The 52680-nt window shown below is 64.4% G+C and carries 65 protein-coding genes and 1 riboswitch (1 of these 66 cut by a window edge); of the genes, 24 read left to right on the top strand and 41 right to left on the bottom strand.

Going from position 1 to position 52680, the window contains the following annotated elements:
• Window positions 1-152 precede the first annotated feature (152 nt).
• Entirely contained in the window at window positions 153-455 is a 303-nt protein-coding gene (locus KVT37_RS21225; RefSeq protein WP_217576649.1) for a DUF982 domain-containing protein, read from the top strand.
• A gap of 62 nt (window positions 456-517) precedes the next feature.
• On the opposite strand, the gene KVT37_RS21230 is transcribed toward KVT37_RS21225, so the two are convergent.
• Window positions 518-1333, bottom strand: coding sequence for a sterol desaturase family protein (locus tag KVT37_RS21230; protein WP_217576651.1), 816 nt, complete (start codon window positions 1331-1333; stop codon window positions 518-520).
• A gap of 194 nt (window positions 1334-1527) precedes the next feature.
• Between KVT37_RS21230 and KVT37_RS21235 the strand changes: the two genes are divergently transcribed.
• On the top strand, window positions 1528-1947 hold the full coding sequence (locus KVT37_RS21235) for a hypothetical protein (RefSeq protein WP_217576653.1): 420 nt from the start codon (window positions 1528-1530) through the stop codon (window positions 1945-1947).
• A 44-nt stretch (window positions 1948-1991) separates the two neighbouring features.
• Here the strand turns inward: KVT37_RS21235 and KVT37_RS21240 are convergent, their stop codons facing one another.
• The 3 genes from KVT37_RS21240 to KVT37_RS21250 all read right to left on the bottom strand — a co-directional run bounded on the left by KVT37_RS21240 (window position 1992) and on the right by KVT37_RS21250 (window position 4311).
• A complete protein-coding gene (locus tag KVT37_RS21240) occupies window positions 1992-2777 on the bottom strand; it encodes a GGDEF domain-containing protein (protein WP_217576655.1) in 786 nt (261 codons plus the stop codon).
• Between the two features lie 177 nt (window positions 2778-2954).
• The gene (locus tag KVT37_RS21245; protein ID WP_217576657.1) at window positions 2955-3527 is read right to left on the bottom strand and encodes a hypothetical protein; all 573 of its coding nucleotides are present in this window, start codon (window positions 3525-3527) and stop codon (window positions 2955-2957) included.
• A gap of 271 nt (window positions 3528-3798) precedes the next feature.
• Window positions 3799-4311, bottom strand: a complete 513-nt coding sequence (locus tag KVT37_RS21250) for a DinB family protein (RefSeq protein ID WP_217576659.1) — start codon at window positions 4309-4311, stop codon at window positions 3799-3801.
• 61 nt (window positions 4312-4372) lie between these two features.
• Between KVT37_RS21250 and KVT37_RS21255 the strand changes: the two genes are divergently transcribed.
• Complete coding sequence (locus tag KVT37_RS21255; RefSeq protein WP_217576661.1) at window positions 4373-5065, top strand: glutathione S-transferase family protein; 693 nt, start codon at window positions 4373-4375, stop codon at window positions 5063-5065.
• 15 nt (window positions 5066-5080) lie between these two features.
• Complete coding sequence (locus KVT37_RS21260) at window positions 5081-5377, top strand: DUF1905 domain-containing protein (RefSeq protein ID WP_217576663.1); 297 nt, start codon at window positions 5081-5083, stop codon at window positions 5375-5377.
• Here the strand turns inward: KVT37_RS21260 and KVT37_RS21265 are convergent.
• Window positions 5374-5592, bottom strand: a complete 219-nt coding sequence (locus tag KVT37_RS21265) for a hypothetical protein (protein ID WP_217576665.1) — start codon at window positions 5590-5592, stop codon at window positions 5374-5376. The two genes, KVT37_RS21260 and KVT37_RS21265, sit on opposite strands and share 4 nt — an antisense overlap.
• A gap of 180 nt (window positions 5593-5772) precedes the next feature.
• Here KVT37_RS21265 and ndk point away from each other — a divergent pair, with 180 nt between their 5' ends.
• On the top strand, window positions 5773-6195 hold the full coding sequence (gene ndk, locus KVT37_RS21270; protein ID WP_217576667.1) for a nucleoside-diphosphate kinase: 423 nt from the start codon (window positions 5773-5775) through the stop codon (window positions 6193-6195).
• 181 nt (window positions 6196-6376) lie between these two features.
• On the top strand, window positions 6377-6607 hold the full coding sequence (locus KVT37_RS21275; protein ID WP_217576668.1) for a hypothetical protein: 231 nt from the start codon (window positions 6377-6379) through the stop codon (window positions 6605-6607).
• Here KVT37_RS21275 and KVT37_RS21280 read toward each other — a convergent pair.
• From KVT37_RS21280 to KVT37_RS21295, 4 genes are all read right to left on the bottom strand, one after another.
• Window positions 6582-6926: a DUF190 domain-containing protein gene (locus KVT37_RS21280; protein ID WP_217576669.1), complete on the bottom strand. Its 345-nt coding sequence runs from the start codon at window positions 6924-6926 to the stop codon at window positions 6582-6584. The two genes, KVT37_RS21275 and KVT37_RS21280, sit on opposite strands and share 26 nt — an antisense overlap.
• A gap of 14 nt (window positions 6927-6940) precedes the next feature.
• Window positions 6941-7381: a fluoride efflux transporter CrcB gene (gene crcB / locus KVT37_RS21285; protein ID WP_217576671.1), complete on the bottom strand. Its 441-nt coding sequence runs from the start codon at window positions 7379-7381 to the stop codon at window positions 6941-6943.
• 3 nt (window positions 7382-7384) lie between these two features.
• The gene (gene crcB / locus KVT37_RS21290; RefSeq protein WP_217576673.1) at window positions 7385-7777 is read right to left on the bottom strand and encodes a fluoride efflux transporter CrcB; all 393 of its coding nucleotides are present in this window, start codon (window positions 7775-7777) and stop codon (window positions 7385-7387) included.
• A gap of 100 nt (window positions 7778-7877) precedes the next feature.
• A riboswitch (Fluoride riboswitch) is annotated at window positions 7878-7940 on the bottom strand.
• A 40-nt stretch (window positions 7941-7980) separates the two neighbouring features.
• On the bottom strand, window positions 7981-8436 hold the full coding sequence (locus tag KVT37_RS21295; RefSeq protein ID WP_254634168.1) for a MarR family winged helix-turn-helix transcriptional regulator: 456 nt from the start codon (window positions 8434-8436) through the stop codon (window positions 7981-7983).
• A 64-nt stretch (window positions 8437-8500) separates the two neighbouring features.
• On the opposite strand from KVT37_RS21295, the gene KVT37_RS21300 reads away from it, so the two are divergent.
• The gene (locus KVT37_RS21300) at window positions 8501-8977 is read left to right on the top strand and encodes a cupin domain-containing protein (RefSeq protein WP_217576677.1); all 477 of its coding nucleotides are present in this window, start codon (window positions 8501-8503) and stop codon (window positions 8975-8977) included.
• 81 nt (window positions 8978-9058) lie between these two features.
• Here the strand turns inward: KVT37_RS21300 and KVT37_RS21305 are convergent, their stop codons facing one another.
• The 7 genes from KVT37_RS21305 to KVT37_RS21335 all read right to left on the bottom strand — a co-directional run bounded on the left by KVT37_RS21305 (window position 9059) and on the right by KVT37_RS21335 (window position 14296).
• Window positions 9059-9328: a hypothetical protein gene (locus tag KVT37_RS21305; RefSeq protein WP_217576679.1), complete on the bottom strand. Its 270-nt coding sequence runs from the start codon at window positions 9326-9328 to the stop codon at window positions 9059-9061.
• Between the two features lie 157 nt (window positions 9329-9485).
• Entirely contained in the window at window positions 9486-9899 is a 414-nt protein-coding gene (locus KVT37_RS21310; protein WP_217576681.1) for a YbaY family lipoprotein, read from the bottom strand.
• 77 nt (window positions 9900-9976) lie between these two features.
• A complete protein-coding gene (locus KVT37_RS21315) occupies window positions 9977-10456 on the bottom strand; it encodes a molybdenum cofactor biosynthesis protein MoaE (protein ID WP_217576683.1) in 480 nt (159 codons plus the stop codon).
• A 1-nt stretch (window position 10457) separates the two neighbouring features.
• Window positions 10458-10709: a molybdopterin converting factor subunit 1 gene (gene moaD, locus KVT37_RS21320; RefSeq protein ID WP_126095483.1), complete on the bottom strand. Its 252-nt coding sequence runs from the start codon at window positions 10707-10709 to the stop codon at window positions 10458-10460.
• A 1-nt stretch (window position 10710) separates the two neighbouring features.
• Window positions 10711-11307, bottom strand: coding sequence for a CDP-diacylglycerol--glycerol-3-phosphate 3-phosphatidyltransferase (gene pgsA / locus KVT37_RS21325; protein WP_027165584.1), 597 nt, complete (start codon window positions 11305-11307; stop codon window positions 10711-10713).
• 143 nt (window positions 11308-11450) lie between these two features.
• Window positions 11451-13535: an excinuclease ABC subunit UvrC gene (uvrC, locus tag KVT37_RS21330; RefSeq protein WP_217576685.1), complete on the bottom strand. Its 2085-nt coding sequence runs from the start codon at window positions 13533-13535 to the stop codon at window positions 11451-11453.
• Complete coding sequence (locus KVT37_RS21335; protein ID WP_217576687.1) at window positions 13532-14296, bottom strand: SDR family oxidoreductase; 765 nt, start codon at window positions 14294-14296, stop codon at window positions 13532-13534. Before KVT37_RS21335 ends, uvrC begins: the two co-directional genes overlap by 4 nt.
• 415 nt (window positions 14297-14711) lie before the next feature.
• Between KVT37_RS21335 and KVT37_RS21340 the strand changes: the two genes are divergently transcribed.
• On the top strand, window positions 14712-15365 hold the full coding sequence (locus KVT37_RS21340) for an outer membrane protein (protein ID WP_217576689.1): 654 nt from the start codon (window positions 14712-14714) through the stop codon (window positions 15363-15365).
• 67 nt (window positions 15366-15432) lie between these two features.
• On the opposite strand, the gene KVT37_RS21345 is transcribed toward KVT37_RS21340, so the two are convergent.
• The 4 genes from KVT37_RS21345 to KVT37_RS21360 form a co-directional block, all read right to left on the bottom strand.
• Window positions 15433-15801: a TfoX/Sxy family protein gene (locus tag KVT37_RS21345; RefSeq protein WP_217576692.1), complete on the bottom strand. Its 369-nt coding sequence runs from the start codon at window positions 15799-15801 to the stop codon at window positions 15433-15435.
• Window positions 15802-16066: 265 nt separating this feature from the next.
• Entirely contained in the window at window positions 16067-16663 is a 597-nt protein-coding gene (locus KVT37_RS21350; RefSeq protein WP_217576694.1) for a glutathione S-transferase family protein, read from the bottom strand.
• Window positions 16664-16934: 271 nt separating this feature from the next.
• Complete coding sequence (locus KVT37_RS21355) at window positions 16935-17309, bottom strand: hypothetical protein (protein WP_217576696.1); 375 nt, start codon at window positions 17307-17309, stop codon at window positions 16935-16937.
• A 404-nt stretch (window positions 17310-17713) separates the two neighbouring features.
• Window positions 17714-18244 carry a DinB family protein gene (locus KVT37_RS21360; protein ID WP_217576697.1) on the bottom strand — a complete coding sequence of 177 codons (531 nt, stop codon included), beginning with the start codon at window positions 18242-18244 and terminating at the stop codon, window positions 17714-17716.
• A 104-nt stretch (window positions 18245-18348) separates the two neighbouring features.
• Between KVT37_RS21360 and KVT37_RS21365 the strand changes: the two genes are divergently transcribed.
• The 3 genes from KVT37_RS21365 to KVT37_RS21375 all read left to right on the top strand — a co-directional run bounded on the left by KVT37_RS21365 (window position 18349) and on the right by KVT37_RS21375 (window position 20770).
• The gene (locus KVT37_RS21365; protein WP_217576886.1) at window positions 18349-18939 is read left to right on the top strand and encodes a TetR/AcrR family transcriptional regulator; all 591 of its coding nucleotides are present in this window, start codon (window positions 18349-18351) and stop codon (window positions 18937-18939) included.
• Window positions 18940-19109: 170 nt separating this feature from the next.
• Entirely contained in the window at window positions 19110-19514 is a 405-nt protein-coding gene (locus tag KVT37_RS21370; protein ID WP_217576699.1) for a YciI family protein, read from the top strand.
• The gene (locus KVT37_RS21375; RefSeq protein ID WP_217576701.1) at window positions 19511-20770 is read left to right on the top strand and encodes an RNA polymerase sigma factor; all 1260 of its coding nucleotides are present in this window, start codon (window positions 19511-19513) and stop codon (window positions 20768-20770) included. The genes KVT37_RS21370 and KVT37_RS21375 overlap by 4 nt, the downstream gene beginning before the upstream one ends.
• A gap of 57 nt (window positions 20771-20827) precedes the next feature.
• Here KVT37_RS21375 and KVT37_RS21380 read toward each other — a convergent pair whose 3' ends face one another.
• The 4 genes from KVT37_RS21380 to KVT37_RS21395 form a co-directional block, all read right to left on the bottom strand.
• The gene (locus KVT37_RS21380; protein WP_217576703.1) at window positions 20828-21442 is read right to left on the bottom strand and encodes a LysE family translocator; all 615 of its coding nucleotides are present in this window, start codon (window positions 21440-21442) and stop codon (window positions 20828-20830) included.
• A gap of 223 nt (window positions 21443-21665) precedes the next feature.
• Window positions 21666-22118 (bottom strand): hypothetical protein, encoded by a 453-nt coding sequence (locus KVT37_RS21385; protein WP_217576705.1) that lies wholly within the window; start codon window positions 22116-22118, stop codon window positions 21666-21668.
• 128 nt (window positions 22119-22246) lie between these two features.
• Window positions 22247-22612 carry a DoxX family protein gene (locus KVT37_RS21390; RefSeq protein ID WP_217576707.1) on the bottom strand — a complete coding sequence of 122 codons (366 nt, stop codon included), beginning with the start codon at window positions 22610-22612 and terminating at the stop codon, window positions 22247-22249.
• A gap of 36 nt (window positions 22613-22648) precedes the next feature.
• On the bottom strand, window positions 22649-23071 hold the full coding sequence (locus KVT37_RS21395) for a VOC family protein (protein ID WP_217576709.1): 423 nt from the start codon (window positions 23069-23071) through the stop codon (window positions 22649-22651).
• Window positions 23072-23259: 188 nt separating this feature from the next.
• Here KVT37_RS21395 and KVT37_RS21400 point away from each other — a divergent pair, with 188 nt between their 5' ends.
• A complete protein-coding gene (locus tag KVT37_RS21400; RefSeq protein WP_217576711.1) occupies window positions 23260-24015 on the top strand; it encodes a helix-turn-helix domain-containing protein in 756 nt (251 codons plus the stop codon).
• A 4-nt stretch (window positions 24016-24019) separates the two neighbouring features.
• Here the strand turns inward: KVT37_RS21400 and KVT37_RS21405 are convergent, their stop codons facing one another.
• From KVT37_RS21405 to KVT37_RS21415, 3 genes are all read right to left on the bottom strand, one after another.
• The gene (locus KVT37_RS21405; protein ID WP_217576713.1) at window positions 24020-24868 is read right to left on the bottom strand and encodes a 23S rRNA (adenine(2030)-N(6))-methyltransferase RlmJ; all 849 of its coding nucleotides are present in this window, start codon (window positions 24866-24868) and stop codon (window positions 24020-24022) included.
• Window positions 24869-24935: 67 nt separating this feature from the next.
• The gene (locus tag KVT37_RS21410) at window positions 24936-25565 is read right to left on the bottom strand and encodes a hypothetical protein (RefSeq protein WP_217576715.1); all 630 of its coding nucleotides are present in this window, start codon (window positions 25563-25565) and stop codon (window positions 24936-24938) included.
• Window positions 25566-25597: 32 nt separating this feature from the next.
• Window positions 25598-26218, bottom strand: a complete 621-nt coding sequence (locus KVT37_RS21415) for a TetR/AcrR family transcriptional regulator (RefSeq protein WP_254634169.1) — start codon at window positions 26216-26218, stop codon at window positions 25598-25600.
• A gap of 135 nt (window positions 26219-26353) precedes the next feature.
• On the opposite strand from KVT37_RS21415, the gene KVT37_RS21420 reads away from it, so the two are divergent.
• From KVT37_RS21420 to galE, 4 genes are all read left to right on the top strand, one after another.
• Window positions 26354-26827 (top strand): carboxymuconolactone decarboxylase family protein, encoded by a 474-nt coding sequence (locus KVT37_RS21420; RefSeq protein WP_217576718.1) that lies wholly within the window; start codon window positions 26354-26356, stop codon window positions 26825-26827.
• A 270-nt stretch (window positions 26828-27097) separates the two neighbouring features.
• Window positions 27098-27451 carry a hypothetical protein gene (locus KVT37_RS21425; RefSeq protein ID WP_217576720.1) on the top strand — a complete coding sequence of 118 codons (354 nt, stop codon included), beginning with the start codon at window positions 27098-27100 and terminating at the stop codon, window positions 27449-27451.
• A 530-nt stretch (window positions 27452-27981) separates the two neighbouring features.
• A complete protein-coding gene (locus KVT37_RS21430; RefSeq protein ID WP_217576722.1) occupies window positions 27982-29040 on the top strand; it encodes a UDP-glucuronic acid decarboxylase family protein in 1059 nt (352 codons plus the stop codon).
• A complete protein-coding gene (gene galE, locus KVT37_RS21435) occupies window positions 29037-30158 on the top strand; it encodes a UDP-glucose 4-epimerase GalE (protein ID WP_217576724.1) in 1122 nt (373 codons plus the stop codon). The genes KVT37_RS21430 and galE overlap by 4 nt, the downstream gene beginning before the upstream one ends.
• A gap of 169 nt (window positions 30159-30327) precedes the next feature.
• Here galE and KVT37_RS21440 read toward each other — a convergent pair whose 3' ends face one another.
• Window positions 30328-30936, bottom strand: coding sequence for a DUF995 domain-containing protein (locus KVT37_RS21440; protein ID WP_217576727.1), 609 nt, complete (start codon window positions 30934-30936; stop codon window positions 30328-30330).
• A gap of 346 nt (window positions 30937-31282) precedes the next feature.
• Between KVT37_RS21440 and KVT37_RS21445 the strand changes: the two genes are divergently transcribed.
• The 3 genes from KVT37_RS21445 to KVT37_RS21455 all read left to right on the top strand — a co-directional run bounded on the left by KVT37_RS21445 (window position 31283) and on the right by KVT37_RS21455 (window position 34984).
• On the top strand, window positions 31283-32845 hold the full coding sequence (locus KVT37_RS21445; RefSeq protein ID WP_254634178.1) for a glycosyltransferase family 39 protein: 1563 nt from the start codon (window positions 31283-31285) through the stop codon (window positions 32843-32845).
• Window positions 32846-32966: 121 nt separating this feature from the next.
• Entirely contained in the window at window positions 32967-33884 is a 918-nt protein-coding gene (locus tag KVT37_RS21450; RefSeq protein WP_217576731.1) for a lysylphosphatidylglycerol synthase domain-containing protein, read from the top strand.
• Between the two features lie 5 nt (window positions 33885-33889).
• Window positions 33890-34984, top strand: coding sequence for a glycosyltransferase family 2 protein (locus KVT37_RS21455; RefSeq protein WP_217576733.1), 1095 nt, complete (start codon window positions 33890-33892; stop codon window positions 34982-34984).
• 106 nt (window positions 34985-35090) lie between these two features.
• Here the strand turns inward: KVT37_RS21455 and KVT37_RS21460 are convergent, their stop codons facing one another.
• Window positions 35091-35495 carry a hypothetical protein gene (locus KVT37_RS21460; RefSeq protein ID WP_217576735.1) on the bottom strand — a complete coding sequence of 135 codons (405 nt, stop codon included), beginning with the start codon at window positions 35493-35495 and terminating at the stop codon, window positions 35091-35093.
• Window positions 35496-35750: 255 nt separating this feature from the next.
• Window positions 35751-37631 (bottom strand): glycosyltransferase family 2 protein, encoded by a 1881-nt coding sequence (locus KVT37_RS21465; RefSeq protein ID WP_217576737.1) that lies wholly within the window; start codon window positions 37629-37631, stop codon window positions 35751-35753.
• A gap of 571 nt (window positions 37632-38202) precedes the next feature.
• Between KVT37_RS21465 and KVT37_RS21470 the strand changes: the two genes are divergently transcribed.
• The 3 genes from KVT37_RS21470 to KVT37_RS21480 all read left to right on the top strand — a co-directional run bounded on the left by KVT37_RS21470 (window position 38203) and on the right by KVT37_RS21480 (window position 41009).
• Complete coding sequence (locus KVT37_RS21470) at window positions 38203-39114, top strand: glycoside hydrolase family 26 protein (RefSeq protein ID WP_217576739.1); 912 nt, start codon at window positions 38203-38205, stop codon at window positions 39112-39114.
• A gap of 142 nt (window positions 39115-39256) precedes the next feature.
• Window positions 39257-39745 (top strand): DUF995 domain-containing protein, encoded by a 489-nt coding sequence (locus tag KVT37_RS21475; RefSeq protein ID WP_308642701.1) that lies wholly within the window; start codon window positions 39257-39259, stop codon window positions 39743-39745.
• 106 nt (window positions 39746-39851) lie between these two features.
• Window positions 39852-41009, top strand: coding sequence for a hypothetical protein (locus KVT37_RS21480; protein ID WP_217576743.1), 1158 nt, complete (start codon window positions 39852-39854; stop codon window positions 41007-41009).
• A gap of 7 nt (window positions 41010-41016) precedes the next feature.
• Here the strand turns inward: KVT37_RS21480 and KVT37_RS21485 are convergent, their stop codons facing one another.
• The 9 genes from KVT37_RS21485 to KVT37_RS21525 form a co-directional block, all read right to left on the bottom strand.
• On the bottom strand, window positions 41017-41322 hold the full coding sequence (locus KVT37_RS21485; protein ID WP_217576745.1) for an addiction module antidote protein: 306 nt from the start codon (window positions 41320-41322) through the stop codon (window positions 41017-41019).
• A 2-nt stretch (window positions 41323-41324) separates the two neighbouring features.
• Complete coding sequence (locus KVT37_RS21490) at window positions 41325-41612, bottom strand: type II toxin-antitoxin system RelE/ParE family toxin (RefSeq protein ID WP_217576747.1); 288 nt, start codon at window positions 41610-41612, stop codon at window positions 41325-41327.
• A 52-nt stretch (window positions 41613-41664) separates the two neighbouring features.
• Complete coding sequence (locus tag KVT37_RS21495; RefSeq protein WP_217576750.1) at window positions 41665-42660, bottom strand: Rieske 2Fe-2S domain-containing protein; 996 nt, start codon at window positions 42658-42660, stop codon at window positions 41665-41667.
• Window positions 42657-43772: a GNAT family N-acetyltransferase gene (locus tag KVT37_RS21500; protein WP_308642702.1), complete on the bottom strand. Its 1116-nt coding sequence runs from the start codon at window positions 43770-43772 to the stop codon at window positions 42657-42659. Before KVT37_RS21500 ends, KVT37_RS21495 begins: the two co-directional genes overlap by 4 nt.
• A gap of 26 nt (window positions 43773-43798) precedes the next feature.
• Window positions 43799-45055 (bottom strand): F390 synthetase-related protein, encoded by a 1257-nt coding sequence (locus KVT37_RS21505; RefSeq protein WP_217576754.1) that lies wholly within the window; start codon window positions 45053-45055, stop codon window positions 43799-43801.
• Window positions 45052-45876, bottom strand: coding sequence for an MBL fold metallo-hydrolase (locus KVT37_RS21510; RefSeq protein ID WP_217576756.1), 825 nt, complete (start codon window positions 45874-45876; stop codon window positions 45052-45054). Before KVT37_RS21510 ends, KVT37_RS21505 begins: the two co-directional genes overlap by 4 nt.
• Window positions 45873-46856: an NAD(P)-dependent oxidoreductase gene (locus KVT37_RS21515; protein ID WP_217576758.1), complete on the bottom strand. Its 984-nt coding sequence runs from the start codon at window positions 46854-46856 to the stop codon at window positions 45873-45875. The genes KVT37_RS21510 and KVT37_RS21515 overlap by 4 nt, the downstream gene beginning before the upstream one ends.
• 4 nt (window positions 46857-46860) lie before the next feature.
• Window positions 46861-47850: a 3-oxoacyl-ACP synthase III family protein gene (locus KVT37_RS21520; RefSeq protein WP_217576760.1), complete on the bottom strand. Its 990-nt coding sequence runs from the start codon at window positions 47848-47850 to the stop codon at window positions 46861-46863.
• An 83-nt stretch (window positions 47851-47933) separates the two neighbouring features.
• Window positions 47934-48731 carry an alpha/beta fold hydrolase gene (locus KVT37_RS21525; protein ID WP_217576761.1) on the bottom strand — a complete coding sequence of 266 codons (798 nt, stop codon included), beginning with the start codon at window positions 48729-48731 and terminating at the stop codon, window positions 47934-47936.
• Between the two features lie 114 nt (window positions 48732-48845).
• Here KVT37_RS21525 and KVT37_RS21530 point away from each other — a divergent pair, with 114 nt between their 5' ends.
• Window positions 48846-49742, top strand: coding sequence for a LysR family transcriptional regulator (locus KVT37_RS21530; RefSeq protein ID WP_217576763.1), 897 nt, complete (start codon window positions 48846-48848; stop codon window positions 49740-49742).
• Here the strand turns inward: KVT37_RS21530 and KVT37_RS21535 are convergent.
• Window positions 49739-50188, bottom strand: a complete 450-nt coding sequence (locus tag KVT37_RS21535) for a DNA polymerase III subunit chi (RefSeq protein ID WP_217576765.1) — start codon at window positions 50186-50188, stop codon at window positions 49739-49741. The genes KVT37_RS21530 and KVT37_RS21535 overlap by 4 nt on opposite strands.
• Before the next feature lie 8 nt (window positions 50189-50196).
• On the bottom strand, window positions 50197-51717 hold the full coding sequence (locus KVT37_RS21540; protein ID WP_217576767.1) for a leucyl aminopeptidase: 1521 nt from the start codon (window positions 51715-51717) through the stop codon (window positions 50197-50199).
• A gap of 377 nt (window positions 51718-52094) precedes the next feature.
• Between KVT37_RS21540 and lptF the strand changes: the two genes are divergently transcribed.
• On the top strand, window positions 52095-52680 hold the beginning of the coding sequence (gene lptF / locus KVT37_RS21545; protein ID WP_217576769.1) for an LPS export ABC transporter permease LptF. The gene runs 611 nt beyond the window's last position; only the first 586 of its 1197 coding nucleotides appear in the window; its start codon is at window positions 52095-52097; the stop codon falls past the right edge of the window.

The following is a 52680-nucleotide window of genomic DNA, read 5'->3' on the forward strand; positions in this document are numbered from 1 at the left end:
GACTTGCTCATCGCAACCGGTGGTGCCTCGCGCCGGCCGGAGAAAAATCGACTTGAGCGGAACCTCTCGCCACAAGCCGCGTTGTGGGGCGTCCCACCCCACATCCGGAGGTGGCAACCCCGCCGCATCCGCAGCCAGTAGACGAGGTCCGAATGTACGACAGGATGTTCTTCACCCCGGTCGCCCTCAGCGTCGGCGCCGGCCACAAGCGCATGATCGCCTCGCTGTTCCAGATGCATGACTTCCTGACCGAGTTCCCGCCGTCGCGCCGCCGTCTCAGCTATGGCGCCGCGGTGAAGGCCTGCGAGGCCGCGCGGAGCGGAGAGATTTCGGCCGAAGCCGCGCGCGATGCGCTGATCACCTTCGCCGTGACGGCCGGCGTGCTGTGGCCTTCGGACCAGCCGGTCATCTCGGTCAAACCCGTGGCACGCGGCTATGGCGGCTTTGCCGCCTGATCTCAACTGCAAGGATACCCTGCTGCGAAAGCCCGCCTTCGAAGGCGGGCTTGTTTGTGCCGTCATTCCGGCTTGGCGGCCGCCGGCGCGGCTTCGGCGATCGGCGCAGCCGGCTCCGAACTGGCAATGAAGGGATAGACGAGCTGCTGGTGGTAGAGCTGCGGCACCGGCTCGTCGAGACCGTATTTTTCCGGCATGCGCTGCGGCATGAACAAGGTGCCGCCGATCAGGTCGAGAATGGGCAGCTGGGCGGCGAAGTTCTTGTCAAAGGCCTGGCGTTCGTTGGCGTGGTGCCAGTGATGGAACTGCGGCGAGGCAATCAGCCATCTCAGCGGCCCGAATTTGATGCGTGTGTTGGAGTGGATGAACACCGACTGCCCGTGATAGATCAGCACGTAGATGAGCACCGCATCGCCGGAAAAACCCAGCGCGAACAGCGGCAGGAATGATGCCGACTTGGTCAGGATCTGGTCCACCGGATGGACGCGATGGGCGGCCAGCCAGTCCATCTCCTCGATCGAGTGGTGGATGGCGTGAAAGCGCCACAGGAACGGCACCGCGTGGAACGCGCGGTGGGCAAGGTAGAAGCCGATGTCGGCGACGAGCAGCGCCTCGATCGCCTGCAGCCACAAAGGTTGCGACCGCACGGCGGCGGTGAGCGCTTCCGGAACGAAGCGCTGCGCCACGAACATCGCCGCGCCGATCACCAGCAACATGCCGAGCTTGATGACGATGCCATTGAAAAGCAGATAGAAAACGTCGTTCAGCCAATGCCGACGCGTCGCCGACTGCTCGGCATGCAGCGGCAGGAGCTGCTCCAGCGGAATGAAGATGAGGGCGATGACCAGCACCGCCTTGAAGTCGATAAGATCGAACACGGTCGCTCGCGGATCGGCTGAGGTCAGCCGCCGACACTAGCCGCCAAAGGATGAACGGACCGTTGATGGCCCGGGCATGCATTGCGCCTGCCCGCCGCAAGAATCCCGTGAAACTTTTTCGACCGCTGCGTGAAACAGCACACGGAACATCCACGTTCACCATGCCAGTTGCGGACCCGCGGCAAGGAGGGCGGATGTTTCTCGATCGCGAGCGTTTCAAGCCGGCGGCCGAAATGCGGCTCAGCCGCGACAAATCGTCGATCCGGGTGACGGTAACCGACCCGAAAGTGTGCGAGCTCGGCGAAGCCGTCTATGTCTGGATCACCACCGAGGGCAAGCCGGTAAGGATCGGCACCTGCGGCGTCTCGGCCGGCAAGCGCCTGCTTTCCTATCCCGGCTATATCAACCGCAGCCTTGCCGGCCGCGGCGGCGCGACGCCGAAATGGGAAGCGTTGAAGTGGCTGAACCTGCTTACCGAGCATGGCACGCTGACGGCGGTGGTGCATCAGCCGGAGCCGACGCCGACGGCGGCGGGCCTGATCAGGCCCTATCTCGACGTCGAGCGCCAATTGATCCGCCAGCACAGGCCGTTGCTCAACCGCAGCCATCGTTGACCACGGTGCCGCCGGCGGGCGTTAAAAGCGTCTCGCGAAGCGGTTTAGTGCATCGTACCGGCGGCGTCGCCGGCCAGCACGGCGCGCGGGTTTTCGAAGCTCACCTGATCGCGGCCGTTGGACTTGGCCTTGTAAAGATGGCGGTCGGCGACCTGGAACATATCGTGGTAGGTGGTCGGGCCGCTGAAGGCGATGCCGCCGATGCTCACCGAAAGCGGGCAAGGCCTGCCGCCGGGTGCAAATTCGGCCTCGCGGATGCGGCGCCGGATGGATTCGGCGACCAGGAAGGAGCGCGCGGCGTCGGCGCCGGGCAGGAAGACCGCGAACTCCTCGCCGCCGATGCGCCCGACTATGTCGGCGCCGTGCAATTGTCCCTTTATCGTCGCGGCGATTAAGCGAAGCGCCTGGTCGCCACAATCATGGCCGAGGCGGTCATTGATCGACTTGAAATGGTCGGCGTCGACGATCAGCAGCGCGCCGGCATCGGCCACGGCCTGGCCGCGCGCCTGGTCCAGATAGGCCTCGACGAGCATCGAGAAGGCGCCACGGTTGAAGACCGCCGTCAGGCTGTCGGTCGCGGCGATGACGCTGAGCTCCTTCTGCGCGATCGCCAGTTGGCGCATCTTCCACATCAGGAAGAACAGGAAGGAGCCGCCAAGGATCAGCGGCAGGAAGAGATCCGTGAGCTGCGCCCAAAGCAGCGCCTGCGGCGTCAGCGAGGGGAAGTTGAAGGAATCGACGAAGAAGGCAGCGGCAATGAAAAAGGCGGTGCCGGCGGCGGTAACAACCACCACCCTGCCCCAACTTGTCGGGGACAAATCGATGCGCATGCCCTTGCTCCCGTTGCGTCAGGCCACCTTGCCGCGAGGAAGGCAAACGAACTGCTAATATACGCGCCAGTTGGTGAACTTGGTTAATTCTCCTTCATCGCCCGCCTACGTGGCAGACAGCCAGAAAGCCCACCACGGATGTGGCGGGCTTTCCGACCGAGCTGCCTGCGGCATGCGTCAGCGACGCGAAATCATCAGGCAGAGCGCCCTCAGATCGCTGTCATAGGTCCCTTCGCTGGAAAGCACATCGACACAGCGCTTCTTCATGCGCATGAGTTTGTTGCCCGTCATCTGCGCAAGAGCGGCCGAGGGTCCTGTCGTGACCGGTGTGCCAGGGGTACCCGGAACTCCCGACGTGCTTGGCGTGCCGACACCGACACCGGCGGAAGCACCAAGCGTCCCGATGCCGACATTGGCGCCACTGGTGCCGATCGAAGCCGTGGCTCCGGTGTCGGTCCCGCCTAGGGACACCGCCGCATCCGCTGCCTGGCCGCCACCAAGCGAAACGGCACCGTTGGCGCCGCTGGCTCCGCCGATGGAAGCCGTTGCACTGGTGCTGCTTCCCCCAAACGAGGCGTCTGCATTGGCACCGCTCGCGCCGCCAGCGTTGGCGCTGGCTCCATTACCGCCGACGGACACGCCGCCGAGACCACCCAACCCAAGACTTGCAGCATTCGATGGAACCGCCAAAATAGCGACAATCGCGCCGCAAGTAAGGGCTTTATACAACTTCCGAATGATACTTGGCATGATACTCTCCTCCTTAGACAGTATATGCTGCACTGCATCCCGCACGCATCGCGTTCTTTGGTGAACGCCGTGCGCATACATATCTACGCCGATGGCCGCGCCTGAGTTTCAAGCGTGAATTTGCAAGAATATTTTGTAGTTTCTTGTTGTTATACCGAATTATTAAATAAATTTTCGACTTTTCGTCGACATTTAATTAAGTAGAGTCACCAAGAAACATGTCTCGCGCGAGCGCCGTGAACCCGCAGTAGAAATGCGAGGGAGCTTTGCCTCAGGCGTAGGCGCGGCCTTCCTCGGAGCGCTGGAACAGCACCAGGTCGAGCGGCACCGAGGGCCGGCCTAGCACGGTGAGGCACATATGCGCCTGGCCGCGATGGTGGGTCTGGTGGTTGAAGAAGTGGCTGAGCGCCGGCGCCACCCGCTGCGAGACGGTGCGCATGTCGGTCAGCGTCATGTAGGAGAAGCGGCCGGCCAGCGCCTTGTCGCTCATGCCGCCGACCCAGTCGACGATCCTCCTGTCCTCCGCCTCGCGCGCCTGCCGCAGGCCGGACAAAGCGCGGTAGAGGATGGCGGCGGTGTTCGAAGGCGCGTCGCCCTCGCCGGTGAAGCGCTTCATCCAGACGCGGTCGACGGCGAGCAGATGGTTGAGGGTGCCCAGCATCGAGCCGAAGACGGCGCCGACGTCACGACCGAGCTCCTCGTCGCCCAGATCGGCGGCGGCATCATAGAGGCGACCGTTGGCCCATTGATTGTAGGCCGCAAACATCATGAAATGCTGCTTCATTCTTTCCACCCGGCTCAACCCGAATCCGGGCCCTTCGTAACCCGCAGCAACGGACCCGCCAATGACCATTCTGCTCTACGACCTCGTCGGCCATGACGCCGCCCGCCCGTTCAGCCCGCATTGCTGGAAGGCCAAGATGGCATTGGCGCACAAGGGCCTCGCCGCCACCAAGGTGCCGACGCGCTTCCTCGAGGTGCCCGAAGTCGAGGGCGGCGTGTCGAAGACGGTGCCGGTGATCCGCGATGGCGAGCGTGTGGTGGTCGATTCCTTCGCCATCGCGCTCTATCTGGACCAAGCCTATCCGGATCGGCCGACGCTGTTTGGCGGTGAAGGCGGCAAGGCGATGGCACGCTTCATCGAGCGCTGGTCGCAGCTCACCATCCATCCCTATATCGCGACGGTGGCGCTGACCGGGCTGCATGCCATGCAGGACGAGCCGAACGCCGCCTATTTCCGCGAGAGCCGCGAGCAGCGCTACGGCAAGCGGCTGGAAGACGTCGTGGCCAACCGCGACGCCGGGCTCTCGGCCTTCCGCGCCGCGCTGGAGCCGCTGCGCTCGACACTCACCTACCAGCCCTTCATCGGCGGTGAGGCGCCGCTGTTTGCCGATTACATCGTGTTCGGGGCGCTGCAATGGGGTCGCATCGCCTCGCCTTTCCAATTGCTCGACGACAGCGACGGCATCGCCCGCTGGTTCGAGCGCTGCCTCGACCTGCATGGCGGGATCGGCAGGCAGGTCGCGGCGGCAGCGTAAGACGCCGGCGTCGGGATGTTGCGCCACCAGATGCGGGCCGCGATCTGGGTCTACCCCGGCAAGGGCGGCTGGCATTTCGTGACGCTGCCAACGGAGGTCGCGGCGCGGATCAAAGCGGCGATGGCGGGACTGGCCCGCCCCTGGGGCTCGCTCGGCGTGACGGCGAGCATCGGCAAGACCAGGTGGCAAACGTCGCTCTTTCCCGACAAGGCATCCGGCAGCCTGCTGTTGCCGGTCAAGGCCTCGGTGCGCCAGCGCGAAGGTCTCAAGGCCGGCGATGCGCCGACACTGACCATTGAGATCGAGCTTTAGGGTCGGTCCTGGCGCTCCTTCGGCGCGTCTTTGCCAACCAGCCTGACGCAGATCGGGTCGCCTTCGCCCATGCGGGTGCACTGCCATTCCGGGCCGAAGCCGAAGTTCTGGTCGCGCGGAGGATGAAACACGAGGACGAAGCCAAGCACGGCAAGAAGTACAGCCATGAGGAAAATGCCCGCCACGTCGCCGCGTCTGAGATAAGGCCAGTTCATCGCCTCAGGCTCCGCCGTCACAGGCGCTCCGGGAACCGGGTGCCCGGCGCGCATGCAGCCGTCTAATTATCCCGCAAAGAGCCCGTCTTGACCAGAAGCCGCCTCCCCTTGGCAAGCCGCCAAGCGGCTTGTATAGAGCCCGCCACTCCAATTTCCATTCCCAAGAACAAGGACGACCCTATGGCGATCGAACGCACCTTCTCCATGATCAAGCCGGACGCGACCAGGCGCAACCTGACGGGCGCCATCACCAGGATGCTGGAAGACGCCGGCCTGCGCGTCATCGCATCGCGCCGCGTATGGATGAGCCGCCGCGAGGCCGAAGGTTTCTACGCCGTTCACAAGGATCGCCCGTTCTTCGGCGAGCTGGTGGAGTTCATGTCGTCGGCCCCGACCATCGTGCAGGTTCTGGAAGGCGAGAACGCCATCGCCCGGAATCGCGAAGTGATGGGCGCCACCAACCCGGCCAACGCCGCCGAAGGCACCATCCGCAAGGTGCACGCGCTGTCGATCGGCGAGAACTCGGTGCATGGCTCGGACGCGCCGGAGACGGCCGCGCAGGAGATCAAGTACTGGTTTTCGGACACCGAAATCGTCGGCTGAGCTGAAAAAGCTTCGACTTCAGGATTAGGGCGGTCCGGCTCCACCGGAGCGCCCTTTTTTGCAGCAACGGGATAGACATCTCGGCCAGACGCCCTAAGTCCCCGCCCCGGCGGCATTGGCCGAGGGGTCCGCCCGGCCTGCGGACGACCAGCGCGCCTCCGCCGAAACTGGGAGGAGTGCCATGATCAACCCCCATGTCGCAAAGAGCGGAGACGCCTATCCGGGCGATCTTGTCCTCTTGAAACGCATCTATGACCAGGTCTGCCAGGAACGACACATCGCCGAGGGGACCCCGGAAGCGTCGGAATTGACAATCGAAGCCATGAAGCTCTTTGCCGCCGGCATTTTCGATGAGGAGACGATCTGCCAACGCCTGCGCAGCCGGTTCAGTTCCCGTCGCCGTAGCGGATGACCTCGACCTTCTCCCTGGTGATCAGGCAGCTCTTCGTCCTGGTCAGCGCCTTGATCTGAGGGATCAGCGCGTCGATCTTTTCCGGCGCGTCGACGATCTCGACGACAATGGGCAGATCCTGCGACAGGCGCAGGATTTTCGCTGTGTGAAGCACGCTGGAACGGCCGAAGCCTAGCGGACCTCTGAGAACCGTGGCGCCGGCCATGCCGGTCTCGCGCGCCTTGATGACGATCGCCTCATGCAGCGGCTTGCCGTCGGCCGCCCTGTCGTCCTCGCCGAAGAAGATCCTGAGCAGCGCGCATTGCGCGGGAAGTTCCATGTTCTCCTCCCTGATTAGCCGTTGGCCCGGCTGCCTTTCGGCAAGCGGTTGAGCCTGGACGCCATGAGATAGCCCAGCCACGCCGCGGCGAGCGACAGCCCGACCACACTGATGAGATAGGTCGCGGCAAGCGGCAAGTCGCCCTCGAACAGCAGGATGAAGGTGTCGAGGCTCATCGCCGAAAACGTGGTGAGGCCGCCGCAGAAGCCCGCCATGACGAAATTGCGGGTGACGGGACCGACCATCAGGCGGCCATCCGGCCCGGTCAGCGAGGCGAAGGCCATGATGACCCACGAGCCGACGACATTGACGAAAGCTGTCGAACAAAGCGCGTTCAGGCCAAGCAGCGAGACGATGACATAGCCCGACAGGAAGCGGGCCAGCGAACCGATCGCCGCGCCGCAGCCGACCGCCAGATAAAGCCGCATCGCCATCCGTCTGTCGCTCCCGGACATGCCTTACCCCACGATCCAGACGGCAGCCCAGAAGCCGAGGGCGACGAACAGCACACACAGCACCGACGAGGCGACGACGTTGAAGGCGGCGAGCCGCCCCTCGCCGTCGAGCGCCAGGTTCAGCGTCTGCACGCAAAAGGACGACACCGTGGTGTAGCCACCGAACAGCCCGACGACGATCAGGTCGCGGACGAGATCGCCGGCGAAGACGCCGCCGACTGCTCGCGCAGCACCCGCGAAGGCGCCGATGGCAAGGGCGCCGGAAACGTTGACCAGCAGCGTGCCCCAGGGAAAGGTCTCGCCGACGCCACGGCCGACCACGCCGGACAGGAAAAAGCGGGAAATGCCGCCGAAGAAACCGCCGATCAGGACCAGGGCGCAAGCCGCAAGGGTCATCGCTTTCAATGCCTCTTCAAATGCGATCCCTCGCAGGAATCGCGCCACCAAGATCAGGCATGAAGCGAGCGGAAAAAACAAATCCTGCCGCGCGAGAGCACGCCTGGCAGGAGTCATCAGCCCATAAGGGCGGTTTCGGGGGAACCCCATCCCCATTTTCGGACGAGCCTAAGTGGTTGCTGTGAGGCGGTCAATTGGTCCGCTCAGCGGATGAGCGGGGTGTCCCAGAGATCGCCAAGCAGCGTCTTCAATTCCTGGAAGCGCTTCGGCCCAAGTTCCTCGGCCCATTCCCGCTCGATGTCGAGCAGGATGTCGGCCATCTTTTGGTAGGCAGCCCTGCCCCGGTCGGTAAAGTGGACGACAGTTCCGCCGGTGTCTTCGGGCGCCGCGCTGCGAGCGATGTAACCCATCCCCTCCAGCGTCTTCAGCAACTGGTTCATGGCCTGCTTGCTCATGGCGGCCCGCTCGGCAAGCGCGCTCGGGCGCATCCCGTCCGGCCCAGGATACTGGATCACCGCCATATGCGGCGGACTCAAATCGTCGAAGCCGGCGGCCCGCAAATCCCTGATCAGCTTGCGGTGGATGGCCAAGGCCGGCACGCGCAGCAGCGCACCGATCAAGGGCGGTTTCTTCGGGGGATCGTCCGTCAGCTTGGTCATTGACATCGCAGTAAATTGAGTTTACCCATATCGGTAAATTCGATTTACCACACAGGAGGGCGGAATGCTAGGGACAGTGAGCGACGTGCGTGTCAATCCAGCGGACGAAACGATCGGCGATGGCGCACTCGCGGTGCGCTTCCTGCTCACCGGGGAGCAGTCGAACGGCAGCATCGCGGCCTTCGAGCTGACGGTGCCTGGCTCGCAACGTCTGCTCGCCCCGGCGCACAGCCACGACCATTATGAGGAAACGATGTACGGGATCGAGGGCATGCTGACGCTCACGGTCGATGGCCATCGGCACGACATCGGCCCTGGGCAGGCGCTGTGCATTCCGCGCGGCGCGGTCCACCGCTTCGACAACAACACCGCCGAGACTGCCAAGGTGCTGTGCGTGGTGACGCCGGCGGCGATCGGACCGGAATATTTCCGCGAGGCCTTTGCCATTTTTGGGGCCGGCGGCCCGCCCGACCGGGCCAGGATCATGGACCTGATGCGCCGCTTCGGCCTGACGCCGGCGCCGCCGCCTCCGCAGGCGTAATGCTCTCCAGCGCCGTCAATGTAGGGACGCACAGTACATCAGACGAGCGAGAATCCCGCCGCCCCTCCCGGCGGGCAAGGGTCACTTGGCTTGACGGTCTTTCAAGTTCGCGTGGGCGTTCGCCGTCTCGTTGTCGGTGGACGGCGTCCTGGTGTCCTCGCCGGCGAACGGGCTGCCCTGTCCGGACGCAAGGTCGCCGCTGTGGCCGGCCTTGTTGGTCTGGAAAGGCTGGCTGTCGGGGCTGAGGCCATGCTGCGTGGCGTTGAACAGATGATCGTCCGCCCTGGCAAAACCGGCGAAGGCGATCAACGATACGCTTGTGACTGCGAGAATGATCGTGTGCTTTTTCATATCTGGTCTCCATTGAGTGGCCAGATCGATCCCGCGCATTCGGTCCAGCGGCTTACGTGAAGGGACACGTGTCCCTTTGCCTGCCCGCAATGTGCATAAGTTAACGCCTGACGCTGCCGGTTTATTCCGGCCAGCGCGATTTTCCAGGCTGAAAGGGTCAGCGCGCCATTTTCAACAACAGCGTCTGCGGCTTGGCATCCAGCGGATCGAGCTGATGGCGCGTATCGGTGATGAACATCAGCCGCTCGCCAGCCGTGATGCGCGCCTGCAGCGCGTAGGTCCGGCCCCTCTCGATCGCCTTGGGATCGAAGCCGATCTCGAACCTGATCGGCACCTGGCCGGTGGGCGCTATCCTGCGCTTGGCGATGACGGTTGCCGGCGCGTCGGCCAGCGAGACGTCGGCGAGCTCGACCACCAGCACGGCGTCGGGCGGCAAAGCGATGCGCTCGCGGTAGGTCACCTCGCCGGCAATCGTCTTTTCGCCGGCCTTGGTCACTTCCGGCACGGCAAGCACGCCGACGACCAGCGGCACCAGCCCGAAGATGAAGAATTCCGCGATACGGTCCAGCATGAGATTGCTCCGCCAAGCAAATCAAACCGATTAGCAAGGTCGGGAAGGATTGCGGTCAATCAATGGCCGGACGGGATTTATTCGCCCGATTTCGTCCAGCGGTCGGCCGCGTGATCGTCGGCTTCCTTGGCTTCGACCCAGCCGCCCTCAGAGCCGTCGGCGAGGTGCTCCTTCTTCCAGAAGGGGGCGCGCGACTTCAGATAATCCATCAGGAAATTCGCGGCCTCAAAGGCCGCCTGGCGATGCGCCGAAGCCGCGACCACCAGGACTATGTTCTCGCCCGGCGCAATCTTTCCGTGACGATGGATGACGGTGAGCCCCTGCAGCGGCCAGCGCTCCACCGCCTCCGCGGCGATGCGGCCGATCTCGGCCTCGGCCATGCCGGGATAATGCTCGAGCTCGAGCGCCGAAAGCGCGCCCTGCTCATCGCGGCAAAGGCCGGAAAAAGTCACCACGGCGCCGATATCGGCGCGGCCCCTGGTCAAGCCGGCGATCTCGGCGGCGACGTCGAAATCCTCGCCCTGGATGCGTATGGCGGGCACGACCGCGCCGGCCATCTCAGCCTCCGGTCATCGGCGGAAACAGCGCGATCTCGCGCGCGCCCGCTATCTTCTCGCGGTGGCCGACATGTTCCTGGTTGATGGCGACACGGATGACATCGGGATATTGCAACGCGTTTTCGTATTCCTCGCCACGCGACTTCAGCCAGCGTAGCAGATCGGCGACCGTCTCGATGCCGGCCGGCAATTCGACATCCTCTTCCGGCTTGCCGATCCGCTCGCGTACCCAGGCGAAATAGATAAGGCGCATCTCACTCGTCCATGATGTGCTTGAGGCCGGCGCGGAAATAATCATAGCCGGTGTAGAGCGTGACGAGCGCCGCGACCCACAACAGCACGAGGCCGATCTGGGTGGTCAGCGGAAAGATCTTGTCGCCGGCCGGGCCGACCAGCAGGAAGGCGATGGCGACCATCTGGATGGTGGTCTTCCATTTGGCAAGCTGGGTGACCGGCACCGAGACTTTCAAGGCGGCCAGATATTCGCGCAGACCGGAAACCAGGATCTCGCGGCACAGGATGATGATCGCCGCCCACAGCGACCAGCCGGCAATGCCGGCATGGCGGTCGGTGTCGGCGGCAAGCAACAGCAGGCAGGTCGCGACCAGCAATTTGTCGGCGATCGGGTCCAGCATCTTGCCGATGTTGGAGGTCTGCTGCCAGGCGCGCGCAAAATAGCCGTCAAAATAATCGGTGATCGATGCGAGCAGGAAAATGACCAGCGCCGACCAACGGGCGAAGTCGGACGACTTCAAATGGCCTTCGAGAAAAAAGCACAGCACGACCAGCGGCACCGCGACGATGCGGGCGTAAGTGAGGATGTTCGGCAGGTTGAACGCGCGTTGTGCCATGTCGTCTCGGGAAATCTCCTCCGCCAGAGGTACTCAAATCAGAAGCCAATGTAGGGGGTCAACAGCCGAGATTCGATTGACCAGGGAAAAATGGCGTGAAGGTTGGCGTGAGGCGCCGGCATTTGCGGGAAGCCGCTCGCCCCTCAGCTCTCATGAAAATGATTGTAGACCAGCTTCGCCACATGCTCGGAAATGCCGTCGACCTTGACCAGGTCCTCGATCGCGGCCCGGCTGACCGCCTTGGCGGTGCCGAAGGCGAGCAGCAGCGCGCGCTTGCGGCCGGGGCCGATGCCGGCGATCTCGTCGAGCGGGCTTTTCACCATCTCCTTCTTGCGGCGGGCGCGGTGCGAGCCGATGGCGAAGCGGTGCACCTCGTCGCGCAGGCGCTGGACGAAATAGAGCACCGGATCGCGCACCGGCAGCATGAAGCTCTCCCTGCCCTTGACGAAGAAGCGCTCGCGCCCGGCGTCGCGGTCCGGGCCCTTGGCGATGCCTATCGCCATGACGCGGTCTTCGACGCCGAGGTCGGCAAGGATCTGGCGCACCGCCGTCATCTGACCCTGGCCGCCGTCGATCAGGATGACGTCGGGCCAGGCCGGGAAGCCGCCATTGCCGGCAACCAGATCCTCATCGCCGGTATCGTCCGCCGTTGCCGCGCCCGGCTGCTCGTCGCCATGCTCCTTGAGCAGCCGCGAAAAACGCCGCTGCATCACTTCGCGCATCATGCCGAAATCGTCGCCGGGCGTGATCTCGGTCGAGCGGATGTTGAACTTGCGGTACTGGTTCTTCACGAAACCTTCCGGCCCGGCGACGACCATGGCGCCGACCGCATTGGTGCCCATGATGTGCGAGTTGTCGTAGACCTCGATGCGCACCGGCGGTTTTTGCAGGCCGAAGGTTTCGGCGAAGCCCGTCAGCAGCCGCGCCTGTGTCGAGGTCTCGGCGAGCCTGCGGCCGAGCGCCTCGCGCGCGTTCTGCAGCGCGTGGTCGGTCAGATCCTTCTTCTCGCCGCGCTGCGGCACCGAGATGGCGATCTTGCGGCCGGCATGGGTGGAAAGCGCCTCGCCGAGCAGTTCCTGTTCCTGCGCGGTCTGCGACAGAAGCAGCGTGCGCGCCGGCAGCTTGTCGTCGTAGAACTGCGCCAGGAACGAGCCGAGCACCTCGGCCGGCTCCAGCGCCGGATCGGCCTTGGGGAAATAGGCGCGGTTGCCCCAGTTCTGGCCGGTGCGGAAGAAGAACACCTGGATGCAGGTCTGGCCGCCTTCCTGGTGGATGGCGAAGACGTCGGCCTCCTCGACCGTCTGCGGGTTGATGCCCTGATGCGCCTGCACATGCGACAGCGCCGCAAGCCGGTCGCGGTAGATGGCGGCGCGCTCGAAATCGAGCTCCTCGGAAGCCTGCTGCATGGCGGCCGAGATTTCGGTCTTCACCTTCTGGCTGCGGCCGGAGAGGAAATCCTTCGCTTCCGAGACCAGCTCGGCATAGCCCTCATGCGAGATCTCTCCGGTGCAAGGGCCGGCGCAGCGCTTGATCTGATAGAGCAGGCAGGGCCGCGTGCGGTTTTCGTAGAACGAGTTGGTGCAGCTTCGAAGCAGAAAGGCGCGCTGCAGCGAATTGATGGTGCGCCCGACCGCGCCGGCGGAAGCGAAAGGTCCGAAATAGTCGCCCTTACGCGAGCGCGCGCCGCGATGCTTGTAGATGCCGGGCGAGACATGGTCGCCGGTGAGCAGGATGTAGGGGAACGATTTGTCGTCCCGCATCAGCACGTTGAAGCGGGGCCGCAGCCGCTTGATGAGGTTGGCCTCCAGCAGCAGCGCCTCGATCTCGGTGCGGGTGACGACGAACTCCATCGTCGCCGTCTCGCGCACCATGCGGCCGATGCGGGCGGTGTGGAAACGCCCTTGCGCGTAATTGGTGACGCGCTTCTTCAGGCTGCGCGCCTTGCCGACATAGAGCACGTCGCCGGCGGCGTTCATCATGCGGTAGACGCCCGGCTGGTTGGGCAGCCGCTTGACGAAGGTCTGGATCACCTCGGCACCGACCATGCCGTCGGCGTCGCCGGCATGCGGCGTCCAGTCTATGGCCGTGAAGGCGACATCGGGACCCGACGGCAAGGCTTCGGGTTCGATGATCTCCTCCGCCGCCTCATCCTCTATGTCGATATCGACGTCGGGCGGCAAATCGTCGGCGGCGCCGTTGCGTTTGTGTCTTTGGGCTGCGGGACTCATTCCACCATGCCTGTCACATCGGGCGTCTGCCATGCAAGATGCTGGCCGCCGTCGAGCGCGATCATCTGGCCGGTCACCGAGCGCGCCTGCCAGAGATAGCGGATGGTGGCGCCGAATTCGGGCAATTGCGGGCCGCGCTTCAGGATCAGGCCCTCGACCTGGCTCTCGAAATCATCGTCATCCTGGCGCTTGTTCTTCAATGTCGGGCCAGGGCCGATGGCGTTGACGCGGATGCGCGGCCCGAGCGCCTGCGCCAGCATTTGCGTTTGCGTCCACAGCGCCGATTTCGACAGCGCGTAGGAGAAATAGCGCGGCGTCGGCCGCCAGACGCGCTGGTCGATGATGTTGACGATCAACCCCTCCTCGCCTTCGGGCAGCGCCCGGGCAAAGTTCTGCGCCAAAAGCGCCGGCGTCTTCACATGGATGGCGAAATGGCGGTCCCAGGCCTGCCAGTCGAAATCCTCGACGCGGTCGTCGACGAACAAGGACGCATTGTTGACCAGCAGCGTGACGGGCCCGAGCGCCGCTTGCGCGCGGCCTATGAGGCCGCCGACCGCCTCCATGTCCGTAAGGTCGGCAGCGACCACGGCGGCACGGCCGCCCTCGGCCGCGATCTTGCCGGCCAGCGCCTCGGCCTCGTCGCCGGAACGGTTGGCGTGGATGGCGACGGCGAAGCCATTGGCGGCGAGGTCCTCGACGATCGCCCTGCCGATCCGCCTTGCTCCACCCGTCACCAGCGCGACGGCCGCGGCTTGTCTCATCTTGTCAATCCTCAATCGGCTTCACGATTCCGGGAAGCCGGCACAATATGACGGACCAAGGTGTTAAACACCATTTCCACCTGGGGCAGGAATGTGGCGAAGCGGCCTGAACACACATTCGCCCGGCCCGGATTCGGGGCTTGTCATCGCTCAATATATGTCGCCGGACCCCTTGAACCAAGCGGTGTGCAGCGCAACATGATTAGCCTGCTGACATTTCGCTGTTGCGAAGATGCAACGTCAAGGTTCGGCCTCATTCGCGCCGGGTAATGACCCAAGTTCAGGTTCGCTTCAGCCGCATTTCAGCACGACATTTGGAACCGTTGAACGCCAGACCCGTTTATCCCCCCGGACGGGCCGGGGCGTTTCATGAACAAGCAAGCCTAAGTGTCTTGTGGCTTAAGGAGTTATAATAATGAAGACCAATCTCAAATTCGCGCCGCTCGCCGCTGCGCTCGGGCTGTTCGCCTTCGCTGGTACCGCGTTTGCAGCGGACGTCGTTTCCGAAGAGCCCCCGGCTCCCGCCCCGGTTGCGGAGCTTCCGGTTGCTTCCTGGGCCGGTCCCTATGCCGGTATCAATCTCGGCTACGGCTTCGGCGGCCATGTGAAGGCCAAGGATCAGGGCGTCGACGCCAAGACCAAGGGCTTCATCGGCGGCGTGTTCGGCGGCTACAACTGGCAGCAGGACAACTTCGTGTATGGTGCTGAAGCCGACCTCGGCTTCAATGGCACCAAGGGTTCGAGCAACGGCCTCAACGCCAAGACCGGCATCGAAGGCTCGCTGCGCGCTCGCCTCGGCTATGCCGTGACCCCGGAAATCCTGCTCTACGGCACGGGCGGTCTCGCTGCCAAGAACCAGAAGATCGACGACAGCGTCACCGGCGTGAACGACAGCAAGGCCATGCTCGGCTGGACCGCCGGCGTCGGCACCGACATCAAGGTCACGGACAATGTGTTCGGCCGCGTCGAGTACCGCTACACCGACTTCGGCAGCCACAGCTTCGGCGACGAAGGCAAGGTCAAGTCCTCGGACAACCGCGTCACCTTCGGCGTCGGTATGAAGTTCTAAGTCGTTAGAAGCCACGACACGGAAAAGCCGGGCCTTGCGCCCGGCTTTTTTTGTACCTGCGTTCGCCTCAGGCGCGCTTCTTCGCCGGTTTGACTTTCGGCGCCAGCGTCCCGACGAAAGCCAATGCGCGATCGAGCCAGCCGGCGAGATCGGCATCGGTTGCCGTGCCTTCCGGCGCTACACGGATATAGCCTTCCATGGACCGCCCGCCCATTTCCATCGTGCTCGCATGAGGAAGCGATGCGGCGGCCGCATGCGCATCCTTGCCGACACGCACCAGGAGCCCGCGCTTCGAGGTTCCGATCAGCATGTTGCCGTTGATCATGAAGCAGGTGCCGCCGAACATCTTCTGCTCGGTGAAGACGCGCTTGCCGAGCGCGGCGCGCAGGCGCGCGACCATCGGATCAGGCGCGACGCTGGTTGGAGGCTTTGTCATGCTCACCACTCCGCGATCTGGGTGATGTCAGGCAAGCATGGAAGGCGGTGGGGTTCAAGTGCGCGGCCCCTCCTTCTCCCCTTGTGGGAGAAGGTGGCCGAGCGAAAGCTCGGACGGATGAGGGGTGCTCCAGCTTGACGCGGACCTTCATCAGTCTTCCGTGCGCCGGGTTCGCCAGCGCCTCGTTGCCTCCAACACCCCTCATCCGTCTCGGCGCTATCGCGCCGATCCACCTTCTCCCACAAGGGGAGAAGGAGAAGGCTCCTCACCCCGGCACTGCCCCCTTCAGCTCCGGAAACTTCTCATCAAACCGCGCGGCCCAGCGCACCAGCCGGCTGCGGCCCTTTTCCCACTGTCCGCCAAAACGCAGCGCCAGATAGCCGAGGGTGGCGCGCAGCGCCATGTGGCCGGCGGTGATCTTCTTCGGCAGCTTCGGCGGGTTGGCATTGAGCAGGTCGAGCGCGGTGATGATCTTCGCCCACTGGCGGTCGAGCCAGGGCTGGTAGACCATTTCCTCGGGCCGCGTGCGCCGCTCATAGACCATCGACAGCGCGCAGTCGCAGATGCCGTCGGCCAGCGCCTCCAGCACTTCCGCCTCGAGACGCTTGTCGGGGTTGCGCGGGAACAGCGCGCTCTTCGACAGCCGGTTGAGATGCTGGGTGATGGCCCTGCTGTCGTGGATCGTGCGGCCGTCCTCCAGCACCAGCACCGGGATCTTGCCGAGCGGGTTGGCCGAGATCAGTTCGGCGGGCTTGTCCTCCGTCTTGACCGGCACGAGGTCGACGGCGATGCCGGCATAGATGGCCGCCATGCGGACCTTCGAACTGTAGGGGGACGTGGACGCGTAGAGCAATTTCGGCATGATCGGCTTTCCAGTTGTTTGCGGCACTGTTGACCGATCGCGATCCGAAGGGCAACGGCCAGCAGACCAATCCAGATTGGCCAATGCATATTGCCGGCGCCGGCTGCCGCAACGAAAAAGCTCCCGGAAGTTTTGCCGGCGGCAAAATTTCCGAGAGCTTTAGGAGGAGCGTCCGCTCCGACTCCGCTCGCTCAGACACCGAATTGGCGAGAGGGGTGCCTGGATGGCACCCGCCCTCACCCGTTGCGGCCAGCCAAGCGAAGCTACGCGATTACTTCTTGGCGGCCGGCTTCTTGGCCGGAGCTGCCTTCTTCACGGCTGCCGGCGCCTTGGCGGCGGCGGCCTTCAACGGAGCCTTGGCGGCGGGCTTGGCCGCGGCCTTCGCTGCCGGCTTCTTGGCGGCGGGCTTGGCTGCTGCCTTGGCCGCCGGCTTTGCCGCTGCCTTGGCGGCAGGCTTCGCCGCGGCCTTCGCGGCCGGCTTAGCCGCAGCCTTGGCCGCCGGCTTCGCCGCTGCCTTGGCCGGAGCCTTGGCGGCTGCCTTCGGTGCCGCTGCCTTCTTCACTGCTGCAGGTTTCGCGGCAGCCTTAGCTGCCGGCTTCTTTGCCGGCGCTTTCGCCGCCGGCGCCTTGGTTGTCGTCTTTGCCATGCGATGCCCCTTGCGTTTTGCCGATGGTCGTGAGTGACCCGGCGTGCCTATGCATATCTGACTCGCGACTGTCTAGCCAGCGAAGCAACACAATGATTTTCAGTTATTGAATTTTGGTTACGCAAAACGCGCCAAGATGCATCTTATTGAAAAATTGTGAGCGAATCTGTCACTTTCGAAGTGACGGCCAGCCATGTAGATTTTCACGCGGCTTCTATCGCCTGATCATCCATCGGCCCGCAGCATAGCTCTATATCGGAATGTGAGCAGAGTGCTCACAATAGAGAATAAGCTGCTGAACGCCCGCTTCATCTTGTCCAGCACAAACATCTACAGATGAACCGGCCGCGCAACGGGGCAAAATCTTACCTGCTGGAAAGTGAGCTTCAAGCTCATATTCAGCGTCAGACCTCCGCGGGTTCGCGCACACCCTGCAGGCGGCGCATCGGCTCGGCCCGATGCAAATGCACGGCGTAGGTGTCCCAGGGCGGCGAGACCGCGATCCGCGCCAGCATGCGGCCGATCTCGCCGCGATGATAGCTGCCGTGCAAGACGACATGGGTCAGCATCTCCTGCCTCGTCATGCAGCCTTTGTCGCCGTCGGTGAAGGTGAAGGCGACGGGCTCTGCAAGTTCCTGTTCCGAAACGGTTTCGAGATAGTCGAGATACCAGCGGTCCGCCTCGGCCAGGGCGGCGCGCAGTCCGGCCGGCTCCGGGGTTTCCTCGGTGTTGTCGCTCGCATAGCCATGGGCAACGCCCTTCAGATGCGCGGCAAAGATCCGCGACACGACATGGATGTGGTTCAGCAGCCGGACCGCAGCGTGGCGCTCCCCGGCGTCGCAAGCCGGGTCCATCCCGGCAAGCTTTCCCGCGAGCTCATCGTTGGCCCAGGCCTGGTAGACAAGCAGGCTCTTCAGCAAGGTCTTGGCGCTCATCCTTTTGGACCCATTTGCGTTGGCGAAGTGAATGTGAGTATCCTGTTTATATTCTCGGGAGACGGGCCAGCATGTCTACTCGCATTGCCAAGCCGGCCGCGCGCATGCGCAAGCAGCCGCGCCAGGCGCGTTCGATCGCCACCGTCGAGGCGATCATCGAAGCCGGTGCTCACGTTCTGAGCGAGCTCGGCTGGGCCGGGTTTTCCACCAACAAGGTTGCCGAGGCGGCGGGCGTCAGCATCGGTTCGCTCTATCAATATTTCCCCGACAAGCTCGCTCTGGTCGAAGCGATCCGGCGCCGTCACTTCGATCATGTGCTGTCGGTGATCAGCGAAGCGGCGGCCGACGAGAAGCCGCTGAGGCAGTTCGCGCGTGAGCTGGTGCGCGGCATGATCGGCGCGCACTCGATCCATCCGACGCTGCACCAGGTGCTGCTCGACGAGGCGCCGGGCGACCGCGGCTCGCGCGCCGCGCATGCTTCGTTCCAGACGCGCTATCTCGACCACTACGCCGCGGCCGTTGCGCAGTACCGCAAACGCCGCAAGGACACCGAGACGATGGCGCGCGTGCTCTCCTCGGCGGTCGAAGGCGTGATCCACAACGCGGCGCGCCGCAACATGCTCGACGCGCCGGAATTGCAAAAGCAGCTTGTGGAGCTGATCGCGACCTATCTGTCGGGCAGCCGGGCTACCTGACCTATCGGGCGCCAAGGCTGCCTGAGACAGTGCCAAGCAGTGAAGGCCGGCGCCGGCTCGCGCGCCGCCTCACCCGATCACCGGCATCGCAAAATAATTCGTGTCGCCTGTCGATTCCGCCGATCGCTGTTCGTCGTATCATCGCAACCAACCAACCGAAGGAATACAAGATGCGTTTCATGATGCTGATGATCCCCGGCGGCTACGCGACCGCGGCACCCGACGTTCGACCCGAAGCCGACGCCGTCGCGACGATGATGAAATACAATGAGGAGCTGAAGCGGGCCGGCGTGCTGCTCGCGCTCGACGGGCTGCATCCGCCATCCTCGGGCGCCCGGGTCTCCTTCAGCGGCGGCAAGCCGACCGTCACCGACGGTCCCTTCGCGGAGGTCAAGGAAGTGCTCGGCGGCTATTGGATGATCGACGTGCGCTCGCGCGAGGAAGCGATCGAATGGGCTCGTCGCTGCCCGGCCTCCGACAATGAAGTGATCGAGGTCCGCCAAGTCTTCGAGATGAGCGATTTTTCCGACGACGTGCAGAAAGTGGTCGAAGGTTTCGACGGGCTCAAAGGTTGACCACGACGGCAACCCTGGAAGCGGTCTGGCGGATCGAGCAGCCGAAGCTCGCCGCCAGGCTCACCCGCATCCTGCGCGACGTCGGCCTGGCCGAGGAGGTGGTGCAGGATGCTTTCGTGCAGGCGCTGGAACGCTGGCCGCAAGACGGTGTTCCGAACAATCCGGCCGCCTGGCTGACCCGGGTCGCCACCAACCGGGCGCTCGATCGGCTGCGCCGAACCGTGCTGATCGACGGCAAGCATCGCCAGCTGGCCGTCGACCTCGCTGAGCTGGAGCGCGAGGTGCCCGACATCGAAGCGGCGCTCGACGAGGACATCGACGACGATCTGTTGCGGCTGATCTTCACCGCCTGCCATCCGGTGCTGCCGGCCGAGCAGCGCGCGGCGCTTACCTTGCGGATGCTGGGCGGGCTGTCGACGCCCGAGATCGCGCGCGCCTTCCTGGTGGCGGAGACGACCGTCGCCCAGCGCATCGTGCGCGCCAAAAGGACGCTGCGCGATGCCGGCATCGCCTTCGAGACGCCGCGCGGGCAGGAGCGGCGCGAACGCCTCGGCGCCGTGCTGGAGGTGATCTACCTGATCTTCAACGAAGGCTATGTCGCTTCCGCCGGACCGGACTGGCTGCGCCCGGATCTTAGCAGCGAAGCGATGCGCCTCGGCCGCTTGCTGGCGGCGCTGGTGCCGCAGGAGCCCGAGGCGCTCGGCCTGGTGGCGCTGATGGAGCTCAGCGCCTCGCGCTTTGGCGCCCGCATCGACGCGGCGGGCAATCCGGTCCTTTTGCTCGCCCAGGACCGCAATCGCTGGGACTGGTCGCTGATCCGGCGCGGCCTTGACGGGCTGAACCGCGCGATGGCGCTGACACCGACACCTGGCCCCTACCAGCTGCAGGCGATGATCGCCGCCTGCCATGCGCGCGCGCTGAGCGCCGCCGACACCGACTGGATCGCCATCGCCGCATACTACCAGGCGCTCGCGCTGGCAGCGCCCTCGCCCATCGTCGAGGTCAACCGGGCGGTCGCTGCCGGCATGGCGTTCGGACCGGCGCAAGGGCTCGCCATCGCCGACGCGCTGCGTGACGAACCCCGGCTCAAGGATACGCATCTGTTGCCCACGGTGCGCGGCGACCTTCTGGAGAAGCTTGGACGGATGGACGAAGCCCACGCGGAGTTTCGCCGCGCTGCCGCGCTGACGAGCAATGATAGGGAACGCGCCCTGCTGCTTGCGCGGGCTGGTGGTGATGAAACCAATTCAGGATAGGTCGGCGGGGCAGCGCCTACCCCAGCTGTCGATCAGCTGCCATTGAACCGGCGGCTCTCAGCGCGTGGCGACCACGGCCACGCCGGCGCCGATCATCACGCCGCCCGCGGCGCGGTTCACGCGGCGCACGATCGCGGGGGTGCGCAACAGGCCGCGGGCTCGGCCGGCGAGCACGACATGCCCGCCGATGACCACGGCCTCGACGATCAGGATCACTGTCGCCAGCACGCCAAGATCGCTTGTGTTGAGCGACGCGCCGACCACGTTGGGCAGCAGCGCAACGTAGAATAGCGGCATCTTCGGATTGCCGAGGTTGAGGGCGATGCCGGTGGCGAAGGTCGCCAGCAAGCCGCGCCTGTTCGGCACGGGCTGCAATTGCGGCACCATGGGCACAGCGGTCCACAGCCTGATGCCCATCCAGATCAGATAGGCCGCGCCGCCATAGCGAAGCACGGTCATGATGACCGCCATCTTGGCGGCGATGATCGACAGCCCGAAGGTGGCGAGCACCAGAAAGATCAGGATACCGACCACCGTCCCGGCCCCGTAGGCGATGCCCGACGCAGCACCGCTGGAGATCGTGCGGGCAACGATCGTCATATTGTCGGGTCCAGGACTGGCTGCAAACACGAAGAATGCGGCCGCGAAGGCGAGGAGGGTTGAAATATCCATGAAGTTTCCCGATTCACAAACTCATGGCAGCGCGCGAAACAAGAAGCGGCTCGGGCACTCCAGCCCCGCAGGCGGATGCTTTAAGGTGTGTTGAGATTCAGGTCAGGCCGAGTCGAAAATGACGACTTCCGAGAACCGGAGCGGAGCGTACTTGAGTACGTGAGCACCGGAAGCGCAGGAAGTCGGCATTTGCAGGCCGGCCTCACCTGAATATCAACGCACCTCAGCGCAGCACGCGGCAGCGGCCGTTATAAACCATCCAGCGGTCGAAGCCCGAGACGCAGAACTCGACATTGTCGCCGATCGAGGCAAAGCCCTGGCCTTCCTCGATCAGGTAGAAGATCGAGCGGTCGCGGCCGTCGGACAGGTTGACGGTGGCGCGGCAATAGTGGCGGCCGATCGGCCATTCGTCATTGGCCGGCTCATAACGATGCTGGCGGATGTTGCGGAAATCGGTGATCGCGACGTCCGGCAGATGCGGCACGTGATGCACCTGATAGGAGAAGCGGTCGGTGATCTTGCTCAGCACCCAGCTTTCGCCGCAGACGCTGCCGTCGTCCCCGGAATAAACGCTGAGGTCGGCGGCCTGCGCCGCTTGGCTAAAGCCCAGCGGGGCGGCAAACGGAGTGGACAGCGCAACCAGCGCGGCAAGAGCGGAATGAGCGAAGCGAGTCATGACAGCCTCTCGAGGTCGGTTGCACGCACTGTGCGGATTCGGTTGGCGGCGGTCAAGCCGGCGCGAAATAAAGGTTTTCCGGAAGAGACTTTGGGGTTTCCGCAAAACTTCGTTCCGGATTTCACCGACTAATCAAGTATGCCGGCCAGCAGCAGCCCGCCGATGACGGCGATGTTGATCAGGAAGGCATTGCGCAGCACCTGGCGTTCCGGCTCCTCACTGGCCCAGAAACGCAAAAGCATCACGTTCGTCGCCAGCGTGAAGATGACCAGCGCGACGGCGGCAAACGGCCGGGCTATGCCAACGGCAAGCAGGAAACCGGCAACGATTTCGGCCGTCGAGCCGACGGCCAGCATGAAGGCCGGGGCCGGAAATTTCTGGGCGGCCAGATAATCGCGCATCGCCGCGAATTTCACGAAATGCTCGATGCCGGCGAAGACGAACACGCCGCCGATCAGGAGAGCGCCAAGCCCCTGAATGGTTTGAACGGGCATGGCGGCCTCCTCTGTCGATGACGTATCCTGCTCCGCTCAGTCCTCGGGGACGAAGGCCGGGTTGTAGACGACCTCCCACAGATGACCGTCGGGATCCTGAAAATAGCCGGCATAGCCGCCCCAGAAGGTCTTCTGCGCCGGCTTGACCACGCGGGCGCCGGCCTTGACGGCTTCAGCCATCACCGCGTCGACCTCGGCCTCGCTGCCGACATTGTGGCCGATGGTCAACTCGGTCGGGCTGCGGCCGCTCTGCGGCACCGTGGCATCCCAGGCGATGTTGGCGCGCTCGTAGATGGCGAATTTCAGGCCGCCGGCGAGATCGAAGAAGGCGACGGCGCCATGCTCGAATTCGCGGCCGATGATGCCTTCGGTCGGCAGGCCGAGACCGTCGCGGTAGAATTTGAGCGACGCTTCGAGATCGTCGACGCCAAGCGTGAGTACGGTGATACGAGCTTTCATTTCTCTCACTCCTTTCTATATTCGTGACCAACGTCCGAAATCGGATGTGGTTGGCAAAAGGCGCCGAGGGGCACCAGCGAGCTGCGTCCGTTCTGCCATGGATGAAGTGGCCGGCATTGAAGATTTCGGCCAAAGTAGCCGTTGCACCGACCCGGCAAGTGAGACCAGCGGAGCAGATCGAAGAGAGAATGGAACCGGTCCTGGCGCAGACAACCGGCTTCTTTCGGGAACGGCCCGTCCGCCGAGGGCTGAGCGACGCCTTCTCAGCGGTCTGGGTCCACCGCATGGACGACCGCGCCTCGCCACCCATCGTCATCACGCCGGACGCCACGATCGACCTGCAATGGATCGACGGCCGTTTTCGCGTGGCCGGACCGGACAAGGAGCCGCAGATCGAGACGCCGCCGGCCGGCGCGATGATCATCGGCTTCCGCTTCCGGCCGGGCGCGGCCTCCGGCTGGCTCGGCGTGCCGGTGAGCGAAATCCTCGGCGGACGGCTCGGGCTCGACGAATTATGGGGCACGCGCTGCCGGGAACTTTCGGACCGTATCAGGCCGACGTCCAGCCTGGCCAAGTTGGTGTGGCACCTGGAACAGACGATCGGCGCTCACTCGGAAGGACGCAATGCGCTCGACCCGCTGATGGGCGGCGCTTTCGACGTCATCGAAGAGGGCCTGCCGCCGGAAACGCCGCTGGTTCCGTTCCTGCAGCGTCACCTGCATATGAGCGAGCGGACGCTGCGCCGGCGTTTCGAGGACGCTTTCGGCTATGGTCCCAAAACGCTCGACCGCATCCTGCGCTTCCACCGCTTCCGGCGCCTGCAACGGCAGCAAGGCGACGCCTCGACCGCGCTGCTCGCGATCGAAGCCGGCTATGCCGACCAGGCGCATCTGATCCGCGAGAGCCGGCGGCTGACCGGCGTGACGCCCTCGGCGCTGGCTTAAGCGCCTACTCGCCGGCCAGCCAATCGAGCGTCCAGCGCGAGGGTTGCCGGACGGCGAGCACCTTGTGCAGGCCCGGCAACAGGGTCTTCAGTTCGCCTTCCAGCGTGTAGGGCGGATTGACCACCACCAGGCCGCTGCCGTCGAGGCTGGGCTCGTCCGAGGCAGGCCGGATCTCGAAGGCGATGTCGAGCAGTTTCGGAATGCCGGTTTCCTTCAACGCCGCGCGGAAAGCGGTCACCGCCTTGCGATCCTTGATCGGGTACCAGAGCGCATAGATGCCGCCCGGCCAGCGCCGATGCGCCCTTTGCAGGCCCTCGACGAGACGGGAGAACTCGCCCTCCTCCTCGAAGGGCGGATCGATGAGGACGAGGCCGCGCTTTTCCTTCGGCGGCAGTTGCGCGCCGGGCGCCAGCCAGCCGTCGAGCTCGATCACCCTCGTCTGGAAATCGCCGGCGAAAGCCGATTTCAGCCGCGCGGCATCCTGGGGGTGCAACTCGATCGCCGTCAGCCGGTCCTGGTTGCGCAGCAGATGGCGCACGATCAGTGGCGAGCCGGGATAATGCTTGAGGCCGCCGTCGGGATTTTGCGCGCGCACCGCTTCCAGATAGGGCTGAAGCAGTGCCGCCGCTTGCGGCTCGAGCGTCGCCTCGAAGAGCCGACCAATGCCGCCCTGCCACTCGCCGGTCTTGCCGGCTTCGACCGAGGCGAGATCGTAGCGGCCGATGCCGGCATGAGTGTCGACAACGCGAAAAGCCTTGTCCTTCTGTTTGAGATATTCGACGAGGCGCGCCAGCACGGCGTGCTTGACGACATCGGCGAAATTGCCGGCGTGATAGGCGTGACGGTAGTTCATGCGCTTACTCTAAATTGAAGTGATAGAGGATGATGTCATCCGAAAACCCGCTTCACACCTTCCGGCATCATGCTCCAGGCGAGCCGTTGCGGCCCCAGCGCGGCGGTGGCGGCTGCGAATTGGGGTTCTGCGGATGGCCACCGCCGCGGCGACCGAAGACCAGCGACAGCGCCAATCCGGCCACGCCGATGCCCATCAGCGTGTAGCCGGCCGGCTCAGCGCGTTCGTCGATCGAGCCGGTGCCGGCACGCAGGATGAGATCGACCGCGCGCATGTCGATGCCGTCGGCATCGCCCGGGCCGACGGTGAAGACATAAGGACCGGGCGTGACCGCCTCGATGACGCCGGCCTCGTCGCGAAAGATCTTGTCGGGCAGTTGCAGGCTGACCTGGCGCGGATTGTCGGTGTGGTTGAAGGAGAGCGTCGATGCCAGCGCCGTGCGGCCGCCGCTCGCCGCGGTCAGCGTCAGCAGCGTGCGCTGCTGCCCGGCGACGCGCTCGGCCCGCGCGGTCAGGTCGACCAGCACTCGCACCGGCGCATCGCTTGCGGCAAGCCGCACCGTGACCGGCCGGAAGCGGCCGCCCTCATAGACGCGCCAGGCGCCGATGGCATGGCCGGAAAAATTGCTCATCGCCCAAGGATAGAAGATGCCGATGGCAGCACCGGCAATGAGAAGAAGGATGGAGAGGAAGCGCATTCAGAGCCTTGGTCTTCGGGCCGAGATGGTCGCTATTTTGCGGCGGTTTCGTTTCGGGCAGCTTCGCGGACCCGCTCCATCTCGTCCAGAAACATTTCCAGGCCAAGCTCGAAAGTCTTGTCGAAGCCGCCGGCGCCGAAATAGGCGCCGGCCCGCATGACGCACGGATAGTCGCGCCCCAGCTCCTCGCCGCTGACGGTGGTGACCGCCGACGGCCCCTTGGCGTAGCCGGCCGTCTCGTCGAGAATCGCGCCCATCAGATAGTAGCCGGCGGCGCGGAACAGGCGGGCGCTGAGCTCAGGCCCGAAGCCGCCATCCTCGAACAGGCCGATGATGGCGTTCAGCTTGGCAAGGCAGGGCGGAGAGTTCATGCGGTAGACGACGATGAACGGCGCGAAGGCCGGGTGCTCGGTGGCGACGCGGCGGAACTCCTGCATGCCCGCGCGGACCCTGTCGCGCCAGGGCAGATCGTCGCCGGGGATGACAAGCCCGCTGATCTGCCGGTCGACCAGCGCCTCATAGAGATGCGCCTGCGAGGGGAAGTGATGATAGATGCTCATCGCCTCGCAGCCGAGCCTGGCGGCGAGCTTGCGCATCGAAAAGCCGGAAAGTCCTTCCCGCTCGATCACCTCGAAGGCGGCGACCTCGATCATCTCGCGGGAGAGTTTTCCGCGGGGCCGCTTTTTTTTGCTCGATGCATCCATGGCCGTGCTTGACAACTTACACTGTAAGGTTCATCTTCCGCATACCTTACATCGTAAGGCTAACAAAAGCCAGAGGAGAACATCATGTCTTTCATTCGCATCGTCTCAACCGTGCATTCCTGCCTTCGTTCCGCCTCGATCATCGCCGCGGCGGGCGTATTTGCCACCATGCTGGCCTCCGCGCCTGCCCGCGCCGACGATTACGACGCGACGCTGAAGGACATCCAGTCGACGATGGGCGGCGTGCCGAGCTTCGTGAAGCAGTTCCCGAAAGCCGGTCTGCCCGGCGCCTGGGCCGAGGTCAAGGCCATCGAACTCAGCGACAAGACGGCGCTGCCGCCGAAGGTCAAGTCGCTGATCTCGCTGGCGGTCGCGGCGCAGATCCCCTGCAACTACTGCATCTGGTCGGACACCCAGGACGCCAAGCGCGCCGGCGCCACCGACGAGGAGATCCAGGAGGCCGTCGCCATGGCGGCGCTGACCCGCCACTGGAGCACCATCTTCAACGGCATGCAGGTCGATTTCGAGACCTTCAAGAAGGAGATGGGCGGGCAATAACGCCGAACGGCGAAGATTGCCGCAACGACCTGGCCCGCTTTAGCGGGCCATTCTTTTGCCTTATCAGCCCGATATCCGCCCTTCCCGACAACCGGCCGGCGTGAATGGGCGCGCAAGATCAACCGTTCACTCCCAAAAGTCCGCTGAAAAATCCGCCCGTCAGATCAATCAGCTATCGCTAAATTGATCAGGTTTGCCATAATGCGTCGGGGTGGGTTGCTGATAATGATTCGAAACAAGGGGTGTCTTGCGCACTCTAGGGGATTATTGATGCTCATAGCCGATGGTAACTCAAACCGGCGTTCGCCCAAGAACAACTTTTCCTCACCGAGTAATGCGTTTGTTAAATCCTTGATTGTCTTCGCCATTATGGCCGTGTCCGGCTGTCAATATTTCAATTTTGGCCAGCCGACTTCCTTCAGCGTATCCCAAAGCAGCAATGCCGACCTGGTCAGCTTGAAACCCAATCGGGTTCAAGCAAGGATCGCGCCGCGTCCGGTCACCAGCGTGAGCGTCAATCCCTATCTCGGAAATGCCGCGCATATCTGCAGCCCGAGCGGCTTCGGACAGCAATCGCATTGTTTTGCGCGGGCCGCCGGACCGCTTTCAGTTCAGAACATCTGAGCTCCGACTGCATATTGAAATATGCCGACTGCGTGCGCCGGCACGCCGGTAATTTCGTTCGCGCATCCTGCTTCGAGCCATCGCGATGAACCGGCAAACTTCCGTGGGATCGGCTTCAGCGGATGTCCAGAATATCAATTGTTCGCCTGTTTTGATTGCATAATTCGCCGCAGGGGTCGTTGAGCCGCGCTAACCTGTTTCGACCCGTCTATCGTTAACCAATCGCAAAGACGTGTGGTTAACGAAACGCTAATTTAGTTGACTACTCAGCCGACCGGTATATCTTTATATGCGTTGGGTGTGCAATTTGGGCGAGCAGTCCGCGGTGGTGGCAACCGATTCGTGGATCGCGACTTAGGGGCGAAGGGACGCGCAAGCGGCAAAATAAGCCGTAAGGCGACGAACCCCGCGAACTCATAATCTTCGACGCACATCAGTGCAGCGATTCCGCACATGCGGAGGAATCGCGGTTTTGACCTGATCGGGCGAGGCCCGTCCGGAACGTGTTGTGTGTGCGTACGAGGGTTGCCATGAATAGGGTCATCAAGGTTCTGAAACCGGTCGGCTCGGGTCGAAAGAACATCGATCGCGGACGTGCCCTGGTTGCGGGCGGGGCGGGTTTCCTGGGCTCGCATTTGTGCGAGAGGCTGCTCGCCGACGGCTATGAAGTCATCGCGCTGGACAATTTCCACACCGGCAAAAGATACAATCTAGCCGGCATCGCACGCGACGCCGCTTTCACCTGCGTCAAGCACGACGTCATCGACACCTTGCCGATGGATCTGGCCGTCGACGAGATCTACAACCTTGCCTGCCCTGCCTCGCCGCCACACTACCAGGCCGATCCCATCCACACATTCAAGACCAGCGTTTTGGGCGCGATCAATCTTCTGGAACTCGCCCGGCGCCACGGCGCCAAGATATTCCAGGCCTCCACCTCCGAGGTCTATGGCGATCCGCTGGTGCATCCGCAACCCGAGAGCTATTTCGGCAACGTCAACACGCATGGCCCGCGCGCCTGCTACGACGAGGGCAAGCGTTCGGCCGAAACGCTGTTCTACGATTATTCGAGGACATACGGCATCGACGTGCGCGTCGCGCGCATCTTCAACACTTACGGGCCGCGCATGCAGCCCGACGACGGCCGCGTGGTGTCGAACCTCATCGTCCAGGCGCTGCGCGGCGACGACCTCACGGTCTATGGCAGCGGCACGCAGACACGCTCCTTCTGCTATGTCGACGACCTGATCGATGGTTTCGTGCGGCTGATGCAGGCGCCGGCGGCTCCGAAACATCCGGTCAATCTCGGCAATCCTGGTGAGTTCACCATCATGGAATTGGCCGAGCTCGTTCTTGACTACACGAATTCCCGCTCGCGCATCGTGCACCGGCCGCTGCCGGTCGACGATCCCAGGCAGCGCAAGCCCGACATTTCCTTTGCCAGGCAGCATCTTGGCTGGGAGCCGAGAGTCGCGCTCAGCGAAGGATTAGCCCACACCACGGCCTATTTCGAAGCCCTGTTGGGCGGCCGCCGGCTTGCGGCTCAGCATGGTAGCCGCCCGTCTGTTCGGGAGGCGGTGGTGCAATGACACCCGTTCTGGTGACGGGTGGCGCCGGCTTCATCGGCAGCCACACCTGCAAGCAACTCGCGGCGGCCGGCTATTTGCCGGTGGTCTATGACAATCTGAGCCGCGGCAACAGGAAGGCGGTGGCCTGGGGTCCGCTGGCAGTCGGCGACATTCGTGACCGCAATGCCCTCCAGCAAGCCATCGAGATCCACAAGCCGCAGGCGATCATCCATTTCGCCGCGCTTGCCTATGTCGGCGAGTCGGTCACTGAACCGGCGGACTATTATTCGGTCAATGTCGGCGGCACGATCGCCGTGCTCGACGCCGCGCGTGCGAACGGCATCGACAACATCATCTTCTCGTCAAGCTGCGCGACCTACGGCATGCCCGAGGCGCTGCCCGTGCGCGAGACCTCGTCCCAGCATCCGATCAGCCCTTACGGCCGCAGCAAGCTGATGGGCGAAGAGATCATCAAGGACTATGCCTCGGCCTACGGGATGAAGTACGCGATCCTGCGCTACTTCAACGCCTGCGGCGCCGACCCCGAAGGCGAGCTCGGCGAATGGCATACGCCGGAAACCCATCTGATCCCCAGGGTGTTGATGGCCGCGTCGGGCATGATCGAGGCGATCGAAATCTTCGGCACCGACTATGAGACCGCGGACGGAACCTGCGTGCGCGACTACATCCATGTCAGCGACCTCGCCCGGGCGCATCTCAAGGCCCTGCTGCATCTGGCTGCCGGCGGCGAAAGCCTCGCGGTCAACCTCGGCACAGGCCGCGGCATCTCGATCAAGGAAATACTGGGGGCGGTCGAGCGGATCACGTCCCGGCCGGTGCCGGTCGTGTACAAGGCGCGCCGCCCCGGCGATCCGGCCGGGCTTTTCGCCGATCCCGGGCTTGCCCGCAAGCGGCTGGGCTTTGCCGCCGAGCTTTCCGACATCGACACCATCGTCAGGACGGCAGCGCCCTTCTTTGGGCTCGCTCCGGTCTTGCGCGCTTCCGGCGCTCCGGCCGTCATGCCGCGCGCGAAGCGCGCGTCGCGTGGCGCGAACGCCATCACCAAACGCCGGCCCGCAAGGCCGACGGTCGGCCCTGTGAGTAATGTGTCGGGGCGTGGGCTCGCTGAGGTCGGCTAAGGCCATCTCAGCGAGCTCCTATTTTTGCAGCCAATTGCCTGGGCGCAATTCTGGACGGCGGCTGCGGCGAAGCCGCAGGGCCTAACCGCCAAGCACTTTTCCTGGAATTGCTCTTTGTTTCAACGCAACTCCGGACGGAAAACCGCCAAGCACTTTTCCTGGAATTGCTTTAACCCTTGCTGTCGACCAGCTTGCGCGTCTCATCGAATTGCGCGCCCTTGGTGTTGCCCGCCTCGAACTTCTGGTGCTCGTCGGCGGGATCGTCCTTGGCGTGCTTGAAATCATACCACGTGCCGTCAGGGTCCTTGCGCTGCTCGATATTGCCCTTCTCGACGCGATGGCTGTAGCAGGTGCGCTGCGGCTTGGTGGAATAGGTCTTGGACCGCCAGGCCAGCTCCATGCACATCTTACCCTTTTCCGTCACCAGCCAGCGGCCCTCGCCGACGGCGGGCGAATCCTCCCCTTTCGTCCAGGCATGCAGGCGCCTGTCCATGCCGAAATAGGCGGCACCGTTCTTCCAGTTCCAGGTGCGGTCGGCATAGAGAAGTTGCAGCTCGAAAGCCGACGGAGCGCTATCGGGCTTGGCGGCGGCCTCGACCGGCGCATTGTTCTTCGCCGCTGCCGCCTCGGCGGCGCCGCTAAAGGCGAGTTGGCCGCAGGCGACCAGGAGCGGAACCAGCCAGCCGCGTCTCGCGAGCCGGTCGGTCCTGCCTGACCCGGCTCGACGCGGTTCGCATGGCGATGTGGTCTCAGGTGCCGTCCCGATGAGCGTACGCATATCAATACCCCCCTCTCGACCCTGATACGGTCGGGTCGAGGATTAACGATCTGGAAGATGTTTCTTCGGGCTTTCCGCGATCCGTCACGATGCCCGGGCCCCGTCGGCCCGACGGCGGAGCGATCAGCGCCCTTCGATCCATTAACTGCCGCGCGCGGCGCGATGTCAACTGACTCGAAGTCGAAGTGATCACTACAAGCCCCTAGTTAACCACGGATATTACATTCTTGTGATAGTCTGACACTGTTTGGCATTTGCAAGGCGCCAGAATAGCTTCGGTGGGAGGGGGCTCCACATGACAGACAATGCGGAAACGAGCGGGTCCCAAGTCGCGGCGTTTGCCGGCATGCGCCGGGCTGGCGGCGCCGCTCGTATCCACACGGTGATCCTGCTGGCGATCTTGCTGGTCGCCGCCGTCGCGCGTTTTCACAACATTACCCAGCCGCTGGTCGACGCTTTCAGCTGGCGCGAGACAAGCACGGCGATGATGGCCGACAATTTCCAGCAGCGCAGGTGGAACATCTTCTTTCCCGAGGTCAGCTGGACCGGTCCGGGACCCAGCTATCAGGGCCGGGAATTCCAGATCGTCAGCTATACCACCGCTTTGCTCTACCAGCTCTTCGGCTGGCACGACTGGTTCGGCCGCATGGTTGCCGCGCTGTTCGGCATGGTGACGGTGTTTTCGCTGCACCGGCTGACCGCGCTCTGCTGCGACGAGGCGCATGCGCATGCGGCGGCACTCGCCTATGCGCTGATGCCGGGGCCGGCGATGATCGACAGTTCGTTCCTGCCCGATCCATCGATGCTTGCCCTGGTGACAACAGGCGTGTGGCTGTTCGTGAAATACTGGGCCGGGGGCAAGCCGTGGCTATTGCCGCTGGCAACGCTGAGCTTCACGCTTGGCGCGACGGCCAAGCCGCCCGGGCTCGCCGCCGGCGCCGTCATCGTCTACCTGATGGTCTGCTGGATCGTGATGGGCAGACGCAGTCAGGCGGCCGGAGTGTTCGTGGCCGGGCTGCTGAGCTTCGCCGTCATCGCCGCCTATTTCAGCTGGGCGATCTATCTCGGCCGCAGCTACCCGCCCTACCACGTCGCCGGCAGCGGCTATATCTGGGATGCCGGCTTCTGGACGTTCTTCAAGAACAGCTTCTATCTCAAATCCGTCTGGAATACCTCGGTCTGGTGGTTCTACGGCTATCCGTTCATGGTGCTGATCGCCGTCGGCTTCTGGATGCCGCCAAGGCCCGGCGAAGAAACCGGCGAGCCAGCCCTTTCGGCCGTTCCCTATGTGTGGCTCGCGGCGGCGGCGATCGTCTATGTCGCGGCGGCGCGCGAAATCACCAGCAATCCATGGAACTACCACATCTTCAACGTGCCGCTGGCGATGTTCTGCGGCCGCGGCGCGCTGGTGCTGGCGACGCTCGGCACCGGAACGGCGCTCACCCCGGCGGTGATACTGCGCTCGGTCTTCATCGCGGCATTGGCTCTGGCGCTTTCGACCTTTCCCCTGCTCAGAACGATGAAGGCGCCGATCGCCATGAACGGCAAGCGGCTCGGCGAGGAGCTCGCGCGCCTCGTCAAGCCCGGCGAGCTTGTCGTCGCCATCGCGCCGGAAGTCGGCGACCCGGTCGCGATCTACTACAGCCGGGCGCGCGGCTGGGTGTTTCCGCCCGGCGGCGGCGATGTCGAATGGTCGAAATTCGTCGAGGACGATGCGACCGCGATCGCCCAGCTCGAAGACCTGCGGACCCAGGGCGCGGACTATTTCGGCACCGCCAAGGAGGCTGCCGACAAACAGGACCGGCGGTTCGTCGAACATCATGACGGGGTGATCGACCACCTCGACAAGACCGCCACCAAGCTTGTGGATTCGGATACGCTGCTGGTCTATAGGATCACCCGCCCCTGACGGAGCGCCGGCTAGAGACGGCAAGCCAGGGCTGCAAGGCAATCCGCGGGGAAGCCGTGGATTTCGAGCCGCCGGTCAAGCCGCACCAATGCGGCGACGGTGGACATCATCGGAGAATTGGTTGAAGCGAGCGATATCGATAATCGTCACCCTGGCGCTGCTGGCATGGCTTGCCAGCGACTCGCGCTGGAAGATGGTGGGCGATGCCTTCGCCTCCATCACGCCCGGTGCCTTCGCGGCGGTGGCGGCGGCGCTGTTCGTGACCTACGTGCTCAGGGCACTGCGCGTCTGCGACGAGTTCCGCGACGACATCAACGGCCGCTTCGGCGCCACGCTGCGCGTCATCCTGATCCACAACGCCATGATCAACATCGTGCCGTTTCGCGGCGGCGAGACGGCCTTCCCGATCCTGTTGCGCCAGGTGTTCGGCGTATCGATCGTGCGCGCCAGCGCCTCGCTGTTGTGGTTCAGGCTGCAGGACGCCTTCGTCGTCGGCGTGCTGGCCTGCCTGGTCTGGCCGGGCCTGCATACGGCGCTGAGAGCCGCCGGCATCGCGGCGCTGATCGCCGCCGCATGGTATCTGCCGCGCTGGGCGCGCGCGCCGCACAACTGGACGGCCGGCGGCAGGATCGTCTCGAAATTCGGCAAGCTGCGCGACATCTTCACCGAAGCGACGGGGCGCTCGCGCTACGGCTGGTGGTGGACCATCGCCAACTGGACGCTGAAGCTCGGCGTGCAGGGCTGGCTGCTCGCGATGCTGCTCAACACCTCGTTCCAGACCGCCTTTCCGGGCGCCGTCGGCGCGGAAGCCGCCGCCATCCTGCCGGTGCAGGGCGTCGCCGGCTTCGGCACCTATGAGGCGGGCGCTGCCGCCGCGCTGCTCTATTCCGGCATCGCCATGAAGGACGGCCTGCAGGCTGCGCTCGCGCTGCATCTCTTCATCCTCTGCTCGGCGGTCGCAACCGGTGCGATCGCCTGGCTGTTCCCCTCGAAATCGACGCTGCCGGAAAATCCGGCGGCGGGACCGGCAAGGAAATGACCGCCATGAACGTGCTTCCCATTCCGGCTTCCGGATTGCCCGAGGGCGCCGTCATGCCCGAGCACAAGCTCTCCATCGTCATCCCGATGTACAACGAGGCCGACAATGTCGAGCCGCTGCTGGTGCGCATCCATCAGGCGATGGAAAACTACAGCCAGCCCTGGGAAGTGGTGCTGGTCGACGACGGCAGCACCGATGCCACGCCCGCCGAAATCAGGCGGCTGGCAGCTCAATACGGGCCGCATGTGCACGGCGTGGAGCTGGTGCGCAACTACAAGCAGACCGCCGCCATGCAGGCCGGCCTCGACGCCGCGCGCGGCGACGTCATCGCGACGCTCGACGGCGACCTGCAGAACGATCCGTTCGACATTCCGCGCATGGTCTATCGCCTGCTGACCGAGGATCTCGACCTCGTCGCCGGCTGGCGCAAGAACCGCAAGGAAGGGTTCTGGATGCGCCGCCTGCCGTCGCGCATCGCCAACAGGCTCATCGCGCGCGTCACCGGCGTGCAGCTCAAGGATTATGGCTGCAGCCTGAAAGTGTTCCGCGGCAGCGTCATCCGCAGCGTGCGGCTCTATGGCGAGATGCACCGCTTCATTCCGGCGTGGCTCGCGACAGTGACGACGCCTCGCCGCATAGCCGAGGAAGTGGTGACGCATCACGCACGCATCCACGGCCAGTCGAAATACGGCATCTCGCGCACCTTCCGCGTGGTGCTGGATCTCGTCTTCATGTTCTTCTTCCTGCGCTACCGCACCAGGCCCGGCCATTTCTTCGGCGGCATCGGCATCGTGCTCGGCGTGCTCGGTACGCTGATCCTTGCCTATCTGTTCGCGATCAAGGTTTTCTGGGGGCAGGATATCGGCACCAGGCCGATGCTCATCACCGGTTTCTTCCTGGTGATTGCCGGGCTGCAGGCGGTGACGTCGGGCGTGCTCGCCGAGATGCTGTCGCGGGTCTATCTCGAGGCCAATGGCGCGCTCGCCTATGTGGCGCGGCCGCAGCCCGCGCATGGCGAGGGCGACGGCTGGCACTGGCCGAGCAGGCCGGCTACGGCCGCGACGGCACGCGGCAAGCCATCCCGTTCCCGTTCGAAGTAATTGCCGCGCAGCGCGCGGCGACCGGAGGGCAAGGGGTAGCGGGCCGGCAGCGCGCCCATCCCCTCGCCCCCGCGGCCATGCCCCCCGACTGTATCGCGCGGGTAGCTTAACGCGCCCGGCAGGCCGCGCGCTGGCCGAAGCCGCTCGGGCCGCAAATCCAGGGCGAATGGCCAAGCAGCGGACCGACGCTGCCAAGCGTGTAGGAAACCTTGACCGGCGCCGGCCGGTAGAGCCGCTGCGGGCGCACGAAAGCCGCATAGGCTTCTTCCCTGACGCGCGTCACCCTGGTCATGCGCGTCACCGGCTTGCGATTGACCACATGCAGCCGCCTGTTCTTGACGTGGTGCATCTTCTTGCCGAGCTGCTGGGTCACCGGCTTGACGCTGAGCGAGCCGGTTTTCATCGTGTCCATGCTCTGGCAGCCCGACACCATCGAGACCAGTGCAACAGCGGCAAGCGCGACGGCGTATCTTCGGCCGACCGCTGCCGTGCTCTTTGCGAATTTCAACATTGCCATCCCCTGCCACATTTTTTCTTGATGGAGCGCGGAGATATATTCTCCCCGCTTCTCCTTCATGTTGCGCAAGCGGCGTCACATCCACTCGCGTCGTGGCTTAATATTAGAGGAGACTTATTAAAATTCGCGCAAACGACATGATGAGTGCCGTCTTTCGGCATCAAGCCGATGTTTATTAAAATTTGATCTTTTGGGAAGGCAGGCACGCGCCTGCGAATGGGACGTGCCGGGACGACGCGCGCCCAGGTCTCAGCGCGGCGTTTCCCAACCGGGGTCGAAGTAGAATTTGCGCGAGCCGATGTCGCCCATGCCGGCGCCTGAAATCACATAGGCGATCCTGACGACGCGAAAGCCGCCGGCGCCCTGCTGCAGGCCGTAGATCCCCTCCAGCCCGCGATCATAGAAACCCGCGACCGGCACGACGAGCGCGACCAGCGCCAGAGCGGCATGCAGGGCGAATTTCGCGGCGTTGGCGCGCAGCGATATGCTGTTTTCGGCGATGTGCCTGGCAATGATCACCACGACCAGCAGACCATAGAGAAAAGCGTTGAAGGCGGCGAACCAGTAGAAGCCGGTGGCATCGAAGGGATGCCTGACGACAAGCACCGGCAGCGCCGCGCCGACGGCAAGCGCCACATAGGGCATGAATGCGCGCGCGGGCAAAAGCTGCTTCGGGCCGCTGCCCTTCGGCGTGACGCGGAAATCGACGAAGGATTTCGTCACGTAGTCGCGGATCGCCGACAGCGTTCCCCACAGGACCCAGGGCCAGCGCGCGAAGAACAGGAACAGCGTGCCTTCCCAGCTCACCGTCTTCGCCGTCATCGGCCGCGACAGGCCGAAGGCCTTGAGCATGACGACCAATCCGACCAGCGCCACCGAATTCGGCAGATAGTAGACGACAAACTCGGCATACATGACGTTGGCGAAGTTGCGCCCCGTGAACAGCGCGTAGATCGGCATCGCGTACATCATCAGCGCAAACAGCGCGAACAGCGGATACCAGAGCTGGCAGAACAGGAACTGGAGTTTCAGCCGCGGCGGCAGCTTGTGGAAATATAGCGGCGTGTATTCGAGCAGGATGGTCATCAGGCTGCGCGACCATTGGAATTCCTGGGTGACCAGGTCGGCAAAGGTCTGCGGGCCGTCGCCATTGGCGATGGCGTCGATAGCGTGCACGCCACGCCAGCCCGCGGCATTGATGAGCATCGAGGTGGAATGATCCTCGGCCAGTTCCGGTCCGAGGCCGCCGGCCTGGCGCAGAGCCTTTGTCCTGACCGCATAGTGCGAGCCGATGCAAAGCGGCGCGCCGCCGCCGGTATGGCCGGATTGCAAGGGGCCGTGAAACATGCCCTCCGGAAACAGCCGTCCACGCGCGGCCCAGCTTTCGTCGGCATTGTTGTCGCAGATGCTTGGCGCCGAGACATAGCCGACGGCGGGATCGGCGAAGGGGTAGAGGATTTCCCTCAGATAGGTCGGCGTCGGCACGTGATCGGCATCCATCTGGGCGACGAAGTCGTAGCGCTCATAACCGTAGCTATCGTAGAAGAAGGCCAGATTGCCTTCCTTGCAGCGGGTGCGGCGCGGCCAGGTCTGGCGGTGATAGTCCTCGCGGCCGCGCCTGGTCGAAATCAGCACGCCATGCGCGTCGCACCAGCGAACCGTCGCCTCCGATGGATCCTCGTCGGCAAGCCAGGTGTCGTGCGGATAGTCCTGTGCCAGCATCGCCTCCAGCGTGCGCTGGACCACGGCAAAGGGTTCGGACGGCGCCTTGGTGACCACCATGGCGACGCGCGAGCGCTTCGGAATGGCGTGCAGCTTCGACGACTTCCTGGAGGCATGGACGTTGAGCAGGAAATACATCGGCATCAGCGTCAGCCAGGCGAGCACCAGGGTGGCGAAGGCATAGGGTCCAATATTGCCGATATGGGCGGGCCGCAGCCACCAGGACCAGAAGAATGCCAGCGTGACGAACCAGAAAGCGAGGCCGAGCCGCAGGATCAGTTGCTGGCGGGACGTGAGAACGGGCACAAGGTAAGGGCCCTTGGGGCCGAGGCCGGTCGAAACCTCGCCAGCCTGGCCCAATGACCTCGTTTTGCCGCCGACAACGCCGGCATCCGCAGATACGCCCATACTACCCGCCGCCCTGCCCGCCCGGCTAAGCCGGGCGAACGCACTCACCCAGCTATAGATTCAGCTTAAGCTAATGCAGAGTCAACAGAATTAGGTTTTCGTTAACCAAGCTTGTTGGGAATTGGTTAACCTACCCCTGGCCTGCACGCCTTGCCCTTTCGGGCATGGACGCGACGGTCGACCTTTTGCCGGCTTGAATTGAGAGCGTTTCCGTTGCTGGCGGTCGACCTAACCACCCTCGCGGTTAACCATGTCGGCACCAATAAGGTTAAGTAACGGTTAATTGCGCTTGACTCTCGCCGAGCATAGGCTCTTATATGAGGAAGGGTTAATATCGTAACGTTGACGCGAATTTGTGAGTATCGCGGCGACCTCTTCTCAAGGCCCAGGTGTCAGGCCTCGAGAGACCACATAGTGGACGGCATGGCTTGAGGCGCGCCAGTCCCAGTCGCTCAGAAAACCCGCATCTTTACGTCGGCAACCGATATTTGGGTTTGCGTGCCGGTTTCGGTCGGTACGTTGTGGCAAGCTTCAAGGTCCGGCGGGACACTGAAGCCCATGGGAGGCGAGTATGAAACTCTCCACTGCAACCGCGCTTGTGTCGGCGCTCATTCTCGGCGTGGCCTTGCCGGCTTCGGCTGGATCGCCGGCCGGGACGGATCCTATCAAGACGGGCTCGGCCGCGTCGGCATTCGGTTCGTATGATCCTTATGGCGACTTCAGCAACGACAAGACGGCCAGCATCGAGGAACTGTTCCTGCCTTGGGAAGACGTCGACCTGTCGACGCTGCCGCTTGCCGACGCCTATGCCCAGCAGCGCGGCCGCTCGCTGCTGATCACCATCGAGCCATGGACCTGGTCGAAGGACTGGCGCATCACGCCGCCCGAACTGAAGAACGGCATATTGAGCGGCAAATACGATGCCAACATGCAGGCGATCTGCAACCTGGTCGGGCAGATGAAGAGCCCGGTCACCATCCGCTGGGCGCAGGAAATGGAAGACACCAATGGCCGCTTCACCTGGGCCAACTGGGCGCCGAAGGACTGGATCGCCGCATACAAGCGCGAGGTCGACCTCTGCCGCAAGGCGGCGCCCGCGGCGAAATACATGTGGTCGCCCAAGGGCGTCGAAGGCTTGGAGAAGTATTATCCCGGCGACAACTATGTCGACGTGATCGGCCTGTCGGTATTCGGCCTGCAGAAGAAGGACAACGATGAGGTCGGCCGCGACCGGACGTTCGAAGAGTCGCTGAAGCCCGGTTACGACCGTGTGGCCGGCTTCAACAAGCCGGTCATCGTGGCCGAGCTCGGCTATGTCGGCAAGCAGGACTACGTCGCGAAATGGGCGGATGATTCCCGCAAGTCCTATGCGGAGTTTCCGGCCCTGACCTCGGTCGTCTACTTCAACCAGAAAGAAGTGTGGCCGTGGCTGGGCGGCTATGGGCTGCCCGACTGGCGTGTGACCCAGCACGTGCTGCCATAGAGGCGGCAGACCATGCTCGTCCCGGTCAGACCGGGACGGGCTCCGGCTAAAAATGTTAAAGTGGGGTTGCCGCCGAGTTGGCTCGGCGGAGGGTGAAGCGTATGCGTAAATCAGTCGGCGGGGTAAAATCGTGAAAAGCGCAGTGGGGAAATTTGTCGGAGCGGCGCTCGCCTGCTCCGTTTTTGTTATCGGCCTGCAGGATGCCGCAATGGCCAAGGCCACGAACAGGATCGGCGACAAGGCGGCGAAGGCCACCGCCGTCTCCGACGAAGGCATCTATCAGCTCTACAAGAACCGTTCCTGGCGTTGGGGCAATCACGGAGCCGCCTATTTCGCGGTGCCGAAGCGACAATTTACTGCCTGGTCCACCGAGGACAAGCCGAGCTACGGCGAGGGTATCTGGTTCATGCCCGGCAGCGGCAAACTGTGCTTCCGGGCCACCTGGCGCGGTTCGTGGGGCGCCAAGACGTCCTTGAGCTGCTTCGAGCATCGTCAGGCCGGCAAGGTGATCTACCAGCGCAAATCTCCGAGTGGAGATTGGTATGAGTTCAGGGACCGGCACGGCAAATCGAGCCTGCGCAATGGCGACTACGCCAGCAAGAAGGTGAAACGCTTCAAGGCGAAGCTTTAATCTATCCGCACGGAACGCCCATGCCGGTCGGCATGACGACAGCGCGATTGCCAGGCATGGCTATTTCGCGCAACGGTCGTCGCGGCTGAAACGACCGCGTGACCGAATGCCGGGGGCTGACGGAACCATCCTGATTACCGGTGCGCGCGCGCCGGTGGCGCTGCATCTGGCGCGCCTCCTCCAGGGCGCCGGCCACAGGGTGATCCTGGCCGACACGCCGGCGCGGCCGATCACGGCGGCGAGCAAGGCCGTATCGCGTTACCACCGGCTGCCGCCGCCGCGCTTCGAGCCGCGGGCCTATGCCGACGCGGTTGAGGCGCTGATACGGGCTGAAAACATCGGCCTCGTCATCCCGACCTGCGAGGAAGTCTTCCACCTTGCGCTTGCCTGGCGCGGCAGGGCCATGCCGGCAAAACTGTTCACGCCCGATATCGAGTTGCTGGCGCAGGTCCACAACAAACACGGCTTCATCCGGCTCGCCGAACGGCTCGGGCTGGCGGTGCCGGAAACGGCGTTGCTCGGCTCGCGCGACGATATCGAGGCTGTGCGCGAGCGCTCACGCGCCCTGGTGTTCAAGCCGGCATGGTCCCGCTTCGCCAGCCATGTCCTGCTGCGGCCGCCGCCGCAAGCGCTCGATGCGATCGCGCCCTCGCTCGCCATGCCCTGGGTGGCGCAGCGTTTTGTCGAAGGCGAGGAGATCAGCGCCTATGCGGTGGCGTGTGAAGGCCGGCTCAAGGCGCTGGCGCTCTACCGCTCGCTCTACCGCGCCGGCAAGGGTGCCGGCATCTTCTTCGAACGGGTCGAGGACGATGCGGCGCGCGAACTGGTCGAGCGCATCGTCGCCGGCACTTCGTGGACCGGGCAGATCTCCTTCGACCTGATGCGCGAGCCGAGCGGCCGCGTGCTGCCGCTCGAATGCAATCCGCGCGCGGTCAGCGGCCTGCATTTCTTCCGCGATCCGGCGCGCTTCGTCGATGCCGTGCTCGGCGACGCTCCGGAAGTCACGCCCGACCTCAGCGCGCCGCAAACCGTGCGGCTTGCGATGTGGATTTATGGACTGCCGGCCGCCTTGCGCTCAGGCGGCCTCGGCCGCTTTCGCCAGGCGATGCGCGAGGGCCAGGAATTGCTCGACTGGCCGGGCGATTCCGCGCCGGTTAAGGCACAATGGCCGGCGCTTGCGGAGATTGCGGGCGTGGCATTGCGCGAGCGTATCAGCCTGCAAGCGGCGTCGACGCGCGATATCGAGTGGAACGGGCCGGGCTGAGATGCTTTTATGCCCTGAGCGAACCAGGGCCGATGGGCTTCACATCGAGCTGCAGACCAAGTGCCTTGGTAACACCCAGTAGTGTGCTGAGGCGCGGATCACCCTTCTCGCTCAGTGCCTTGTAGAGCGCCTCACGCGTAACGCCAGCTTCTTTCGCCACGGCCGTCATGCCTATGGAACGCGCTACATCGCCGAGCGCATGCGTGATGAGCGCAGGATCACCATCCTCGAAGGCAGCCTCGATGTAGGCTAGGCGATCCTCCGGGGTTTTCAGGTGATCGAGGATGTCGAAGCGAGTGGTTTCGAGAGGCATCGTCATATCTCCTTTGCCATCTGTTTCGCTTTGGCGATGTCGCGCCTTTGGCTGGACTTATCGCCGCCACAGAGCAGGATGATCACGGCGTTTCCCATCTTCACAAAATAGAGCTGGTAGCCCGGGCCATGGTCGATCCAAAGTTCGCCGATACCATCGAAGTATTTGACATCACCGACGTTGCCGATCTCGACCCGACGGATGCGGGCAACGATACGCAGGCGCGCCGCTGTGTCGCGAAGTCCAGCCAACCAGTTGGTGAATTCGTCGGTCTGCCGGACCTCGATCATTCGTGAACTATAATTTACAGAAACTATCCAATCAATGCCTGTGAACTATAATTTACAGTTCGATGTGATGCACCTTCGGCTCAGTCGCCGTCGCCGGCATTTTCCCTTCTATGATCGCGGCAATATCTCGGCGCAGGAAGTCGAGCGGCCCGATCACCGGCAGGGATTGCGGCGGCAGCCGGGCGTTGTCGCTTGCCGATTTCAGCACCCGGCGATCCTGATGCAGCGCGATGGTGAAGAGCGGCTTGAAGGCGAGCGCCTTCAGCTCGCCAAGCAGGCCCTGGCGGCGGCCGATCAGCCAGCCGACGCCCTCGACGGTGCGCTCGTCGGCCTGGCGCAGATGGAAGGTGGTGGCGAGCACCAGGCCGTCCTTGCCCCAATATTCGAGCTCGGCGATGCCGGGATGGCGGAAGCGGCCGATGGTCCTTGCCCGCTCGCCCTCCAGGAGCCGGCTGATCAGGCCCTGCTGGCGGTCCTCGCCGGTGTAGCTCGCCTCGACCCAGCCCTCACCGCCGGTCACCTCGACCCGCACCAGGTGGCGTTTCGAGGTGAGGCCGCGCAGCAGTCCCTTATGGGTGAAATGGGTGTGGGTGGCATCGAGGATGTTTTCCGCCGCATCGATGACCGTCGACTGGGTCGATGAGCGCACCCGCCGCACGATGATGTCCTTGCCTTGCATGCAGTGCAGGTAAGGCTCGCCTTGCGGCGTACCCGACGAGATGAAGACGACGCCGTCGCGCTCGATCGCAGCGTAGCGGCGGACCCGGTAATGCGGCATGGCGCCGACATGGCCGGGGATCGCCGTGCAGCGTCCCTCGCCGTCATAGCGCCAGCCATGATAGGGGCACTCGATCTCGCTGCCGACGATCTTGCCGGTGGACAGCTCGACCAGCCGGTGCGGGCAGCGGTCGAAAAGGGCGGCAATGCCTTGCGCCGTGCGGAACAGCACCACGGGCTCGCCTTCGAGCATGATGCGCTTCGGCCGCTTACCGATGTCGGCGGACAGCGCCACTGCCTGCCAATGAGCTTCCGCGTGGCGCTCGCTCACAGCTCGAACCTCCTGAGCAGGGGAATGCCGACCAGCGCTAGCACGGTCTCCATGATACGAACCGCCACGCGCCGACGGCGCGCAAGATGCCCGGCATAGACCGCGTTGTATTCGATCGCCGCGACCGCGCCGCGCCGGCGTTTGAAACCGGCGGCGCCGGCGCTCATGTTGAAGAACAGGCCACGCGCAGTGGCGTGGTCCTGCGCCATCGCCATCGCCATGCGATAAAGCCCCTCCCCGATCGGCAGGCCGGTGTCGTAGCCGACGATCGGCTGGGTCAGCGTGCCGCCGTTCTCGAAGAGACCGGTGACGGCGACCAGCTCGCCGCCCGGCCGGCGCAATCCGGCCAGGCTGATGATGCCGCGCCGGTGCATTTCAGCGATATAGCGAGCGGTGTAGTGCGGGTTGAGCGGCGTGTATTTGTCGAGATAGAGCATGGTGTAGAGCGCTTCGGCACGGGCATAATCGGCCTCGGTGAAATCGCCGTTGCCGACCCGCTCGAACGGCGTTGCGCGCAAGCGGGCGCGATCGCGCTTCATGTCGCGCGTCATCGCTGGCGCGGCGCTGCGGTCGGCGAAGATGTAGATCTGCCGTGCCGCCAGCATGCGGAACCCCTCGGCCTTCAAGGCGGCAATGGTCGCCGGATCGGCGATGTCGTTCAACGAGCGGATGACGATGGCGCGATCCGGGAAGCGCGTCGTCAGGACCGAGCGAAGCGACGCAACCGTCGGCCGGTCGAACAGCGGCACCGGATTGGTCGAATAGAGCCAATTGTTGACCTGCGCCTGACGGTCGAGGCCGCTCGCCTTGACCAGCGGCGCGCATGCGCTAATCAGCGCGTTGAGCGCGCGCTTGAGCAGCGGGTGGGCGGCGAAGTTGCGCGTCTCGTCGATCGCGTAGTTGATATAGGCGCTGGTCGGGCAGCAGATATAGCAGTTGGGCGCATCATCGGCATCGTTCAGCGTCAGCGGAAAAATGCGGCCGGCGGCTTCGAACGTTTCCACCTTCGTCCTCAGGTTGGCGATGAGATCGCGCACCGGCATGTCGTTGAAAAGGCGTACGAAAGCCGCGACTTTCGCCGGCTTGTTATCGACCCGGTCGGGCTGCTGCACGGCCCTCTCCATCATCGCCGCGCCACTCACCGCGCCAGCTCCGCGCGGTATTCGACGCGGCGCAATTTGCGCCCTGTTTCCAGCGGCAGCGAAGCGCGGACGAGCGTGACGATCGCGGCCGCCTTTCGTATTTCCAGGAGCGCGCGGACTGCATGATGAGCGGCAGCCGCCGCGTCGTCCGCGAGCGTCGGCGGAAGTCTGAGCTCGACTCTGTCCGGCCCGGTCTGGACGAGGCGGAAATCGTCGATGCGGCGGTCGGCATTGAGCACGGCATTGCGCAGCACATCGGGCGTGACGAGGATCGGGCCGTTCGCCGAAGCAAGACGGAAGACATCGTCCATGCGGCCGACGATTTCGTCGACGCAGCGCAGCGGCGAACCGCAGCCGCAAGGTTCTTTGGACAAGCGCAACAGGTCGTTCATCCGGTAGCGCGCCATGATCTGCGTCCGGCGGCGAAAAGCCGTCACCAGCGGCGCCACCAGCCCCTCGCCCGCCGGTTCGAATTCGAAGAAGACGGAGTCTTCCGCAAGATGCAGGCCGCCTTGCCGGCAGGTCACGGCGAACAGGCCTTCGGTCGCCATATAGATCTGATCGAGCGGCAGCCGGAAGAAATTCTCGATAACCGGACGGTCGACCGGGTCGAGCGTTTCGGCGGAGGAGAAGACACGTTTAGGCCGGAGCTGGAAGTTTTCGGCCGCGAAATACCGGAGGATCTTGGGCGGCGCGATGATGACCGTCGGGTCGAAGGCTTCGAGCGCGCCGCGCCAGCTTTCCGGTCCCACTGTCAGATCGAAGAAGGCGAGCTTGATCAGGCGCGATTTGCGGGCGCTGTCGTAAAGCCCGGTGTTCTGCGGCAGGATGACGGCGACGCGCATGCCGCGCCAGAAAAGATCGGGCGCCGCCTTGGCGAGGATTGCGCCCAGCCAGCGGTACTTTTCGGCCTCGGAAATCACGAACAGGCCGCGATTGCCCGACGTGCCGGTGCTGGCGCCGACGGTGAGCGCACCGGCGCGCCCGTCACGCGCCAAGACCGCCCAGGCTTGCGTGGCGGTCAGGCCGTGGATGTTGAAATCCTCGAAGCGCCCTATCAGCAGCGCCTTGTCGGTTACCGGGAGGTCGGCAAGCCGGGTCGGCGCGTGGCGATAAAAAGGCGCGCGCGGCAGGTCGCGATCGAGGAAGCGGCGCAAGGCAGTCGCCTGCCAGCGTTCGAAGTCGGGGCGGCTCTTGCGCGAGACCCAGCGCGTCAGGGCGAAGGAGCCGACCGCTTCCGCCAGCCCGTTCATGCTGCCTCCGGCGCGAGGTCATAGGGTGTCGGCGCGGGATCATGGCAGAGCATCACCTCGCCACCGGCAGCGAGGAAGCGGCGAAGCATGGCGCTGGTCGGCTCGATCGCCGCCGCATCCTCGGCGATCAGCGTGGCCGGGAAACCGGGCGTGCGCTTTTCGATCAAAGCGGAGAGCAGCCATTGCACATCGACGGCGTAGAGCAGCGGCCGGTCGAGGCCGTTGAACAGCAAACCGAACTGGCCATCGGCATGCCCGGGAAGATCGACCGCGATCACGCTGCCGTCGCCGAAGAGATCGGCGCCGCCTGGGGTGTCGCCGTGCGCCGCGACGCGAGGCTTCGCGGAGATGCCATCCAGCCGGGCGTCGAAATCCGCAGGGAAGAGTTCTGTGAAGACGCCATGGCGCAGATTCTGCCTGGAACTGCGCGCTTTGACCCGTGCCCAGGCGGCATCGCTGGCGATGAAGCGCGCGTTGCGGAACAGCGACAGGCCGGAAATGTGGTCGGCGTGGAAATGGGTGACGACGACGGCGCGGATATCGTCAAGCGACAGACCGAAACGCCGCAACACAGGCAGAACCTGCTCGTCGACGTTGAGCTGCGGTTTGAGCAGCGCACTGTAAAGCCGCAGCATCCGGCCACGCCTCTCCCCTAGAAGAGCTTCGGGCGTGTAGCCGGTGTCGATGAGCACCGGACCGGCAGCCGGGTGGAAGATCAGCCCGTAGCGGACGCGCAGCCTGACGCTTTGCCAGCCGCCGCCGCGCAGGATCAGCCGCTCTGCTGCACTCACCCAGGCGCTGTTGGCGAAGACGATCCTCATGGCCCGACCCCGCCGATGAACGTCCGGTCGAGCCCTTGTTCGAACGAGACTTTCGGCACCCAGCCGAGCATCCGCTTCGCCTTGGAAAGATCGAGACTCTGCGCATAGGCAAAGAGGCCGAGGCCGTAGCGCGTGACCGGCGGCTCGGGGCGGCCGGGCAGCCGCAGCGCCACCGCTTCCATCAGGCCCGCCGCCAGCATCGCCGGCACGAGCGGCATCCGCCGCCAGCGCGCATGCAAGCCGGCGCGCATGCAGGCCTCGTCGGCGATGCGGCGGACCGGCAGCACAGCGCCGCCGGAAATGTTGAAGACCTGGCCCTCGGCCTCCCCGGGTGCGGCAAGCGCCGCCATCACCGCATCGACGACATCGTCGACGTGAGTGAGGTCGATGGCCGCGCAACCATCGCGAAACAGCGGCAGCGGCCTCGTTCTTGCCGCCTTGATCAGGCGCGGCAGCAGCGCCCGATCGCCTTTGCCGTAGATGCCGCGCGGCCGCAACACCACTGCATGGACGGCGGGCCGGCCGAGCACGATTGTCTCCGCCGCACGCTTGGTGCGGGCATAGTGATTGACGGGTTCCGGCAAAGCCATGTCCTCGGTCAGGCCGAGTTGATCGCGGAAGGCAAAGCACACGGACGGACTGGAGATGTGGACGAAACGGCTGACGCCTTGCCGCCCGGCGAAATCGACGAGGTTGCGCGTCGCCGTGACGTTCGCCGCCTCGAAATCCGCGAGCCGGCCGAAGGGCGAAGAGAGCGCCGCGCAATGGATGATCCGTTCGACCCTGCCAAGCCTCGGATCGAGCGCGGCGTCGAGCGGCTGCTCCAGATCATGGCGGATGATGCGATGGCCGGCGACTTCGAGCGCGGCGCAGCGCGCTTCATCGCGGCCGAGGCCGAGCGCCAGCGTGCCGGATGCGGCCAGCCGCTCCAGCACATGGGCGCCGAGGAAGCCGCTTGCGCCGGTGACGAGGACGGCCATCGCTTTAGGCCTCCAGCGCCATGCCGCCGAAGGAGACGCCGGCCGAGGTGCCGAGGAAGAGCAGCTTCATGCCCGGCGTCACGCGGCCGTCGCGGCGCGCGACGTCCAGCGCGAAGGGAATGGAGGCGGCGATCTGGTTGCCGAAGCGGGCAGAGATGTCGACCAGCTTTTGCGGTGAAAAGCCGGTCTGGCGCGCCAGATGCGCAAGCGCGAAGGGGCTCGCCTGGTGCGGCACGACGAGATCGACATCCTGCCTCCGCCAGCCGGCGCGTTCCAGCAGAGCGTCGACGAAGCCGTTGAAATGGCGCGAGGTGAGCCGGAACAATTCCTTGCCGTCCATGTGGAACAGGCTGTGCGCGGCGAACGCTTCCTGCTCCTTGCGGAAATCGAAGCGCGTGCCGCCCGAACCGATGCCGCAGGCTTCCCAGCCGGAGGGATAGGTGCGCATCAGGCTCGCCGCCACCTTGCCCTCGCCTGGCTTGGCCTTGCGCAGCACGGCGGCCGCTGCGCCGTCGCCGAAGAGCGCGGCGACCTCCGGCGCGTCCTGCCACGGCAAAGCGCGCGAGGCGACCTCGGACGAAAACACCAGCGCCGTCTCGCATTGCCCGGCCTCGAGCATGCGGCCGGCGGTCTCGAAGGCAGTGAGGAATCCGAGACAGGTGCTGTTGACGTCGAAGGCGGCGGCCGAGCCGTCCGCCAGCCCGAGGCGCTGCATGACCAGGGGCGCGGTCGCCGGCAGCGGCTGGTAGGGCACGCCGCAACCGCCGACGATCAGGTCGACGGCGCCGGGCTCGAGACCGGCATCGGCAAGCGCGAGCGTGGCCGCGCCGCAAGCGAGATCAATTTGCGATTCGGTCTTGCAGACATAGCGCTCGGCGACGCCCGTGACGGTTTCCAGCGCGCCCTCGCCGAGCCCCAGCTTCTCTTCCAGTGCGCGCGTCGTCACCCGCTCGGCCGGTACCGCCCTGCCGGTTCCGACTATCCTGATCCGCATTCCCCCCTCGCCGCATGAGCTTGGCCCTATCTAACCCAAAAAGCGGTCGATAGCGATGTTCACGAAGCGTGCGGCGCTACGGATCATTTGCTTTGAAGAAAGCCCAAAACCGCGTCCATGAATTCCACCGGACGCTCGACATTGAGCAGATGGACGCCGGGCAGAAGCAGAAGCCTGGCGCCGGGGATTGCCGCCGCGATCGCCTCGCTGTGGCTCGCCAGCGTCACCTTGTCGTCCTCGCCGCCGATCACCAGGGTCGGCGCGGCGATCAGGGCAATCGGGCGGCGCAGATCGGCGTCGCGAACCGCGGCGAAGCATCCCGCCAGCCCTTGTGGCGACATCGCCAGGATCGCGGCGTGGAATGGCGCTACCGTCTCGTTCCGACCGGCTAGCATCGAGGCTGGGAACCAATTGCGCATGAACATGTCCGCCGTGGCCGACAGGTCGCCCGCCGAAAGCACGTTGCGTATCTGCTCGTCGAAATAAGATGCCGGCCCGAGATGCGGCGAGGTGTTGGAGAGGATCAGGCGCTCGATGCGTTCCGGCGCATGGATGCCCAGCCACTGGCCGACGAAACCGCCGAGCGACAGGCCGAGGAAATGCGCGCGGGCAACGCCGAGAAAGTCGAGCAGTTCCAGCACGTCACGACCGAGACGGTCGAGCGAATAGGCGCCGGCCACGGTATCGGAACCGCCATGGCCGCGAAAATCATAGCGCAGCACGCGGAAGGATTTCGCCAGTTCGGGGACCTGGCCATCCCACATATGCAGCGTCGTTGCGATGGAATTGGAAAGTACCAGCACCGGCCTGTCTTGTGAGCCGTCCAGCCTGTAGGCAATGCGGGCGCCATCGCCCGCCGTGAAGTGAAGCGTGTCGGTCATCTTGATCCTCATCTGTTCAGCGGCTTGCGCCGCGTTTCGACGAGGCAAAGCTAGGCATGGCGATCATCGAAGAAAATTACTATGATTGGACAGTCTCTGTAGGAATTTCCGATCATGGATGGCTTGAAGCTTCACGATCTCAGATGTTTCGACGCGGTCGCCAGCCGAGGCAGCTTCCAGGCCGCGGCCGTTGCCCTGCACCGGACGCATCCCTCCGTCTTCGCCGCGGTCGCCCGGCTTGAAGAGCAACTTGGCCTGACGCTGCTGGATCGCAGCGGTTACCGGGTGAGCTTGACCGACGAGGGCCGCCTGTTCCATGCGCGAGCGCAGCTGGCGATCCGCGAGTTGGAGCATCTTCGGATCTATGCCGGCCAGCTCTCGAGCGGCGAGGAGACCGTACTGCGCGTCGTCTTGGGCGATGTCTGCCCGAGACCCGGAATACTCAGCCTGCTCAGCCGGTTCTTCGCCGAACGGCCGCGCACGCGCCTGCATCTCGACTATGAAGCGATCGGCGGACCGGTCGAGCGGCTGATGGATGGCGAGGCCGACCTCGTCTTCCACCGCGCCAACCCCTCCGACCCGCATCTCGAACGAATCGACCTGTGTGAGGTTGCGTTCGTGCCGGTGGTGGCGCCGGGGTTCTTGCCGTTCGACGCGAGGAGCGACGTCACGCCCGAAGCGATGCGGCCATTTACCCAATGCGTGATCCGCGACACGGCGCGGCGTCCTTCATCGGAAAACTTCTTCGTCATCGACGGCGCGCATTCCTGCTCGGTACCGGATCACATGATGAAGAAGGAGCTGATCCTGCACGGGCTCGCCTGGGGCCATTTGCCGGAATGGCTGATCGAGGATGAGTTGCGCGACGGACGGCTGATCTCGATCGCGGGCCGACATATCCCCGGGCGCACCGAGACCGTGGCCGCGGTTCGGCGGCGTGACAAGCCGCAGGGACCGGTGGCCGAGGCCCTGTGGCGGCATCTTCAGGACAGCGAGGTGCTCCTGAGCTAGGCCTTCCGTTCCCAGCGCCGATCCGGCGTCTGCTGCCAGTAGGTCACGGCGTGGCCGGCTTCCTTCATCGTCTTCCAATGGCCGCGGGCGGCTTCAAGCTGCGCGGCGTCATGGCCGTCGAACAGGAAGACGGCGCGCTCGTAGCCTGAAAGCTCGGGCGGCGTGGCGCCGTCGACCAGGAAGCGTATCTGCGCGGCATTCTGGTTGCTGCCGGCCGTGGTGAGCAGGATCGGCTGCTCGGCCGGATGGGCCTCGCGGTCGGTGGCATGCGCGAGGAAGGAATCGTCGCGGAAAATCCACAGATGCTGGTCGAGCGCATCGCGGCGCTCTTCCGTGCCCGTCTGCACCACCGCGCGCCAGCCGCGCTCGACGCTGCGCTCGAGCAGGCCGGGCAGCGCCTCCTCGAGCGTCGATTCAGTCAGGTGGTAGAACAGGATGTCAGCCATCCCGAAGCCTACCCTTCGTAATGGTCGCGCACCAGCCTGTCGAGCAGGCGCACGCCGAAGCCCGAGCCCCAGGACTGGTTGACCTCGCTCGAGGGCGCGCCCATTGCGGTGCCGGCGATGTCGAGATGCGCCCAGGGCGTGTCCTTGACGAAGCGCTGCAGGAATTGCGCCGCGATGATAGCGCCGCCATAGCGGCCGCCGATGTTCTTCATGTCGGCGTTCTTGGAATCGATCAGCTTGTCGTATTCGGGCCCGAGCGGCATGCGCCACAGCCGTTCCTGCGACGCCTGGCCGGCGCCGAAAAGCCGGCCGGCGAGCTCGTCATTGTTGGAGAAAAGGCCGGCATAATGCTGGCCGAGCGCCACCATGATGGCGCCGGTCAAGGTCGCCAGGTTGATCATCAATTTCGGCTTGAAACGGTCGTTGGTGTACCAGAGCGCGTCGGCCAGAACGAGGCGGCCTTCGGCGTCGGTGTTGAGCACCTCGATCGTCTGGCCCGACATCGAGGTGACGATGTCGCCGGGGCGCTGGGCATGGCCGTCGACGGCGTTCTCGACCAGGCCGATGACGCCGACCACATTGGCTTTGGCTTTACGCGTGGCCAGCGCGTGCATCAGCCCGGTGACGGCGGCCGCACCCCCCATGTCGCCCTTCATGTCCTCCATGCCCGAGGCCGGCTTCATCGAATTGCCGCCGGTGTCGAAGGTGACGCCCTTGCCGACGAAGGCAAGCGGCGCGTCCTTGGCCTTGCCGCCGTTCCAGCGCATCACCGCAAGACGCGCGCCGCGCGGCGAGCCCTGGGCGACGCCGAGCAGCGAGCCCATGCCGAGCTTCTTCATTTCCTTTTCCGTCAGGATCTCGACCTCGACGCCGAGCTCTTCCAGCGCCTTGACACGTTCGGCGAATTCTACCGGCCCCAGCGCATTGGCCGGCTCGTTGACGAGGTCGCGCGCCAGCAGCACGCCGTCGACCACCGCTTCTTCGCCGGCGAACGCCTTCTTGGCGGCCGCGGGGTCGGCGCAGTGGATGGTTATCCTGGCGGGCTTCGCCGCCTCGGCCTTCCTGGCGTCCTTCGCATCGGATTGGCCGTCTTCCTTGTCCTTCCTGGTCTTGTATTTGTCGAAGGCGTAGCTGCGCAGCAGGATGCCGGCGGCAAGGCTCGCCGCCTGGCGGCCATCTGGCTGCAGCTCGGGCAGATCGAGGATGACGGCCACCTCGGTCGCCTTGCGCAGCGACGCGGCAACGGCGCCGCCGAGCTTCAGCCAGGCGTTGTCGTCGAGGGCCGAGACCTTGCCGGCGCCCACCGCCACCAGCCGGTCGACGGACGTTCCTTCCGGCGCAAGGACCTCGGCCGAGCTTGCGAACTTGCCGGAGAAGTCGGCGACGGGAAACGCGCGCGCCAACGCGCCAACCGGATCGCAGGCCTTCGCCGCTTCGCCGAGCCCGCCGCCATCGGCGGCGAACACGAACACGCTGCCCTTTTTCGGCACGGCAAATTTGGCGAAAGAAATGGATGGTCTCAACGTCATCAGGTCCTGCTTTCGGGGATGGCCGTAAGGTGCCGGCAAAGGTAATTTTCAGCGAGCGAGCGGTTTGGCAAGCGTGCGCGACATTTGGTCGTTTTCAGCCATTTGGCAAGACTTTGGCCGAAATCGCGGTCTATATCGGCGCCACCATAGACAAAGGATTCGCCTCGGCACGACCTTAGCTTGCTGCCGCAACCTGCTGTTAACCATCGATGTTTTGCATTTCTTATCCATTGGCGCGGAGACTTCGCCGCGCCGGGGCATGTGGCGTGGGGCGACTAACCGGAGCGAGCCGCCGATGACACAGTTGTGCGGGCGCCGCCGGATGACTACCTTGTCGGCGGGCATGATGCCGTTCGGCAAAATCGAGAAAAGCCTTCATGAAGGTCGTTGAACGCTACATCATGCGCCGCGCGCTGACGATGTTCCTCGCCGCGCTGGTGTGGACGCTGGCGATCGTTTGGACGACGCAGGTTCTGGCCAAGATCGACCTCGTCACCGACAACGGCCAGTCGGCGCTGACCTTTTTCGAAGTCGCGGCGCTCATCATCCCCTCGATCATCCCGATCGTGGTGCCGTTCGCGCTGGTGGTGGCGGTGGCGCAGACGCTGAGCGCCATGAACGCCGATTCGGAGCTTGCCGTGCTCAGCGCCGCCGGCGCCTCGCGCTGGACGATCGCGCGGCCGATCCTGCTGCTCGCCATCGCGGCCTGCGCCTTTTCCTTCATCGTCGACAACGCCATCGACCCCTATGCAAGGCAGAAGAACCGCCAGCTGGTGGCGGCTTCGCGCGCCGATCTCGTGTCGCTGATCATCCAGGAAGGCACGTTCCGCAAGATCGACGAGGGCCTTTACCTGCAGGTCGGCGAACGGCTTCCCGGCAACCGGCTGGGCGGCATCTTCGTCGCCGATTCGCGCGAGGAAGGCGCCAGCCTCACCTATTACGCCAAGAGCGGCAGCATCGTCG

Origin of the sequence: Mesorhizobium sp. GbtcB19 (genome assembly GCF_019091085.1) — a bacterium.
In the GTDB taxonomy this organism is placed as follows: domain Bacteria; phylum Pseudomonadota; class Alphaproteobacteria; order Rhizobiales; family Rhizobiaceae; genus Mesorhizobium.

Bases quoted from the DNA above. Each gene is read 5' to 3' on its own strand.
- KVT37_RS21305 (WP_217576679.1), bottom strand. From the start codon at position 9,328: ATGAAAAAGCACACGATCATTCTCGCAGTCACAAGCGTATCGTTGATC.
- KVT37_RS21400 (WP_217576711.1), top strand. From the start codon at position 23,260: ATGGAACCGGTCCTGGCGCAGACAACCGGCTTCTTTCGGGAACGGCCC.
- KVT37_RS21410 (WP_217576715.1), bottom strand. From the start codon at position 25,565: ATGCGCTTCCTCTCCATCCTTCTTCTCATTGCCGGTGCTGCCATCGGC.
- KVT37_RS21250 (WP_217576659.1), bottom strand. From the start codon at position 4,311: ATGAAGCAGCATTTCATGATGTTTGCGGCCTACAATCAATGGGCCAAC.
- galE (WP_217576724.1), top strand. From the start codon at position 29,037: ATGACACCCGTTCTGGTGACGGGTGGCGCCGGCTTCATCGGCAGCCAC.
- KVT37_RS21470 (WP_217576739.1), top strand. From the start codon at position 38,203: ATGAAACTCTCCACTGCAACCGCGCTTGTGTCGGCGCTCATTCTCGGC.
- KVT37_RS21355 (WP_217576696.1), bottom strand. From the start codon at position 17,309: ATGGCAAAGACGACAACCAAGGCGCCGGCGGCGAAAGCGCCGGCAAAG.
- ndk (WP_217576667.1), top strand. From the start codon at position 5,773: ATGGCGATCGAACGCACCTTCTCCATGATCAAGCCGGACGCGACCAGG.
- KVT37_RS21425 (WP_217576720.1), top strand. From the start codon at position 27,098: ATGCTCATAGCCGATGGTAACTCAAACCGGCGTTCGCCCAAGAACAAC.
- moaD (WP_126095483.1), bottom strand. From the start codon at position 10,709: ATGCGCCTTATCTATTTCGCCTGGGTACGCGAGCGGATCGGCAAGCCG.
- KVT37_RS21275 (WP_217576668.1), top strand. From the start codon at position 6,377: ATGATCAACCCCCATGTCGCAAAGAGCGGAGACGCCTATCCGGGCGAT.
- KVT37_RS21455 (WP_217576733.1), top strand. From the start codon at position 33,890: ATGAACGTGCTTCCCATTCCGGCTTCCGGATTGCCCGAGGGCGCCGTC.
- KVT37_RS21235 (WP_217576653.1), top strand. From the start codon at position 1,528: ATGTTTCTCGATCGCGAGCGTTTCAAGCCGGCGGCCGAAATGCGGCTC.
- KVT37_RS21515 (WP_217576758.1), bottom strand. From the start codon at position 46,856: ATGGCCGTCCTCGTCACCGGCGCAAGCGGCTTCCTCGGCGCCCATGTG.
- KVT37_RS21380 (WP_217576703.1), bottom strand. From the start codon at position 21,442: ATGGATATTTCAACCCTCCTCGCCTTCGCGGCCGCATTCTTCGTGTTT.
- uvrC (WP_217576685.1), bottom strand. From the start codon at position 13,535: ATGAGTCCCGCAGCCCAAAGACACAAACGCAACGGCGCCGCCGACGAT.
- KVT37_RS21385 (WP_217576705.1), bottom strand. From the start codon at position 22,118: ATGACTCGCTTCGCTCATTCCGCTCTTGCCGCGCTGGTTGCGCTGTCC.
- KVT37_RS21540 (WP_217576767.1), bottom strand. From the start codon at position 51,717: ATGACGTTGAGACCATCCATTTCTTTCGCCAAATTTGCCGTGCCGAAA.
- KVT37_RS21530 (WP_217576763.1), top strand. From the start codon at position 48,846: ATGGATGGCTTGAAGCTTCACGATCTCAGATGTTTCGACGCGGTCGCC.
- KVT37_RS21440 (WP_217576727.1), bottom strand. From the start codon at position 30,936: ATGCGTACGCTCATCGGGACGGCACCTGAGACCACATCGCCATGCGAA.
- KVT37_RS21240 (WP_217576655.1), bottom strand. From the start codon at position 2,777: ATGCGCATCGATTTGTCCCCGACAAGTTGGGGCAGGGTGGTGGTTGTT.
- KVT37_RS21370 (WP_217576699.1), top strand. From the start codon at position 19,110: ATGCGTTTCATGATGCTGATGATCCCCGGCGGCTACGCGACCGCGGCA.
- KVT37_RS21310 (WP_217576681.1), bottom strand. From the start codon at position 9,899: ATGCTGGACCGTATCGCGGAATTCTTCATCTTCGGGCTGGTGCCGCTG.
- KVT37_RS21350 (WP_217576694.1), bottom strand. From the start codon at position 16,663: ATGCCGAAATTGCTCTACGCGTCCACGTCCCCCTACAGTTCGAAGGTC.
- KVT37_RS21395 (WP_217576709.1), bottom strand. From the start codon at position 23,071: ATGAAAGCTCGTATCACCGTACTCACGCTTGGCGTCGACGATCTCGAA.
- KVT37_RS21295 (WP_254634168.1), bottom strand. From the start codon at position 8,436: ATGACCAAGCTGACGGACGATCCCCCGAAGAAACCGCCCTTGATCGGT.
- KVT37_RS21405 (WP_217576713.1), bottom strand. From the start codon at position 24,868: ATGAACTACCGTCACGCCTATCACGCCGGCAATTTCGCCGATGTCGTC.
- KVT37_RS21260 (WP_217576663.1), top strand. From the start codon at position 5,081: ATGTTGCGCCACCAGATGCGGGCCGCGATCTGGGTCTACCCCGGCAAG.
- KVT37_RS21465 (WP_217576737.1), bottom strand. From the start codon at position 37,631: ATGGGCGTATCTGCGGATGCCGGCGTTGTCGGCGGCAAAACGAGGTCA.
- KVT37_RS21225 (WP_217576649.1), top strand. From the start codon at position 153: ATGTACGACAGGATGTTCTTCACCCCGGTCGCCCTCAGCGTCGGCGCC.
- KVT37_RS21445 (WP_254634178.1), top strand. From the start codon at position 31,283: ATGCGCCGGGCTGGCGGCGCCGCTCGTATCCACACGGTGATCCTGCTG.
- KVT37_RS21390 (WP_217576707.1), bottom strand. From the start codon at position 22,612: ATGCCCGTTCAAACCATTCAGGGGCTTGGCGCTCTCCTGATCGGCGGC.
- KVT37_RS21265 (WP_217576665.1), bottom strand. From the start codon at position 5,592: ATGAACTGGCCTTATCTCAGACGCGGCGACGTGGCGGGCATTTTCCTC.
- KVT37_RS21360 (WP_217576697.1), bottom strand. From the start codon at position 18,244: ATGAGCGCCAAGACCTTGCTGAAGAGCCTGCTTGTCTACCAGGCCTGG.
- KVT37_RS21420 (WP_217576718.1), top strand. From the start codon at position 26,354: ATGTCTTTCATTCGCATCGTCTCAACCGTGCATTCCTGCCTTCGTTCC.
- KVT37_RS21365 (WP_217576886.1), top strand. From the start codon at position 18,349: ATGCGCAAGCAGCCGCGCCAGGCGCGTTCGATCGCCACCGTCGAGGCG.
- crcB (WP_217576671.1), bottom strand. From the start codon at position 7,381: ATGTCCGGGAGCGACAGACGGATGGCGATGCGGCTTTATCTGGCGGTC.
- KVT37_RS21490 (WP_217576747.1), bottom strand. From the start codon at position 41,612: ATGATCGAGGTCCGGCAGACCGACGAATTCACCAACTGGTTGGCTGGA.
- KVT37_RS21340 (WP_217576689.1), top strand. From the start codon at position 14,712: ATGAAGACCAATCTCAAATTCGCGCCGCTCGCCGCTGCGCTCGGGCTG.
- pgsA (WP_027165584.1), bottom strand. From the start codon at position 11,307: ATGGCACAACGCGCGTTCAACCTGCCGAACATCCTCACTTACGCCCGC.
- KVT37_RS21315 (WP_217576683.1), bottom strand. From the start codon at position 10,456: ATGGCCGGCGCGGTCGTGCCCGCCATACGCATCCAGGGCGAGGATTTC.
- KVT37_RS21345 (WP_217576692.1), bottom strand. From the start codon at position 15,801: ATGACAAAGCCTCCAACCAGCGTCGCGCCTGATCCGATGGTCGCGCGC.
- KVT37_RS21335 (WP_217576687.1), bottom strand. From the start codon at position 14,296: ATGAGACAAGCCGCGGCCGTCGCGCTGGTGACGGGTGGAGCAAGGCGG.
- KVT37_RS21520 (WP_217576760.1), bottom strand. From the start codon at position 47,850: ATGCGGATCAGGATAGTCGGAACCGGCAGGGCGGTACCGGCCGAGCGG.
- KVT37_RS21480 (WP_217576743.1), top strand. From the start codon at position 39,852: ATGCCGGGGGCTGACGGAACCATCCTGATTACCGGTGCGCGCGCGCCG.
- crcB (WP_217576673.1), bottom strand. From the start codon at position 7,777: ATGACCCTTGCGGCTTGCGCCCTGGTCCTGATCGGCGGTTTCTTCGGC.
- KVT37_RS21460 (WP_217576735.1), bottom strand. From the start codon at position 35,495: ATGTTGAAATTCGCAAAGAGCACGGCAGCGGTCGGCCGAAGATACGCC.
- KVT37_RS21525 (WP_217576761.1), bottom strand. From the start codon at position 48,731: ATGACCGACACGCTTCACTTCACGGCGGGCGATGGCGCCCGCATTGCC.
- KVT37_RS21245 (WP_217576657.1), bottom strand. From the start codon at position 3,527: ATGCCAAGTATCATTCGGAAGTTGTATAAAGCCCTTACTTGCGGCGCG.
- KVT37_RS21510 (WP_217576756.1), bottom strand. From the start codon at position 45,876: ATGAGGATCGTCTTCGCCAACAGCGCCTGGGTGAGTGCAGCAGAGCGG.
- KVT37_RS21485 (WP_217576745.1), bottom strand. From the start codon at position 41,322: ATGCCTCTCGAAACCACTCGCTTCGACATCCTCGATCACCTGAAAACC.
- KVT37_RS21255 (WP_217576661.1), top strand. From the start codon at position 4,373: ATGACCATTCTGCTCTACGACCTCGTCGGCCATGACGCCGCCCGCCCG.
- KVT37_RS21535 (WP_217576765.1), bottom strand. From the start codon at position 50,188: ATGGCTGACATCCTGTTCTACCACCTGACTGAATCGACGCTCGAGGAG.
- KVT37_RS21415 (WP_254634169.1), bottom strand. From the start codon at position 26,218: ATGATCGAGGTCGCCGCCTTCGAGGTGATCGAGCGGGAAGGACTTTCC.
- KVT37_RS21300 (WP_217576677.1), top strand. From the start codon at position 8,501: ATGCTAGGGACAGTGAGCGACGTGCGTGTCAATCCAGCGGACGAAACG.
- KVT37_RS21505 (WP_217576754.1), bottom strand. From the start codon at position 45,055: ATGAACGGGCTGGCGGAAGCGGTCGGCTCCTTCGCCCTGACGCGCTGG.
- KVT37_RS21430 (WP_217576722.1), top strand. From the start codon at position 27,982: ATGAATAGGGTCATCAAGGTTCTGAAACCGGTCGGCTCGGGTCGAAAG.
- KVT37_RS21280 (WP_217576669.1), bottom strand. From the start codon at position 6,926: ATGGAACTTCCCGCGCAATGCGCGCTGCTCAGGATCTTCTTCGGCGAG.